The 57,671-nt window shown below is 38.2% G+C and carries 52 protein-coding genes (1 of these 52 running past the window's edge); 24 read left to right on the top strand and 28 right to left on the bottom strand.

All coding sequences use genetic code 11. The features are described 5' to 3' along the window. Positions 1 to 53: 53 nt before the first annotated feature. The 4 genes from LEP1GSC195_RS01355 to LEP1GSC195_RS01340 all read left to right on the top strand — a co-directional run bounded on the left by LEP1GSC195_RS01355 (position 54) and on the right by LEP1GSC195_RS01340 (position 3,050). On the top strand, positions 54 to 365 hold the full coding sequence (locus LEP1GSC195_RS01355) for a hypothetical protein (RefSeq protein ID WP_015679715.1): 312 nt from the start codon (positions 54 to 56) through the stop codon (positions 363 to 365). Positions 366 to 613: 248 nt separating this feature from the next. Then, complete coding sequence (locus LEP1GSC195_RS01350; protein WP_015679487.1) at positions 614 to 2,071, top strand: NAD(P)/FAD-dependent oxidoreductase; 1,458 nt, start codon at positions 614 to 616, stop codon at positions 2,069 to 2,071. Positions 2,072 to 2,083: 12 nt separating this feature from the next. Next, positions 2,084 to 2,278: a hypothetical protein gene (locus LEP1GSC195_RS01345; RefSeq protein ID WP_015679563.1), complete on the top strand. Its 195-nt coding sequence runs from the start codon at positions 2,084 to 2,086 to the stop codon at positions 2,276 to 2,278. Positions 2,279 to 2,420: 142 nt separating this feature from the next. Then, entirely contained in the window at positions 2,421 to 3,050 is a 630-nt protein-coding gene (locus tag LEP1GSC195_RS01340; RefSeq protein WP_015679621.1) for a DUF2306 domain-containing protein, read from the top strand. A gap of 9 nt (positions 3,051 to 3,059) precedes the next feature. Here the strand turns inward: LEP1GSC195_RS01340 and LEP1GSC195_RS19670 are convergent, their stop codons facing one another. Next, a complete protein-coding gene (locus tag LEP1GSC195_RS19670; protein ID WP_015679666.1) occupies positions 3,060 to 3,236 on the bottom strand; it encodes a hypothetical protein in 177 nt (58 codons plus the stop codon). A 462-nt stretch (positions 3,237 to 3,698) separates the two neighbouring features. Here LEP1GSC195_RS19670 and LEP1GSC195_RS01335 point away from each other — a divergent pair, with 462 nt between their 5' ends. From LEP1GSC195_RS01335 to LEP1GSC195_RS01315, 5 genes are all read left to right on the top strand, one after another. Beyond that, positions 3,699 to 6,290 (top strand): Ig-like domain-containing protein, encoded by a 2,592-nt coding sequence (locus LEP1GSC195_RS01335; RefSeq protein WP_015679719.1) that lies wholly within the window; start codon positions 3,699 to 3,701, stop codon positions 6,288 to 6,290. 5 nt (positions 6,291 to 6,295) lie between these two features. Further along, positions 6,296 to 7,498 (top strand): hypothetical protein, encoded by a 1,203-nt coding sequence (locus tag LEP1GSC195_RS01330; RefSeq protein ID WP_015679682.1) that lies wholly within the window; start codon positions 6,296 to 6,298, stop codon positions 7,496 to 7,498. A gap of 149 nt (positions 7,499 to 7,647) precedes the next feature. Further along, the gene (locus LEP1GSC195_RS01325; RefSeq protein ID WP_232227601.1) at positions 7,648 to 8,322 is read left to right on the top strand and encodes an OmpA family protein; all 675 of its coding nucleotides are present in this window, start codon (positions 7,648 to 7,650) and stop codon (positions 8,320 to 8,322) included. Positions 8,323 to 8,379: 57 nt separating this feature from the next. Then, positions 8,380 to 9,000 carry a glycosyltransferase family protein gene (locus tag LEP1GSC195_RS01320; protein ID WP_015679624.1) on the top strand — a complete coding sequence of 207 codons (621 nt, stop codon included), beginning with the start codon at positions 8,380 to 8,382 and terminating at the stop codon, positions 8,998 to 9,000. Positions 9,001 to 9,199: 199 nt separating this feature from the next. Continuing rightward, positions 9,200 to 9,559, top strand: coding sequence for a cysteine rich repeat-containing protein (locus LEP1GSC195_RS01315; RefSeq protein ID WP_015679613.1), 360 nt, complete (start codon positions 9,200 to 9,202; stop codon positions 9,557 to 9,559). A 150-nt stretch (positions 9,560 to 9,709) separates the two neighbouring features. Here LEP1GSC195_RS01315 and rnk read toward each other — a convergent pair whose 3' ends face one another. Further along, positions 9,710 to 10,126: a nucleoside diphosphate kinase regulator gene (rnk, locus tag LEP1GSC195_RS01310; protein ID WP_015679670.1), complete on the bottom strand. Its 417-nt coding sequence runs from the start codon at positions 10,124 to 10,126 to the stop codon at positions 9,710 to 9,712. A 146-nt stretch (positions 10,127 to 10,272) separates the two neighbouring features. Between rnk and LEP1GSC195_RS01305 the strand changes: the two genes are divergently transcribed. The 5 genes from LEP1GSC195_RS01305 to LEP1GSC195_RS01285 all read left to right on the top strand — a co-directional run bounded on the left by LEP1GSC195_RS01305 (position 10,273) and on the right by LEP1GSC195_RS01285 (position 16,642). Further along, positions 10,273 to 10,710 (top strand): MarR family winged helix-turn-helix transcriptional regulator, encoded by a 438-nt coding sequence (locus LEP1GSC195_RS01305; RefSeq protein ID WP_040506171.1) that lies wholly within the window; start codon positions 10,273 to 10,275, stop codon positions 10,708 to 10,710. A gap of 47 nt (positions 10,711 to 10,757) precedes the next feature. Continuing rightward, entirely contained in the window at positions 10,758 to 11,189 is a 432-nt protein-coding gene (locus LEP1GSC195_RS01300) for a nuclear transport factor 2 family protein (RefSeq protein WP_015679699.1), read from the top strand. A gap of 235 nt (positions 11,190 to 11,424) precedes the next feature. Continuing rightward, the gene (locus LEP1GSC195_RS01295) at positions 11,425 to 12,996 is read left to right on the top strand and encodes a TolC family protein (RefSeq protein WP_015679668.1); all 1,572 of its coding nucleotides are present in this window, start codon (positions 11,425 to 11,427) and stop codon (positions 12,994 to 12,996) included. Continuing rightward, positions 12,993 to 16,055 (top strand): efflux RND transporter permease subunit, encoded by a 3,063-nt coding sequence (locus LEP1GSC195_RS01290; protein ID WP_015679470.1) that lies wholly within the window; start codon positions 12,993 to 12,995, stop codon positions 16,053 to 16,055. The genes LEP1GSC195_RS01295 and LEP1GSC195_RS01290 overlap by 4 nt, the downstream gene beginning before the upstream one ends. Positions 16,056 to 16,060: 5 nt before the next feature. Beyond that, complete coding sequence (locus LEP1GSC195_RS01285; RefSeq protein ID WP_015679589.1) at positions 16,061 to 16,642, top strand: TetR/AcrR family transcriptional regulator; 582 nt, start codon at positions 16,061 to 16,063, stop codon at positions 16,640 to 16,642. On the opposite strand, the gene LEP1GSC195_RS01280 is transcribed toward LEP1GSC195_RS01285, so the two are convergent. Next, a complete protein-coding gene (locus LEP1GSC195_RS01280; RefSeq protein ID WP_015679671.1) occupies positions 16,632 to 17,219 on the bottom strand; it encodes a DNA-3-methyladenine glycosylase I in 588 nt (195 codons plus the stop codon). The genes LEP1GSC195_RS01285 and LEP1GSC195_RS01280 overlap by 11 nt on opposite strands. Before the next feature lie 232 nt (positions 17,220 to 17,451). On the opposite strand from LEP1GSC195_RS01280, the gene LEP1GSC195_RS01275 reads away from it, so the two are divergent. Continuing rightward, on the top strand, positions 17,452 to 17,730 hold the full coding sequence (locus tag LEP1GSC195_RS01275; RefSeq protein WP_015679695.1) for a hypothetical protein: 279 nt from the start codon (positions 17,452 to 17,454) through the stop codon (positions 17,728 to 17,730). 48 nt (positions 17,731 to 17,778) lie between these two features. Here the strand turns inward: LEP1GSC195_RS01275 and LEP1GSC195_RS01270 are convergent, their stop codons facing one another. Beyond that, positions 17,779 to 18,732, bottom strand: a complete 954-nt coding sequence (locus tag LEP1GSC195_RS01270) for an alpha/beta fold hydrolase (RefSeq protein WP_040506170.1) — start codon at positions 18,730 to 18,732, stop codon at positions 17,779 to 17,781. Positions 18,733 to 18,989: 257 nt separating this feature from the next. Here LEP1GSC195_RS01270 and LEP1GSC195_RS01265 point away from each other — a divergent pair, with 257 nt between their 5' ends. After that, on the top strand, positions 18,990 to 19,976 hold the full coding sequence (locus LEP1GSC195_RS01265; RefSeq protein WP_015679528.1) for a M14 family zinc carboxypeptidase: 987 nt from the start codon (positions 18,990 to 18,992) through the stop codon (positions 19,974 to 19,976). Between the two features lie 30 nt (positions 19,977 to 20,006). Here LEP1GSC195_RS01265 and LEP1GSC195_RS19915 read toward each other — a convergent pair whose 3' ends face one another. Further along, entirely contained in the window at positions 20,007 to 20,183 is a 177-nt protein-coding gene (locus LEP1GSC195_RS19915) for a YdeI/OmpD-associated family protein (RefSeq protein ID WP_015679556.1), read from the bottom strand. A gap of 555 nt (positions 20,184 to 20,738) precedes the next feature. Between LEP1GSC195_RS19915 and LEP1GSC195_RS01250 the strand changes: the two genes are divergently transcribed. After that, complete coding sequence (locus LEP1GSC195_RS01250) at positions 20,739 to 21,680, top strand: sensor histidine kinase (RefSeq protein WP_040506168.1); 942 nt, start codon at positions 20,739 to 20,741, stop codon at positions 21,678 to 21,680. Between the two features lie 32 nt (positions 21,681 to 21,712). Here LEP1GSC195_RS01250 and LEP1GSC195_RS01245 read toward each other — a convergent pair whose 3' ends face one another. The 6 genes from LEP1GSC195_RS01245 to LEP1GSC195_RS01220 form a co-directional block, all read right to left on the bottom strand. Continuing rightward, the gene (locus tag LEP1GSC195_RS01245; protein WP_015679751.1) at positions 21,713 to 22,840 is read right to left on the bottom strand and encodes a hypothetical protein; all 1,128 of its coding nucleotides are present in this window, start codon (positions 22,838 to 22,840) and stop codon (positions 21,713 to 21,715) included. A gap of 279 nt (positions 22,841 to 23,119) precedes the next feature. Further along, the gene (locus tag LEP1GSC195_RS01240) at positions 23,120 to 23,710 is read right to left on the bottom strand and encodes an HAD family hydrolase (RefSeq protein WP_015679614.1); all 591 of its coding nucleotides are present in this window, start codon (positions 23,708 to 23,710) and stop codon (positions 23,120 to 23,122) included. Positions 23,711 to 23,722: 12 nt separating this feature from the next. Continuing rightward, positions 23,723 to 24,382 carry a molybdenum cofactor guanylyltransferase gene (locus LEP1GSC195_RS01235; protein WP_232227599.1) on the bottom strand — a complete coding sequence of 220 codons (660 nt, stop codon included), beginning with the start codon at positions 24,380 to 24,382 and terminating at the stop codon, positions 23,723 to 23,725. Next, entirely contained in the window at positions 24,324 to 24,767 is a 444-nt protein-coding gene (locus LEP1GSC195_RS01230; protein ID WP_015679506.1) for a molybdenum cofactor biosynthesis protein MoaE, read from the bottom strand. Before LEP1GSC195_RS01230 ends, LEP1GSC195_RS01235 begins: the two co-directional genes overlap by 59 nt. Beyond that, complete coding sequence (locus tag LEP1GSC195_RS01225; protein ID WP_015679684.1) at positions 24,768 to 25,010, bottom strand: MoaD/ThiS family protein; 243 nt, start codon at positions 25,008 to 25,010, stop codon at positions 24,768 to 24,770. After that, positions 25,011 to 25,952, bottom strand: coding sequence for a GTP 3',8-cyclase MoaA (locus LEP1GSC195_RS01220; RefSeq protein ID WP_040506166.1), 942 nt, complete (start codon positions 25,950 to 25,952; stop codon positions 25,011 to 25,013). 132 nt (positions 25,953 to 26,084) lie between these two features. Here LEP1GSC195_RS01220 and LEP1GSC195_RS01215 point away from each other — a divergent pair, with 132 nt between their 5' ends. Beyond that, positions 26,085 to 27,161 carry a HesA/MoeB/ThiF family protein gene (locus tag LEP1GSC195_RS01215; protein WP_015679749.1) on the top strand — a complete coding sequence of 359 codons (1,077 nt, stop codon included), beginning with the start codon at positions 26,085 to 26,087 and terminating at the stop codon, positions 27,159 to 27,161. On the opposite strand, the gene LEP1GSC195_RS01210 is transcribed toward LEP1GSC195_RS01215, so the two are convergent. From LEP1GSC195_RS01210 to nirB, 7 genes are all read right to left on the bottom strand, one after another. Beyond that, entirely contained in the window at positions 27,158 to 29,314 is a 2,157-nt protein-coding gene (locus LEP1GSC195_RS01210; RefSeq protein ID WP_015679551.1) for a molybdopterin-dependent oxidoreductase, read from the bottom strand. The two genes, LEP1GSC195_RS01215 and LEP1GSC195_RS01210, sit on opposite strands and share 4 nt — an antisense overlap. A 94-nt stretch (positions 29,315 to 29,408) precedes the next feature. Further along, positions 29,409 to 30,764 (bottom strand): MFS transporter, encoded by a 1,356-nt coding sequence (locus tag LEP1GSC195_RS01205; RefSeq protein ID WP_015679606.1) that lies wholly within the window; start codon positions 30,762 to 30,764, stop codon positions 29,409 to 29,411. A 203-nt stretch (positions 30,765 to 30,967) separates the two neighbouring features. Then, entirely contained in the window at positions 30,968 to 32,158 is a 1,191-nt protein-coding gene (locus LEP1GSC195_RS01200; RefSeq protein WP_015679687.1) for a molybdopterin molybdotransferase MoeA, read from the bottom strand. Continuing rightward, positions 32,155 to 33,069, bottom strand: a complete 915-nt coding sequence (moaCB, locus tag LEP1GSC195_RS01195) for a bifunctional molybdenum cofactor biosynthesis protein MoaC/MoaB (protein WP_015679597.1) — start codon at positions 33,067 to 33,069, stop codon at positions 32,155 to 32,157. The genes LEP1GSC195_RS01200 and moaCB overlap by 4 nt, the downstream gene beginning before the upstream one ends. 9 nt (positions 33,070 to 33,078) lie before the next feature. After that, on the bottom strand, positions 33,079 to 33,870 hold the full coding sequence (gene cobA / locus LEP1GSC195_RS01190; protein WP_015679504.1) for a uroporphyrinogen-III C-methyltransferase: 792 nt from the start codon (positions 33,868 to 33,870) through the stop codon (positions 33,079 to 33,081). Positions 33,871 to 33,881: 11 nt separating this feature from the next. Further along, on the bottom strand, positions 33,882 to 34,253 hold the full coding sequence (gene nirD, locus LEP1GSC195_RS01185; RefSeq protein WP_015679633.1) for a nitrite reductase small subunit NirD: 372 nt from the start codon (positions 34,251 to 34,253) through the stop codon (positions 33,882 to 33,884). Positions 34,254 to 34,267: 14 nt separating this feature from the next. Continuing rightward, positions 34,268 to 36,787, bottom strand: coding sequence for a nitrite reductase large subunit NirB (nirB, locus tag LEP1GSC195_RS01180; RefSeq protein ID WP_040506165.1), 2,520 nt, complete (start codon positions 36,785 to 36,787; stop codon positions 34,268 to 34,270). Between the two features lie 427 nt (positions 36,788 to 37,214). Here nirB and LEP1GSC195_RS01175 point away from each other — a divergent pair, with 427 nt between their 5' ends. Beyond that, positions 37,215 to 40,727 carry a nitrate reductase gene (locus LEP1GSC195_RS01175; protein ID WP_015679737.1) on the top strand — a complete coding sequence of 1,171 codons (3,513 nt, stop codon included), beginning with the start codon at positions 37,215 to 37,217 and terminating at the stop codon, positions 40,725 to 40,727. 53 nt (positions 40,728 to 40,780) lie between these two features. Here LEP1GSC195_RS01175 and LEP1GSC195_RS01170 read toward each other — a convergent pair whose 3' ends face one another. After that, positions 40,781 to 41,968 (bottom strand): putative sulfate/molybdate transporter, encoded by a 1,188-nt coding sequence (locus tag LEP1GSC195_RS01170; protein WP_015679615.1) that lies wholly within the window; start codon positions 41,966 to 41,968, stop codon positions 40,781 to 40,783. Between the two features lie 176 nt (positions 41,969 to 42,144). Here LEP1GSC195_RS01170 and LEP1GSC195_RS01165 point away from each other — a divergent pair, with 176 nt between their 5' ends. Beyond that, positions 42,145 to 43,239: a PepSY-associated TM helix domain-containing protein gene (locus LEP1GSC195_RS01165; protein ID WP_015679543.1), complete on the top strand. Its 1,095-nt coding sequence runs from the start codon at positions 42,145 to 42,147 to the stop codon at positions 43,237 to 43,239. A gap of 8 nt (positions 43,240 to 43,247) precedes the next feature. Here LEP1GSC195_RS01165 and LEP1GSC195_RS01160 read toward each other — a convergent pair whose 3' ends face one another. After that, a complete protein-coding gene (locus LEP1GSC195_RS01160) occupies positions 43,248 to 43,811 on the bottom strand; it encodes an LIC_11695 family lipoprotein (RefSeq protein ID WP_015679478.1) in 564 nt (187 codons plus the stop codon). A gap of 15 nt (positions 43,812 to 43,826) precedes the next feature. Then, a complete protein-coding gene (locus tag LEP1GSC195_RS01155) occupies positions 43,827 to 46,208 on the bottom strand; it encodes a TonB-dependent receptor (protein ID WP_015679562.1) in 2,382 nt (793 codons plus the stop codon). 133 nt (positions 46,209 to 46,341) lie between these two features. On the opposite strand from LEP1GSC195_RS01155, the gene LEP1GSC195_RS01150 reads away from it, so the two are divergent. Continuing rightward, on the top strand, positions 46,342 to 46,773 hold the full coding sequence (locus LEP1GSC195_RS01150) for a DoxX family protein (RefSeq protein WP_015679632.1): 432 nt from the start codon (positions 46,342 to 46,344) through the stop codon (positions 46,771 to 46,773). Between the two features lie 65 nt (positions 46,774 to 46,838). Further along, positions 46,839 to 47,243, top strand: a complete 405-nt coding sequence (locus LEP1GSC195_RS01145; protein WP_040506164.1) for a hypothetical protein — start codon at positions 46,839 to 46,841, stop codon at positions 47,241 to 47,243. 4 nt (positions 47,244 to 47,247) lie between these two features. On the opposite strand, the gene LEP1GSC195_RS01140 is transcribed toward LEP1GSC195_RS01145, so the two are convergent. Continuing rightward, a complete protein-coding gene (locus LEP1GSC195_RS01140) occupies positions 47,248 to 47,658 on the bottom strand; it encodes a CoA-binding protein (RefSeq protein WP_040506163.1) in 411 nt (136 codons plus the stop codon). A gap of 100 nt (positions 47,659 to 47,758) precedes the next feature. On the opposite strand from LEP1GSC195_RS01140, the gene LEP1GSC195_RS01135 reads away from it, so the two are divergent. Further along, complete coding sequence (locus LEP1GSC195_RS01135; RefSeq protein WP_015679586.1) at positions 47,759 to 48,304, top strand: DUF4334 domain-containing protein; 546 nt, start codon at positions 47,759 to 47,761, stop codon at positions 48,302 to 48,304. A gap of 64 nt (positions 48,305 to 48,368) precedes the next feature. On the opposite strand, the gene LEP1GSC195_RS01130 is transcribed toward LEP1GSC195_RS01135, so the two are convergent. Together LEP1GSC195_RS01130 and LEP1GSC195_RS01125 are read right to left on the bottom strand one after the other, a co-directional pair. Beyond that, on the bottom strand, positions 48,369 to 50,060 hold the full coding sequence (locus tag LEP1GSC195_RS01130) for a methyl-accepting chemotaxis protein (protein WP_015679547.1): 1,692 nt from the start codon (positions 50,058 to 50,060) through the stop codon (positions 48,369 to 48,371). Positions 50,061 to 50,158: 98 nt separating this feature from the next. Continuing rightward, positions 50,159 to 51,310: a DJ-1/PfpI family protein gene (locus LEP1GSC195_RS01125; protein WP_015679673.1), complete on the bottom strand. Its 1,152-nt coding sequence runs from the start codon at positions 51,308 to 51,310 to the stop codon at positions 50,159 to 50,161. A gap of 120 nt (positions 51,311 to 51,430) precedes the next feature. Here LEP1GSC195_RS01125 and LEP1GSC195_RS01120 point away from each other — a divergent pair, with 120 nt between their 5' ends. Then, positions 51,431 to 52,570 (top strand): AraC family transcriptional regulator, encoded by a 1,140-nt coding sequence (locus tag LEP1GSC195_RS01120; RefSeq protein ID WP_040506162.1) that lies wholly within the window; start codon positions 51,431 to 51,433, stop codon positions 52,568 to 52,570. A gap of 2 nt (positions 52,571 to 52,572) precedes the next feature. On the opposite strand, the gene LEP1GSC195_RS01115 is transcribed toward LEP1GSC195_RS01120, so the two are convergent. From LEP1GSC195_RS01115 to LEP1GSC195_RS01100, 4 genes are all read right to left on the bottom strand, one after another. Continuing rightward, on the bottom strand, positions 52,573 to 53,748 hold the full coding sequence (locus LEP1GSC195_RS01115) for a YheT family hydrolase (RefSeq protein ID WP_015679714.1): 1,176 nt from the start codon (positions 53,746 to 53,748) through the stop codon (positions 52,573 to 52,575). A 12-nt stretch (positions 53,749 to 53,760) separates the two neighbouring features. Continuing rightward, positions 53,761 to 55,449: a glycoside hydrolase family 2 protein gene (locus LEP1GSC195_RS01110; protein ID WP_015679525.1), complete on the bottom strand. Its 1,689-nt coding sequence runs from the start codon at positions 55,447 to 55,449 to the stop codon at positions 53,761 to 53,763. Continuing rightward, the gene (locus LEP1GSC195_RS01105) at positions 55,449 to 56,777 is read right to left on the bottom strand and encodes an MFS transporter (protein WP_040506161.1); all 1,329 of its coding nucleotides are present in this window, start codon (positions 56,775 to 56,777) and stop codon (positions 55,449 to 55,451) included. Before LEP1GSC195_RS01105 ends, LEP1GSC195_RS01110 begins: the two co-directional genes overlap by 1 nt. 96 nt (positions 56,778 to 56,873) lie before the next feature. Continuing rightward, positions 56,874 to 57,671, bottom strand: the 3' portion of a protein-coding gene (locus LEP1GSC195_RS01100) for a lipid A deacylase LpxR family protein (protein ID WP_040506160.1). Its footprint extends 741 nt past the window's final position; only the last 798 of its 1,539 coding nucleotides appear in the window; the start codon falls outside the window, past its right edge — the gene reads right to left on this strand; the stop codon is at positions 56,874 to 56,876.

Here is a 57,671-nt window from a genome sequence, read left to right as displayed (position 1 = left end):
AACAATTCAAAGTATAAAGATTTTTATTTTTTTTGTTTTTGGAGGGAATCTATTTGCCAATAAAAAACTTTTGGATCCATTTAGGATTTTTTATCTGCTTCCTCATAGCCTTGTCATTTTCTATTCTATGGTATTTTTGTTGGCCTGAAGGAGAATCAAAAGATGAAGTAGGATTTATATATTTTCTCATTCGGTATGGACATTCTTTTGTTTGGATTTTGATTTCTGCTGCAAACGTTTTTATATGGATTCAGTTTGCGAAAACGGGAAGTCTGTCCATTCCCAAAACTGCTAGGTTGATTTATGAAATAGCCGGTTTTGCCTACTTAACATTTGTAATTATTTCGTTTCTTAGCAATCGTTAGTTTTCTCCCCAATACATCGAGCACTCCAATTGATAACAAGTTTCGCATTTTGATTGGTAACAATGGTTTGTTGGTTTATCATTAGAATGATTCTATTTTTAAATTACCGTTTTCGGTTTTGTGCTCAAATTTTTTCCCAATTTATCTAAACTACGTTCAGTAAAAAAATAAGAAGTTTATGAATCTAACAAAGTTTGAGTTGCTTTTTATTTTTATCAATATACATATAGGGGTATAGGTATAAAAGTATGAGAACAGTGATTTTGGGTGCGGGGATATCGGGACATACAGCGGCGACTTTACTAAAAAAATACTTGGGCAAAAAACATGAGGTGGTCGTCATTTCTCCGAATGCAAACTGGAATTGGATTCCATCGAATATTTGGGTAGGTGTTGGTGCGATGGTCCCAAAGGAAGTAACCTTTGGTTTAAAACCGATTTACGATAAAATGAGAATTCAATTCATCCAAGCCAAAGTTACTTCTTTATATCCAGAGGGGAAAGAGGGATCTAAAGATGCGTTTGTCGAATATGAATCTACGGCCCCAGAATCAAAAGGCAAAACGGGTCGCATCACTTATGACTATTGTATTAATGCCACGGGGCCTAAGCTTAATTTCTCTGCAACACCTGGCCTTGGTCCCGAGGAAGGAAATACCGTTTCTGTTTGTACCTATTTACACGCAGAAGAAGCAAATGAGAAATTACAGATTCTAATTCAAAGAATGAAAAGGGGAGAATCGTTCAAATTTGTATTTGGAACGGGACACGGAATGTGTACCTGTCAAGGTGCCGCCTTTGAATATCTTTTTAATGTGGATCACGAATTGAGAAAAGCAGGTGTAAGGGACCAGGCGAAAATTCTTTGGATTTCCAATGAATATGAGTTAGGTGACTTTGGGATGGGGGGAATGCATTTAGAACAAGGTGGTTACGTCACAAGTAGCAAAATATTCGCAGAATCCTTGTTCACCGAAAGAGGAATTCAATGGAAAACTCGGGCTCATATAACAAAAATTGAAAAAGATAAAATCCATTATACAACACTTGATGGTGAAAATGGGTTTGTAAGTTATGATTTTTCTATGTTAATCCCCCCTTTTAGTGGAGTGGGTTTAAAGGCCTATGCAAACAATGGGGAGGATATCACCTCAACATTGTTTGCTGCCAATGGAATGATGAAGGTTGACGCAAACTATGAAGCGAAAGTGTATGAAAAATGGGATGCAAAAGATTGGCCAAGTACTTACCAGTCACCATTTTATTCCAATCTCTTTGGAGTAGGAATTGCTTTTGCTCCCCCACATCCCATTTCTAAAGTGATGAAAAACAGTGAAGGAATCCAAATTTCTCCAACTCCGCCGAGAACAGGGATGCCTTCTGCCATCATGGGGAAAGTTGTGGCCCAAAATATTGCACACCAAATAAAAACAAAAACCAACGAACTAAAACATCGGGCTTCTATGGCGGAAATGGGCGCTGCTTGTATCGCTTCTGCGGGTAATGGTGTCTTTTCTGGAACTGCGGTCTCTATGACAGTCTATCCGATTGTCCCTGACTTCAAACAGTATCCGAAATGGGGAAGGTCTCTTACTTATACTACTGGCGAGATTGGACTTGCCGGCCATTGGATTAAGATGGTTTTGCACTATATGTTTATGTATAAAGCAAAATGTAAACTAGGTTGGTGGTTGATTCCAGAATGAAAGGAGTAATGTATGAACAGAAATGAATCAATAGAGTTAGTATTATTAGAAAAAGAAGAATTAAATTCTTCTTACCAACAAGGCGATTTTGTCGCAGTTCCTAATACAAAAACGAAATTTTTTCGTACTTTTTTACCTTGGCAATTAGTAAGATTTTTATGGATTAATATTCGAATGATGCTGATGATTCTTAAATCACATCGCTGATAGTATTGAAAAATGACATAAAAAAAGTTTCCATATATCACCTTATCGGTGCTAAACTGTAAAATTCAAGAAAAACTGTTTAGTAATATCCTTTTTTAATTGCCGAATCTTTATTTTTTTATGCAATGAGCTGTAGATTCCTATGGTAACAAATACAAAAAAAGATTTTTGGATTATCGGCTCTCTTCTTTTCTTAAGTTTGGTCCCAAGCATTGCCGGTGTCATTCGTTTCCTGCAAATAATGAAAGGTGATGTTTATACAGTGGAAAACCAACGATTTTTTAATGATCCAATTCCCGTAATCATCCATATCATTGCCGTTGTTTTCTTTAGTATTTTAGGCGCTTTTCAGTTTGCTCCGGGGTTTCGAAAGAAACACATAGTTTGGCATCGAATGTCGGGAAGGTTCCTTGTTTGTCTGGGACTTACCTCTGCACTTTCTGGTTTATGGCTCACTCTTGTATATCCCAGAGTTCCGACTGATGGGGATTGGTTATTTGGAATTCGTCTAGTGGTTGGGATCTGGATGACGTTATGTATAATTGCAGGTTTCTTTTTTGTTCTCAAAAAGAAAATCTCCCTACATAGCCATTGGATGATCCGTGGTTATGCGATTGGAATGGGTGCAGGAACACAAGTATTTACCCATTTGCCTTGGTTTATTTTGGTAGGAGGAGATCCTTCGGGAATTCCCAGAGATTTAATGATGGGTGCTGGTTGGTTCATCAATTTTCTATTTGCAGAATGGATCATTCGTAAAGATCGAAAGTAAACGATCGGACTAATAAAATCCTTTGACCCGAGTGGCAAAAAACTTATCGGCAGTAGACCTTGCCTGTGTGAAAACCCGAAGGAAGTTATTATTTTCTTTTGCCACATAACAAGCGATAAACGAAAAATCCGACAGACTCTTTTCCGATTTCCCTAAGATATCGATGAGTAGTAACTCATTGACCAATGTTCTTGTTTTCTTGTAACGTTGAAATTGTTTTTGAATCTAGTTCAAAACGTTTTGAACGGTATTTTATAAAAATTTAATTCTCTAAATCGTTTTCGCATTGCTTTTTATTTTCCACAAAACCACATTGCACCTGTTACAAAAATTATATGCTAAAACTTCGGAGTCGAAAATGGAACATTTCTTTAAGAGGGTATGCGTTAGCTTTACTCTAATCGCGACAACCATAGTATTTTCATCCTGCGCTGCGTTTATGGACGGAGATGGAAATTTCAGTCTTTTCCAGTCAAATAAAGCCCAAGATGCTTTGCAGTTGAGAAACCAATTCTTGATGGCCTCTGTTTTTTTTCAGGGAACGGATCTGTTTCGAAAACCATCGGTAAAAATGGTGGTACAATTGAGAACCAAGCTTTTTCGTTAAATATCCCTAAAGATGCTTTATCTCAAGACGTAGTCATTACTATGCGAGTAGAAGAGATGAAGGGAACAGATGTTCCTGGAATGACTCCCGTTGCTTCAAAACTTGTATTAGAACCAGAAGGCACTAGTTTTGCAAAACCAGTCACTCTGACAACTAAGTATGATCCAAAGTCCGTCCAGTCACAAATCCAAAACGAACTCACTCAAATTTATTATTTCAATCCAGCAAACAAAGAGTGGGAACAACAAAAAACGAGTGTTGATGCAATTGCAGGAAAACTCACCACCGAGTTGAATCATTTTTCTATTTACGCAGCCTTACATGTAAACATCGAAATGATTGTTGCAAGAATCATCACTGATTCGGCTTCCATTCGTATGGCGGCTGTTCAATTTCGTAATTATTTGGACGATATCAATCAACTCAGCAATCGAAATCGATTTTATTCCTTATTTTCAAGAACATTCCTTCCATTTTTAAATATTGTTAAAGCAGAATATGCTCCTGGAACGGATCCGCTTCGACTTTCTTTTCCTTTTGATGATTTTGATCAGGATGGAGCTGCCAATATTATTGATTCTTTTCCCTATGACCCTACAAATAACAATGATACGGTGGGGCCTCAGATAGTATCAGGAACTCCGAATACAAACCTCCTCCCTCTACAACCAGGTAATCTTTTTACAGTTACTTTCAATGAACCCGTAAACGAACTAACGGTCATTCATTCAGGATTTGTATCTAGAGATCAGAATCTTTATGCTCCTTTGAAATTTGTGTCAGTATCCTTGGATCGAAAGATTGTCACTTATAAAAACGAATTCACTCTCGACTCTGATGCCAACTATGCGTTGTACGTAAACGGTGTTACTGATGAAATTGGAAACTTAGAAAATGGATACCGATTGGTCACGTCATTCCATACAGTGGACACAATTTCACCTAGAGTCACTTCGATTGAACCAGAGGGACAGGATGTAAATCCAAACATCACAGAATTCAAAATTCATTTTAGTGAACCTATGGATCCAGCTACGATTAAAGGATTTGGCTTAGTTGGATTGGGCGATCCGGAAATTATCTTTTCTTCACTTAGTGCGGATCAAAAAACAGCAAATTTTTCTTTCAATCCATCAAAACCATTGCGAAGTGATGCCGCTTACCTTTTGGTTTCCTCTGCGGAAGCAAAAGATACATCAGGAAATTTTTTAGCTGTGTTATCAAAACAATACTTTCTGATCACACAAGACACGGAAGCACCTTTTGTTCGTTTGATCCTTCCTGAAGGCGAAAGAGTAGATCCTACAATCACCAGCTTTCGTGTAGACTTTAGCGAAGCTTTGAATGGATCCAGCACCCAAAACAAATTTGTTTTAAGAGCCAAACAATCGGGGACACTCGTTGCTATTAATTCGGTTGTTTACGATGATGCCAATCGTCGAGTAAACGTAAATATCCCTTCAAATTCACTCATTGAGAAAACAGAATACGAATTAGAGATTCTTCCGGGAATCCAAGATAGCTTCGGAAATGCTATGACCACCGGAAAAGTCCATCTATTTAGAACAACGGATGTAACTCCGCCACAAGTAACTTCTGTGTCTCCAGACCAAGAAAGAGATGTTTTTTACTTCAGTGGAATCAATATCAAAATTAAGTTTAATGATGTTATGGATCGGAACTCTCTCGAATTCAATCCACTTCGCTTGGAAAATCTTTCCGATGGAGGATTACAATACGTTATCTTAACTTCTTATGACCCAGTGATTGGTGAAGCAATTTACCATTTGAATCCGGATCAAGTATTGAGTGATAAAGAATACGAGTATACTGTGCCTTCTGGAATTCGCAACATTGATGGCATTGCATCGGTTTCTACTGCTGTTTCTCGTTTCTTTACTACCGCAGACAGGTTGACACCTTCTTTACCAAAAATCAATAACGTGAATCTTGTCAATTGTCCGAATAATGCAAAGTTGAATCTTAATTTTTCAAGATTGATGGACTTTGAGAATGTAAATTCCAATCCACCTGCTTATCTAAGACTCAATTTAAAAATTCCTGAACTTTTTAAGTATGACCGCCAAACTAACGCTATTTGTAGCTGGAGAACAGTGGAACGCAGAATTGAGAATCCTGATTTCCGAACTTGTCTGAATCTCTCGGCCGTCATTCCCTATGGATATTTATGTATATTAATTCCTGCTCAAATCTCTGTCTTTGACTCCGTTCCCGTGTATTGCACAGTTCCAGATGTTGCTATGACCTACACCAATAAAGACATTCGATTACAATTCGACAAAGGTTCATTAAACAGGAAGGCTGCTGTCTACAAATACAATGCCAATATTAAAAAAGGTGTATTTGACTCACAATGGTCGAATGCTCTTGTCCAAGATGGGAAAATTATGACCTCAACTAGTTATTACTGTCCAAATTACGGTGGGCCATTGAACATTACGCGCTGTGATTACTCTCCGAATGCAGTTTATCAGTTGGAGATTTCTGATCCTTGGTTTGTCAGAGGGAAATTCTTCGATGTTGATAACCAAGAGTTTCTTTTCTATGACAACTTGACGATTCGCACAAATCAAAAATTGTTGAATCCGATTTCTGATGAGTGTGTGGAGTAAAATTCATGCGAGTGAAAGCCACTTTACTAGTATCCTTACTTTCTTTTGTTGCGGCCTCTTGTGGCCAAACAAAAAAAAATGATCTCTCGGATGAATTGTTTTTTGGTTTGCTTCTACTCTCTCAGAAAAACATAGTCTTTCGGATTGTAGAGTCTACCAACTCGCAATCATCAGTAAAAAATATTCGGGCTGGCGGGAGTAATTCTCTGCCAGTTCGATTTCTCAATGATGGAAAATTGAATCATTCGGTGGGATGTAAAAAAGCCCGATTGAATATTTATTCTATTTTTGTCTGGGAAAAAGGAACTGTCACACCGGGTAAGGAACGAATTACCAATGCTTCCGCTGTTGTTTATGACGGAGAATGGATTGATAACCAAAACGGGGGACGTATGAAAGTGAGTTATCCCCTGGATTCTGGAAAGTCTTTTTACGGAATCAGCGGATCGGGTAACGTAAATCCTTTTGCCTGGAAAGACAAAAAGTATGATCGGATAGGACTCAAGATTGGCGCCATAAAATGTGAGTTAGATGAAGCCAAATTAGCAAATCTGCATAATAAATACATTTCTTATGCAATGTGGTATGAATCCGAAACCGGGAAGGCGGATTCGCAACACGGAAGGCGAAGTGTTTTGAATGCATATCCCTTTGATAATAGCATTGAAAAAGTGAATTCAATTAACTACTTTATTTCCGCTACGACTGGTTACTTAAGTTTAAAAGACAATGCTACCTATTTCCCTCGCATTCACAGAAATGCGGGAACAGAAGCGGCAGAACTAGCTGACCCTATAAATAATCCCTTTTGGGGTCTGTTAACTGCCCCTTTTACGGATCGTTTGGATTTTGAATACCTAGACGATGAATACACAATGGATCGATACAGTGAGGATGGACTTATTGTTTTAGATCTGCCTGATGGAAATCGAGAGACTCTGATATTAGATATGTATGCAACGAACAACTTTGTATACCAAACCGAACCTGGATTAACCTCTGCTAAGTTTTCTCCGATTGACTTCATCAAATTTGATCACAAAGAAAATGAGTTTCAAAATTACTATTTAAATGCCGATTTTATAACAACAAACGGAAAGTATTTGGACTCCTGGACACTCCCGACTCCTGGACCTAACCAGCCGAATCCGGCCGCTGGTAGGCATATCGGTTATTTTTTGCCAAAATTTGGAATTAGTAAAGAGTGAGGATTAGAAAACAGTTTCCTTATTGGAACCAAAATAATTATTAATACATAATCGTTATGGTCATTCAAAAAGAAAATTGTAAACAAGGTATCTTTCTATTCCTCCTTATGGGTTTCTTGGCGACATCTTGTTCGTCCCTCGGCATTCCTTTGGAAAAAAAACGTCATCTCCCCATCAATCCACCAAATGGTTGTGAGATGACTTCTGAAGAACGCACGTATCGCGTACTTTTTTTGTTACCCATTTATTCACATATTTTAGGTTCTAGTTCTACAACCAATCAAGCTGACTTATTTGTTTTAGAATCTAAATCCTATGCAAAACCATGGGATATAGTTGTGACAGCTTTGGGTTTTTTATTATCATTTAATTCTTCTACCGAAGTCAAAGTTTATTGTCCGAAATCGGTTGTTTTGGATTCCATAAAAAAAGAACCAAGCTCGGATACCTCTCCATTAAAGTTATCTTATTGGAGGCCGGAAGGTCAAACAACACCGATACAAATGGTAATGTTTGTTCCAGATGATTATAAAATTACAGATGACTCTAAGGCAAAACTCGTAGCTCTATCTCGGGATATTTTAAAGTCTGAGGAACCTTATAAAGTTGTATTAGTCGGAAAATCACAAACTACCGGCGATTTGGCTTATCAAGTTCGTCTTGTGAAACGTCGTTTTGATGAGATAAAACAGGTTTTAAGCAAAGAAGCAATCGATGAGAATCGGATTCGAACTTTTATTTCTGATCGGGAAGTCACTGGAAGTACAAAAGAAGTGGCCGGTGATTCACAATCGACGATTCATATCTATTTGATTAAAGAGTGATTTTTCGCTTTGCAGGTTTCTATTGATTGGATCATCATTGAATCAATAGAAACATAAATGTTGAGTATCGTTATACCTACAGACAATGGAGAGAACGCTTTATTTCAAAAATCCCTTCAGGGTTTTGAAAACCATCCAGAAGTCGAAATCCTTCCAATTAGTCTTTTAGAAGCCTCCTTGCGTGCAGAACGATTGAATATTGGATTTCACAAATCGAAGGGTGAAGTGGTTCTCTTTCATCATCCGAGAACCTATTTACCCCGTGAGGCGATAGACTACTTAATCGAATTGAGTTGTGGGAATGAGTTGAAAGTTAGCTGGGGAGGGTTTTTACATCAATTTGATAAAAAACATTTCCTCCTGAGATTTATATCCTGGTATTCCAATTTCATTCGTTTAAAGAGAGAGGGTATCGTCTATCTTGATCATTGTATTTTTTTTGATAGAAGACTTTGGCAATCGGATCTAAAACTGCAATATATTTTTGAAGATACAGAGCTCAGTCAAAAATTTCGCAGAATTACTTGGCCAGTCCTTTTACAGTATCCAGCCATTACCTCTGCCCATCGATTTGAAAAAAATGGAATCGTCAAACAGTCATTACTCAATCAAATATTGAAATTGGGATATTTCCTCCACTTGCCATCATCATTATTATTTTCTTTGTACCAAAGGTAAAAACCGCATTTGAACGTAAGGTTTTAATTTCTCTTTGAATACAAGCTGTTCGTGATTGTAAAAAATGGGAATTTTGTCTAATGAAGGTTCCAAATTTGCAATATAATGGACTTGTTTTCTTAATTTACCAATAGGAAAATTGATTCCGAAGTATGACTCTCAAACCATTGTATATTTAAAAATCAGGAATAAAATAAATATGAAACTATACACACTCATTCTCATTGTTTTTTTTCACCTACCTCTATTTGCAGAAACAAAAGCCATTTATGAAGTCTGCCAGAACGAGATAGCCACCTATTGTCAAGGGGTCAAACCTACGAAAGCAAGGATTTTACAATGTTTGAAAGAACGCGGTAAAAATCTTTCGGAAGCCTGTGAAGCTAGTCAAAGTGCACTTTCCGATACTATGAAAAGTAAGTCACAAGGTTTTTGTAAAGACGATGTGAGTGAATATTGTCGTTGGATCATTCCTGGCGGCGGACGTATCTTAAAATGTTTATTCGAAAATGAAACAAAAATATCTAATCAGTGTAAGGTTGTGTTGAACGAAACATGACAAGCGTTAGGGATCTGGAGGGCTTGGTCTGCCTACTGGCAGACGGGAGCGAACGCGGACCCCGAAGGAGCCCGGCCCTTATTTAAGGGATTACAATCAAACATTGGATTGGGAACGCTAAACAAAAAAACTTTCTGTAATCGATTCGGATTATAGATGGTAATCGCCGTTAGCTTCTGGTTGGTATTTGATACTCGTGATTTGGAATTGATTTTCTCCTCCAGGGAGTTTCCATTGGATCACGTCGCCAATTTTGTATCCTAGGATCGCAGTACCGATCGGTGCCAAAACAGAAATCTTATTTTGCTCCGTGTTGGCGTCCTCTGGAAAAACCAATCTGAATTCTTGAAACTCTAGTTCGTTTAAATTCTTTAGTTCAATCACAGAATTCATTGTAACAAAGTTTGGTGGAATTGAATGTGAATCCACTTTTTGGGCTCTTTCTATTTCACCGAGTAAGTCTTTTGTATTTGGGTCCATTTTATTTTTTTTCGTATAATCCGAAATCATTAGTTTTAATCGATTATAGTCAAAATGAGTGACACATATTTTGTTTTTCGTATTCATTTAATACTCCTTTAGATTTGTGCAAAACTTTAGACTATAAATAAGATTGCTATACTGTCAAGGTAGATTGTCTAATTTGAAGTTCGCAAATCTGGATTCTTAGTTGACAAAACCTGGGGATTGGATTATTGTTGCTATAGCAACACATGGCCGATTCATTTGATTTAGAGAATTCTTATGCTTATCTGATTTATAGGACGGTTAGAGCTTTGCGGCGCCAGTTCATGCGGTTGGCCTCGGCAAATGGATTGGAACTATTTCCGGAGCAATGGTTTGTTCTTGTTCGATTGATGAAACAACCTGGTTGTAGCCAATCGGATTTGGGAAGGGATTTTGATGATAGGCCGTCTATGGCAAGAGCACTCCGAAATATGGAAGAAAAGGGTTGGATCAAAATCCAATCAAATCCTGAAGACGGTAGGAAAAACCAAGTGTTTCCGACTAAAAAAGGCTCAGAAATTTATCAATTGATGGTCTCTGTTGTTACTGAAGAAAGGAAACGCATGTTTAAAAAACTATCGGCTCAAGACTTTAAGACATTTAAGAGGATTATTGATCAAATTTATGAGGAATCAATAATTTGATTTTTTTTATCAATAATGGTGCTATAGCAACTAAATAGGATTTTGAGATGTATAAAAAAGTTTTTGGATTTTTAGTGATTCTAGGAGGAATTATGATCACAAATCAAATCAGCGCAGAAAGGAATGAGGATTCGCTAAGGAAAGAATTTCTCTTTATTATGAAGAACATAGACGAGAGAAAAGTTTCAGAAATAGAATCGAAATTCCATTCTGATTATGCGGATAGTGTTTATATTAAAGGAAGTGGTTCAATATTTAGTTCCAATAAAACAAATTATATCCAATCACTAAAGGATGGAAAGATAGGAGGAGTGGAGAGAGATGTCCGCATTCATTCGATAGATTTTATTGATCAGTTTGGATTTGTAAAAGTCGATTTGGAAAGTAAGGTGATGAAGTTCCAGTCAATGTATACTTTTTATTTTGAAAATGGGGAATGGAAAATGATCAAAGCAGTGGTGGTTGCTGAGAAAAAGTAAAATAGAAATTAACCGTGTCCAGGAGGTTTCTTGGGTTAAGTGGATGGTGCTTGACTGAAAAACCTTTCTGGATTTTTGCCTCTTCCTCTCCGTTGTCGTAAATCTCCTTACACTCTCAGACTTTTCTTCGTACAATCACTGCCTAAATTATGATTTTCCTCCCTAGATGATTTTTCTCTTGCATGGAAACACAGGAAACTATAAATGTTTCCTAAAGAAACAAAGGATACAAAATATGTTTCCAAATAAAATGAGAGAAATCAAATCAAATTCGGCCGTCGTTGGTCTGTATGTCATTCTTTTCGCCTTATTGGGCTTTTGGGTCCCGCTCGCGGCGAAGGAACCAAACAAAGCCACTTCCTTACGGATGGATGACATACTTAGGATGGCCTGGGAGAACCAGGTCAGTCTGCAAACTCTAAAGTTGCAGTTGAAAACGACAAACTATGAATGGGAAAAAGTGAATGGTGCCTATGCATGGACAGCTGAAGCGAAAGGAACGGCAAAAAATACAAGTAACTTCAACCTTCCGCAATATGCCATTCAGGGAACGAAGATTACAGATAACAGCATTCAGGCGGGTATTAACAAAAAGTTTAGCACCGGAACAACGCTCGGAATTGCTGTCATTGACAATCGTTATGAAACAAATGCTGGTAAAACGCAAAGTTCCAGTGGGTTTTCAAGTTTTGCTCAACCTTCCTATCATTATGCCACGGTTGGTATCAATATCAGTCAGGATCTTTTAAAGAACTTTTTTGGATACCAAGATAGATTAAAATTAGCAACCGCTAGACGATCATCATCAATTCAAAGATTAAATACCTTAGATTCATTATCTAAAAGCTTAGTGAATTCGTTGATTGAGTTTTGGAATTTGAGTTTGTCTGAAGAAGTTCTTGAAACCAATTCCTCCCTACTTGGAAATGCAAAACTCATTCGAGATATTTATTCAAAAAAAGCAAACTTTGGATTTGATACTACGGGTGATATTCATCAATGGAATTCCATTGTTCTTTCTGCAACAAGTGCAGTTAAAAATTCCGAACTTGAAAGAAACAAAAACAGGCGAGACTTATTAGCTTCCTTAGGAAAAGAACCTGAAGAAAATTTTTCTTTTTTGCCTGTATTGATCGAAGAACAGATAGAGGTCACTTCGAATTATGAAGAGGAAGTTTTAATTGCATTCGAAAAAAGATATGATGTAAGGGCATCATTATTGCAATTGAAAAATTCCGAAGACAGTCTCAAATCAGCAGACAATGGTTTGCTTCCGAAGTTTTCTGTTGGTGGGACATACAATTTCAAAAATTATGACCAACAATTTCCGCAAGATTTTTACGGAATTCTGGGCGGAAGGTTCAACCAAAACACAGCTGAATTTAAACTGGAATATCCTTTAGGAAATGAAATTGCGGAAGCAGAATATACAAAAGCCGAATCCGAAAAAAGACAAGCTCAATTGGAGTGGGCAGAAACTCAAAATAAGGTAAGAGCCGACTTATTATCGAAACGAGAAAACATAACGGTTAGTTATGAACTCTTTTTAGAAGCAAAGAAAAACAAACAAGAAAGTAAACTTTTTTATGATAAGGCATTGTCTGCATTTAGAAATGGGCGTGGAACCTCTGTTGTGTTAAAGAATGCAATGGATGCCTATGTACGTTCTCAATCAAACCATTCACAATCTCTTATCACTTATAATATAGCAATCGTTCAGTATGAAATTTCCAAAGGAACATTTTTTGAAAAATATTCCTTGGATCCCGAACAATTATCTTTACTTAACACAGAGGAAAACCTATGAACTTAGCTAAACTATCCATTCAACGTCCTGTTTTTATCGCCTGTACTGTCATTCTGATCGTTGTTGTTGGAATTGTAAGTTTTGGCAAACTTGGGGTTGAGAACTTCCCTGATATGAGTATTCCCACCATATCGATCAACGTAACTTATCCTGGTGCGGCACCGAATGAAATTGAAACACTAGTCGCCAAACCAATTGAAGATGAACTCTCGACTATTTCTGGATTAAAAAAACTTAGATCCATTTGTAATGAGGGATCTGTTGTGATTGTAGCTGAGTTTTCTTCAGAAACCGTGATTAGTTATGCGGAACAACAAATTCGGGATAAAGTTGCCTTTGCCAAAAAAAAGTTACCGGCAGAGTTAGAGGAACCTGTAATCAAAAGATTGGATCCTGCAGACCAACCAATTTTAAGTATTTCACTCCAATCTAAATTGGGAGAAAATGAGTTTTATGATTTTGCTTCAGAGACAATCAAACAAAGGTTAATCTCTGTTTCGAATGTAGGTTCTGTGGACATTGTCGGAGGGCGCAAAAAAGAGATTTGGGTGGAGCTTGATCGAAACAAATTGAAATCTAGGAATTTATCGGCTACCCAAGTATCGCAAAGAATTGCTGCCGGTGGTGCCAATATTCCTGCGGGAAAGGTTCGGGGGGAAGATTCTGATTTATCCTTTCGAACTATCAATGAATACCGAAGTTTTGATGAAATTCGAAATGTTCCAATTAGTTTTTTAAATAACGAGATTCCTATTCAGTTATCGGATGTAGGTCGAGTTGTTGTTGGTTCGGAAGATGTCACTTCTCTTGCCTTTTGGAATGGGAAACCAGCCCTGTTTTTACTCGTTTACAAACAGTCAGGTGCTAACTCGGTGCAGGTGGCAGAAGCAGTAAAAAAGAAAATTATTGATCTTCAGAAAGAATTTCCGGAAGTCAAATTTGATTTTTATAATGATTCTTCTAAAGTAGTAAAAGACAATGTTTGGGACGTAGAAGAATCCATTTACATTGGAATTGCCCTGACAATTATCGTAGTTTTATTTTTCTTAGGTAGTGTTCGTTCCACTCTGATTACAGGACTTGCTTTGCCTACTTCGCTGCTTGGATCTTTTATCCTGATGAGTTTTGCTGGATTTACGATCAACCAAATGACTTTACTTGCACTTTCTCTTGCAGTGGGACTTCTCATTGATGATGCGATAGTCGTGAGGGAAAATATTCACAGACACAAAGAAATGGGTAAGGATAGTAAACAGGCCGCACTTGATGGAACGAAAGAAGTTACTCTTGCTGTACTTGCGACTACATTTGCGATTCTTGCTGTGTTTGGACCAATTGCTTTTATTGATGGAGTGATTGGGCAAATTTTGCGTCCCTTCGGCCTCACCGTATGTTTTGCGTTACTCATTTCTTTATATGATGCCTTAACTATTGCACCAATGATGTCAGCCTACTTTGGCGGGGAACATAACCCTAAGGAACCGGGTAAAATAGAAAGGTATTTGTCAATACCACTCCGTGCGTTTGATCGGTTCCAAGAAAAATTAACCAATGGTTATGTAAAAACTTTGGGAATATCAACCAAACATCCGTTATTTGTTTTGTCGATAGCTCTACTTATTTTTGTAAGCAGTATATTTTTATCCAAAACATTAAAGTCGGAGTTTATCCCAACGCAAGATTTAGGGCAATTTACGGTTACTTTTGAATTGCCACCTGGTTCTAGTGTAGAAGCTACAAAGGAATTAAATGAGGATGTGAATGCTCTTTTAAGATCCAAAAAGGAAGTCGGTTTGACTGCGGGGTATGTAAAACAAAATAAAATTGATATATACGTGGAATTGGTTTCTTCCAAAAAAAGGGAAATGAATACTCCGCAGTTTAAAGAATATATCAGAAAAGAATTATCCCCTTATGCTTATGCAAAACCGATAGTGAAGAACTACGATGCCATAGGCGGTGGTCAAAGGTCTTTTTCTTTCGTTATAACCGGAAATAATCCAGAGGAAATTGAATCGTATAGTAAACTTGTCTTTGAGAAAGTTAAAAAAATCCCTGATCTAACAGATCCAGACATTAGTCTTCGAGATGGAGCCCCTGAATTCAAAATTGTGCCTAAGGGAGAACAAATTGTGAAGATGGGTGTGAACCCTCAAGCTTTAGGAAAAGAACTTAGAACGATTGTTGAGGGTGATACATCTGCAGTGTTTAGAGAAAAAAACTTAGAGTATGACATTCGTGTTCGTATGTTAGAAGATCAAAGGAATATTGAAAAGAATTTTCGTCAGGTTTCTGTACCAAATATCAACGGTTATCTGGTTCCCCTTTCTTTTGTGAGCTCAGGTGTTTCCACAACTGGCCCTGCTACCATCCAAAGACAAAACAGAAGTCGTTCTGTTGAAATCTCAGCAGATACTAACCCCAATGGGCGCGGGTCCGGATACACAATGTCCGAGTTACAAAGGATATTGAAAGAGGATCTACCTCTTCCGGAAGGAATTAAGGTTTCGTATAGTGGGCAAACAGAAAATTTGGAATCCACAGGAAAGAACATGGCCATTGCGCTTGGTCTCGGAGTTGTGTTTATTTATCTGGTGCTTGCTTCTTTGTATGAGAGTTTTATCATTCCGATTTCTATTTTGGTGGTGATTCCTTTAGCAATGACAGGAGCATTTATTGGATTGTATGTGACTGGAAAATCAATGGATATATTTGCTAATATTGGAATGATTTTACTTTTTGGATTAGCTACGAAAAATTCGATTCTTCTCATTGATTTTGCCAAAGACTTACAAAATACTGGAGTGGATACTCGTACGGCGCTTATCGAAGCGGGTAGGGCGAGGTTACGACCGATCCTTATGACATCGATTGCACTCATTGCAGGTATGATGCCTGTGGCCGTTGGACTGAACGAAGCGTCCAAACAGAGAACCAGTATGGGAGTGACTGTAATTGGAGGTTTGATTTCTTCCACCATTCTTACTCTCTACGTGATCCCTGCGGTCTACCAGTATATAACAAAGTTGATTGATTCCATGAGTAAAAAGAAAAAGTGAGGGTTTTGAATTTGGATCCGGTGCAGATTAGAATATTAGAAAAAGCAGAAGAACTATTCTTGAAGTATGGATATTCCAAGACAAAAATGGAAGAGATTGCGAGTTCTCTGAAGATCAGTCGTAAAACTTTGTATAAATATTACTCCAATAAACAAGACCTTATGGAGTTTTATATGGATTATAAACAGAATGAGATCCAAAAGGTGATTCAGGAAATAGCAAATGATGAAACTCTAACGGCGGTGCAGAAATTTTCGAAAATGCATCGTTCTCTCGTGGAAGAATCGCCTTATGTGATGAACGATTTGTTTATTAGAGAAATTTCAGAAATGTTTCCGTTGCAAGTGGAGCGATTCAAAAAACGAAGGGAAAAAGAAATTCCTGAATCCATTGGAAAAATATTCAACATGGCAAAAATGAAAGGAGAACTTCGGGATGGATTTATGCCCGAAGTTGCCGTACATCTTTTTCTTGCTTCCATTGAAATGATTCTCAGTAACAAAAATTCGATCACAGTTCCATTGAATATCCATGAGTTTCAATTGGAAGTTGTGAATGTAATTTTTTATGGAGTGCTTAAGAGGTAAAACTTAACTCTTTGTAACGAAAACAACTTTCGACATGGTCATTGACAAGCCCACAGGCTTGCATGTGGGCATAGATAACCGTGCTTCCCACGAACTTAAAGCCTCGTTTGATTAAATCCTTACTGAGTGCATCGGATTCTTTTGTGGTTGCGGGAACATCCGATAAACTTTTTCGTTTGTTTTGGATGGGTTTGTGACCAACAAAACTCCAAATGTAAAAATCAAAAGATCCAAATTCTTTTTGAATTTCTAAAAAACGTTTTGCATTGTTGACTGCTGCAAATACCTTCAATCGATTTCTTACAATCGATGGGTCAAGAAGAATAGTTTCTAATTTTTTGTCGGTGAACTTTGCAACCTTGGTTGGTTCAAAGTCTGCAAATAGTTTTCTATAACCTTCCCGTTTCTTTAAGATAGTCGCCCAACTGAGTCCTGCTTGTGCACCTTCTAGGATCAAAAATTCAAAATGGGTTTTGTCATCGTGTACGGGAACACCCCATTCTTCATCGTGGTATTGGATGTATTGGTCAAATTTCAAACACCAGGAACACCGTTCCCATTCTGGGTGAGTTTTCATATCTTTGGAGTCCATTTGGTAAACAAGTTTTTAATTCAATTCCGTATCTAACCATAAGTTAGGAATTGTACGGAAGCAGTCAATGCAATTGCTTTGGCCAGTTTATCGGCGAAATCTAGTCGTTCTATGTTGTATGGGTTTTGGAAAATTAGTAAAAAAATTATTGCCTGTCGATTCTATCCTTTGTTATACTTGTGCTCTTTACGGAATTGACAAAGTTTGAGGAGCAGATATGAATCGATTTTTAATTTTAAAATTACTCGTGGTCTTTATGATTTCCGTTTCTCCGGTATTTGCGGAAGAATGTGAGGAAAATGATCTCTCCTGCCAAATGCAAGGCAAAGTAGAAAGTGCCGAAAATGAACCAGCGTTAAATCCTGATAAGGTGGAAGATAAAGTACATAAATTTTGTACCAAAAAACCAGACAGTAACAAGTGTTTGAAAAATCCTGATTGTTATTGGGATTCTACCGTAAAGGGTGGAAAGTGTAAGGGTAAAGGGCATCCATAGCCATTCACTAGGCAGGGAATTTTGTTTTAGAGATATTCCCTGTTTTATTTACAATCTGTGTAAAAAATTTTCGATAGCAGTGTCTCTTTCCTTTAGTTTGTCAAAAAGAATTCCGTAGTGGTTTGTTTTGATTTCCTTTCCGCTTGAGAATTGTATTTTTGCTAACATGGATTCAAACGATGGTTTAGGGAGTAAGTCATCATTAGGGAATAAATTCATTTCAGTGGCACGAAGTATGAGAGTCGGTGTTTGTATTTTTTCAAAGTCTAGATTTTTGTTTTCTTTAATCTTCGAAATCACTCTTTTGGGGTTCTCAATCAGGTATTTGAATACCATCAAAAGATTCATAGAACCTCCCATTTCTTTTAATTCCTCTTCCATAACGAACTTTGGCATATGGCAAATATATCCGTCCTTAGTTTTTTCTAGTTCGAGTCGGAAATAGTCTTCGATATCTTCTGTCCAATGAGGCACTAGGGGTGAGTTTTTTACTAGTTTCAAATAATCCGAAATCGTTGGATAGGTGACATCCAATCTCTCGAAGGATTGTTGGAGGACCTTTAGAATTTGAAGTCTTTTGGAAAGAGAAAGTAGACCTCCTCCATCCATAAGGATCATAGCCTTGACAACTTCAGGATAGGATATCGCATAACGAAGCGCAATCATACAACCGAAGGAATGTGCAAAAAAAATCGGATTTTTGATTTTGTAATGAGAAATGATACCTCTTAGATCCTTGATATGATTTTGGAATCCATAACCAGACTTTGGTTTGTCCGATTTACCTCGCCCACGTAAATCATACGACAAAACTCTATACCCTAAACGGTTCAATCGTACTGCTAAAGGTTTCATTGAGTATAAATTTCCTGACAATCCATGCAAGCAAACGATTGTTTGTTTATTTCCGGGCCATAGACCTACTCGGATATTAATGCCATTGGTTGTGATAGATTCTTCTTTGTAATTTTTTGATTTTTTTTTGGGTGCAGGTTGACTCATTGGGTAAACTTGAAAGTATTTCATTCCTTTCGTAAATAAAATTTGAATATATTTTCGATCTTTATCGAAACCTTCTGTATCCGTTTACTTTTGCTTTTTTATAATCCTATTTTTCGTAATCAAATTGTAATATAAATTTATTAAATATAATTTCTCTAAAAAGATTAAATTTGAGATCATGAGTTCTGTCGCTTCTTTACCATATTTGGTTCCGTGATTTTTTGATGATATAACGAGGGTTCTTAGGTTAACAATTGATGCTTAGAGGAATGAAACGTCTTAATCGATATGAAAACAGAATTTTAAAAATTGTTAAGTTAGGTGGTAAATTAGTTCGATTCAAACAATTTGGATTTTCCACAAAAACGGAAGAAGGATTTCGATTCCCTATTTATGTTTTAGAAATTGGAAAGGAGAAAGCAATTAAACGGAATGTCGCCGGTGTTGTTGCTGGTGTTCATGGCCTTGAAACCATTGGGATCCGAGTTCTATTGGATTTTTTAGATGATCTTTTTTCACGCAAAACATCCGAATTATATCGAGAAATTAAAGATGGGGAACTTGGAATTGTCTGTATTCCGATCTTAAATCCTGGTGGGGTAGCAATGAAACGTAGGTCGAATCCAGGCGGAGTCGACTTGATGAGAAACTCTGGAGTGGAAGCAGTGAAGGCCCCTTTCTTTTTCGGCGGACATAAGATTTCAAATGTATTTCCTTATTACAGAGGGAATGTTTTACAGGCAGAATCCAAAGTTTTGGATCGCTTTTACACCGAATATCTGTTACCTGCTGAAAACTTTATGATTCCGGTTATTGATGTTCATTCAGGTTTTGGTGCCGTAGACCATGTTTGGTGGCCTTATGCGGGTACTCATGAGCAGTGCGCAGATGAATCACTGTTTCAGAAAATAGCTAACCATCTAACAACAAAATTCAATCATATTCTTTATCGGTTCGGTCCACAAAGTGAAACATACACAACCCATGGTGATCTTTGGGACAGGTTGTATAATGAATACCAAAAAGCAAAGGCCCAATCGAATCCGAATGGTTCAAGATTTCTCCCGTTAACATTAGAAATTGGGACTTGGTCCGACATTCAATTGGATCCTTGGAAAGTATTTCGTAAACGTGGTATCTTTAATCCGGCTCGCGAATCGAAGCAAGAGTCGATCATTAGTCATAGAAAATTTTTAGCAGACGTTTTGCGACTGGCAAAAATGAAATCGAAAGATTTAGATTAAATGTAGTTTCGGAAGATTAAGATCAAAAATTTATACGATTTCTCTGCCGAGGAATTTTGATTTTCCTAATAAATATTGAATCACTCGAACCACGTTTTCTTTTTTACTTTCTTCCGATTTTAGTTGAACGATATATCTCATGATTTCATTTTGAAGAGAAGGACTTAAGGTTTCAAACTTAGCTTTTGCTTTTTTGTTTTTCTCCAATGCTGTCTTAAGTTCAAAGATATCAAAATATGTTTTGGTAAAAATACAAAAGGATTAATCCCTATGATCTCGATTTTGGCAGAAAATGTTAGGAAGGGAAAATTAGACATTCCATTTTTGTATGAAATTAGTTGGGGTCCTATCAATCAATTTTTTAGCGATAAATGATTTCTTTTTCATTTCGCGAATTTATGTATTTTTTTTCAAATTATCACTTTACCATAACCAAAATCCTGTTATAGTTTATCGTCTAGGTAAATCCAGGATGACTCTGGTTTTGGTAATATATGTATCAAATAAGTGAAGTACTAAATCTTATTTTTGATAGTGTAGGGCTATTGATAACTTTGCGGTTACTAAACTCGGGGTTAATTCCCAAATTTTACTTTTTGATTTTTGGTTTTTTATGCGTATGGCTGAGCAATGTTTTCACTGTTGTTGAGGGTTTCTTTTTTCATGATTTTTTTAATCTCCTCGAACATTCATTCTATTTTATCGCCTCACTTCTTTTTTTGGTGAGTTTAAAAAAAGAAATTCTGGTGTCAGATCGCTGATATGAATTTTGTAACATTATTAAATCTTTCCTCGTTATGCGTCTACTTGGTTGCGATTTTTATCATAATCAAAAATTTGATCCGTCGCCCTAGTTATCGTGGAGAAGGGACTTTTGTTTTAATTTTGGCAATTATTCCTTGTTATGTGAGTATTTCCAATGTATTTGAACATGGATATTCTATTGACTATTTCGATGATTACGAAGGCTTTTTTAAAGACCTTTATGCTATGTTTTTTCTTATCTATTTGTATGTTCATTCTGTAAAAAAGGAACAAAGTCAAAGAATCGAACATGAAAGGCAAATTAAGTCCGACTTAAAGTTGAAATCGAAGTTGCTCACAGAAATTCATCATAGGGTGAACAATAATTTGCAAATCATATCCGGTCTTTTGGCTATGCAGGTCGAATCGGAGAATGATCTTAAGTTAACTACTTCACTTGGTTTAATTCAAAATAGGATTATGGCCATTGCCTCGGTTCACAAAATTATTTACGGCTCCCCAAATTTATTGTATGTTGATTTAAATCTTATATTTAATTCTATATTAGGTAATTTGAAAGTAACCTATTTGAACGAAAAAAACAATATCGAATTACATGAGTTAATTGAAGAAGGTTTGGAAATGGATTTGGATCGGGCCATTCCTATGGGATTGATACTTAACGAACTAGTCTCCAATTCCTTCCGTCATGCTTTTTTGAATCGTGTGCAAGGGAAAATCGAAGTTAGCCTAGGCAGGCTAGAAAACCAATTTGTCCTTGTTGTGAAAGATAATGGATTAGGAATGGACGATGAAGTATTCGATGGAAAAGGGATTGGATTAACGCTTGTTAGAAATCTAGTGAAACAATTGCGGGGGACTATCGAAATTGTTAAAACTAACGGGACGAATTTTAATATCCGATTTCCCATTCTGAATGAAAATCCCATTCAAATTTAAGGAATTATTTTCTTTTAGAATCAATTCTCTGTTCAAGGGACTATTACTTTACTGGTTAAATAGGTATCTCTGAATCCTCCTGGTCCTTCCTGGACAAGATAGGATGACAAAACAACACACGCATTGTTATAAGTAGTTACATCAAATGATCTTGGATCGGTTTGGTAGGTACTCATACCAATGGGAGAAAAATGTTCGATGTAAGAGAAACCCGCAGGTCCAGTTGTGCCACCTACTGTGGAACTGGTGCTATCTAAATATAAATATTCTTCTGTATTAGTTCCTACCGATGTTTTTGCTATATATTCCATTTGATTGCCAACCAAATCGACAACCAAACAATGTGTTGCACAATTCCCAATGGTAGCAGGTGCAGTCACACTTCCAGCACAAGGCGATGCGGGCGGTGGTGGTGGAACCGTGTCTACACTTCGATTTCCTTTTGCATCGTCGGTCGAACCCACTACTATGATTTTATAGGAGGCGTTTACTTCAGGGGTGATAAATAAAAAATAGCCAGCATATTTATCATAAATACTAACTTTGATATAATTGAGGACATTATAATTATCAGCGGCCATGGTAATTATATTTGGTCTACCCATATAGGCATCTAACCTTTTAAAAGCGGATAGATCGGAACCGGCTTGGAATTTAACATAGATAAATTGGTATTCTGTGGGAATTCCACCACTATAAGAGACAGAACGTTTGGTTTCATAACTTATGGTTGGTAAAGTGATGGCATTTGGTGGGATGGCCGGAGCGTTTGGTGGCGTGGATGTGATTTCCCGAACGGATATAATTTTTCCATTCTTTTTAAAAGTTAGAATGAATTTGAATATTTTTGTGTAATCAGAATAAGAGAAAACAACGGAGTTGGTTTGGAATGTGTCCTCCATTTGTGTGATCTGGCCTGAAACTACGCCTGTTTTGGAATTGTATGAGATATCATTTGGGTTTCCCATGTATGCTTCGATCGTTTCAGAGTTTTCTTTCGAAGTTTTCAATTTATACTCAATCACAATGTCTTGGAATTGAAAGTTTCCATCTTTTCGGTAATATGTAGTTGAGTGAACCGATTGAAATTTATCTTCAAGAGTTGGGTCGGCCGGAGCTCCTGGACCTCCGAGGGAACCCAAAAGGGCAAGCGCAGACATGTCCTTTTTGGTAGACTGACCGTTACACGAGAGTAGAAAAAGTGAAAAAATAAAAAACGAAATAAAATTAGAAAAGCGCATCTAACCCAATTAACAATTGAAGGAAAAAAATTATTCACTTTTTTGTTTTATTTTAAAATTTCAGAATATTTCAACATTCACAACATTAGAATATATAAAAGTATCTAAATTGTCATGAAATTATGTTATCAAACTAATTCATTCATGGATAACGCTACTATTCTAATTCTACTAGAATAGGCTTTTGGTTTATTCGTTTTATAGGTTTAGGATTTCGCCTAAGTTTCTAATGCAGTGTGTTGCCGAATCTTTAAACGGAAATTTTCCTTCTGGGTCAAGATAGATGGTTTCTACACCGGCAGCAGTTCCCGCATCTAAATCAAAAACATAATCACCAATCATAACCGTATCGATTGGGTTTGCGTTCCAAAGATCCATCAATCGATAGATCCCTTCAGGATTTGGTTTGGGCAAGGCACGTTCCCGACAAAAAATAAAATCTGAATGAAAGTAATCAATTAAACCTGCTGCCTTTAAGGTTTCAATGGAATTAGGGAAACTATTCCTAGTTAGGATACCCAGATTGTATGTTTGTGTTTTGAGTTCCTTTAATAATTCAGAACTTCCTGGAGATGGGATAGACAACCTCGCAATTTCTAATTCAATTAAATCTAATTGGATATGTTTCTTTTTTGCTTCTTCTGTTGGAAGTTTGGATAGAGAAGTGAGTATGTCCGTATCCAAAGGAATGTCTAATTCTCGTTTTATGGCGTCAAAGTCATGTTTGGCGATGGTTAAGGTGCCATCCATATCGAAGATCCAGTTCTTTTTTCTTTTGAAAAAATTCATAGATTGATTCCTTTATAATTCATTTTTAGAGTTTATATTTCTAAAACTGAATTCTTCCTCAGAAGGAAGTTTTAGAAAAACAGGTTTTGGTTCTAGATTTTTAATTCGTTTCTGCAATGAAAATTCATGTTCGCCTGGAATGGATAAAGATTCTATCCACCGAGATAACGTCTTAGTTGTATAAATTCCACATAATGGTTCTAAACCTGATTTTGACTCATAATAGATTCCGGATACTGGTTCTCGTTGTTCTTGGAGTGTATCTAACAATCTTTTGATGGTTCTTTCTTCGATATAGGGAATATCGATCGGTAATACAAAGATAAAATCTTTCAACAGGTTGTTTTCTTTTAAATATAAATAGGCAGATAGAATTCCTTTTAGGGGTCCTTCTATGGGAATTTCCTGATCTAAAATAAGTGAGGTTTTTTGTACATACTTAGAATAAGAATCTACTTGATCGTTTCGAAGCGAAACATAGATGGAATTGCTCAAGCGGTTCAGTTTTTCTAAGATGTGACCAAGAAAATGCGAATTCGGAGTGATCGGTACAAATCCTTTGTCTTCTCCCATTCGTACACTTTGTCCACCGGCAAGAAGAACAAAAATTGGATCAGTGATTGTGGGTATCATCCACGCAGCCTTGTGACCATTCGGAACTTCCATCCACATAATATTCCTTTTTCCAAATAGGAACTTCGTGTTTGACTCGATCAATGATATACCGGTTTGCTTTGTATGCTTCGTCTCTATGGATGGCGCCAGTGTTAACAATCACCGCTACTTCACCTAACATGAGTTTTCCAAGTCTGTGGATACATTCGGCATATTGTAAGTCCCATTTTTTTAACGTATCACTGATTATGTCGGCGATCATTTGGTTTGCCATTTCAGAATAGGCTTCATACTCTAAATGGGTAACGGACCTTCCGTCATTAACGTCTCGTACGATCCCTGCAAAAAGAACGTATCCTCCCATACTGGGAAGTGGAGGGAATTCCGTGGGAAGTCCTAATTTGTTCTCGGTAATGTGTTTGAATTCTGTATTAGTTTCCATTTAACCACCGCTTGATGGAGGAAGGATTGCCACGACTGCACCATCGACAATAGAATCTGAATCTTTGGCAATGATTTGGTTGATGGAGATGCGGCTGATTTTGATTAAGTTCGTAGCATCTGGGTTTAAATTGCTAAGATAGGATTTTAATTCCGAAACTGATTTGGTTCCATCAAAACTGAGTTCTTGTTTGGATGGAAAATAATCTTTGAGGGCAGCAAACGATAACAACAGGATTTTCATTTATCCTCCAATAAATTTCATAGAAAGTTCAGAGCCAGTAAATTGCATTTTTTTTGTATCCATCGCCTGCTGCAAAACAAAAGGTACTGCAGAAGGATCCGAAGGAAGGTCAAAGGAGGTCTGGTCACTCAAACATCCATAAATCCTACCAAGAGAATCCATGCGTAATCGATTGCAACCTTCGCAAAATGGCTCGGTATGATTGGCAATAATTCCAAAAATAAAACCTTCGTCTGTTATATGATAGGTGGCAGTAGAGTCCGGCGCTGTAGGATAAGCTTGGAAATTGTATTTTTTTTGGATGGTGCTTCGAATTTCTTCTGCGGAATAAAAACAATCGGAATGTTCTTCTTGCAGGGGGCCCATTTTCATAAACTCTAAAAACCGAATGGGAATTCCATTTTCCCCCGACCATTGTAAGAGATCAAGAATTTCCAATTCATTATAACCTTTTAAAACTGTGCAATTGACTTTGACATCCAAGCCGAATGTTTTTGCTTCTAAAATTCGTTGTAACAACCGTTCAATGGGTAGTTTGCGGTCACTCAGTTTTTCAAAACCTCCTTGCGAAAAACTATCTAGAGAGAAGTTCATCCTTGTGAGTCCTGCCTGTTTCATTTTCTGGATGAGTCCATCCTCAAAAAATCCGTTAGAGGTTATGGCAATTTCATTGATTGCAATTTCTTTTAGTTTTTGAATTAATAAGACAAGGTCTTTATGAAGTGTCGGCTCTCCACCTGTTAGGTGGACTTCTTTGAGTTGGATATGAGATGTAAGAGTTTTGATTTTGGATTCTAATAGTTCAGGACTTAGGTAATGAATTTTTGGATAGAAGTTCGTAAGATCTGGTTTGTTTTTCGGTGCGCAATAAACACAGGCAAAACTGCAATGAGAGAGAATACTCACTCGAAGTACTTCAAATTTTCTAGTATTCGCTTTCACCTTAAGGTCGAGTTTAATCTAGTTTTCTTACTTGAAAACAAAAATAGGAAGATAAATTCGTTTATTAAACTATTTTACTTAAAAGTGTAATTTCTCCTTGATTGCCTTAAATCCTTAATTCTTCTCTAATTTATGGGTACAGAAGAGGAAGCATTCTTCCAACGCCAAGTCCAGGTTCCCGAAATTGGTCGTAGTGGCCAAAAAAAATGGCGAGAGTCATCTGTGCTGGTCATCGGACTTGGGGGACTAGGCTGTCCTGCTGTTTTGCAACTGGCCCTTGGTGGAATTGGTCGGATTGGCCTTGTTGATTTTGATATTGTGGAAGTTTCAAACCTTCATCGCCAAACATTGTTTACATTTAGAGACATTGGCCTACCCAAAACAGAAGTGGTCTCTAAAGTTTTGTTGGAACATTGTCCTTGGTTAGAGATCCAATGTTTTTCGGAACTGGTTTCGGAAAATACAAATCCGAATCTCCTCGATAGTTGGGACATCGTTTTAGATTGTACCGATACCATTTCTTCTAAGTATACAATCAATGATCTTTGCATTCAAAAATCAGTTCCTTTAGTCACTGCTTCCGTATTTCGCACGAGCGCTCAGTTCGCGATTTTCTCTGAAAAAGGAAAACCGTGTTACCGTTGTTTGTTTCCTAGTTTAAAAGAAGGGGATACCTTGAATTGTAGTTTGGGTGGTGTGCTCGGTGTACAAACTGCACTGGCAGGAACCTACCAAGCCTCCTTGGCTCTGCAGTATCTTTTGGATCCAAACTCGACAGACTTATCTTCTGTATACTTTATGGAATGGAATCCTCCCACATTATACCAATCTAAGATAGAGGCAAATGTCGATTGTCCTGTTTGCGGAAAGGGAACCAAAGAAACAAATGCGATTTTTGAAGATAGAGGAATACATCCAAGCGAATTCATAACTTATAAAAACCAAGGAAATACTCTGCTTGTGGATGTCCGAGAAAAAGAAGAAACGGACTCACTCCCCGTTCCCGATGCTTTTTTATTGCCTCTATCCGAATTGGAAAAAGGGTATCTTCCCAAGTTTTCAAAAGACCTAATTCTTGTTTGTATTTGCGAAACAGGAGTTCGCTCTAAAAAAGCACTCTCTTATTTACAAACTGCAAATGACGTTTATTCGCTCATCGGGGGACGGCGATCCTATTCCCAGTATTTAAATAACCAACCTTTCCTTTAGGCTGGTTGTTTTCTAATCGATACTTTGATTCCGCTAAAGGCTGCGTTCCCCGAAAACTCATCAATCGCCTGATCATCGGTAAGATCGTTGATACTCACTCCTGAAAATTCAGTAGCCACTTTTTGGTTGGTTCCTCCGCGATTGTGTCCAAAACCATGAGGAATGCTCACAACACCTTGCATCAGTTCTTCGGTGATTTCTACGGGGATTTGAATTTTACCAACAGAAGATTCGACAATCACTTCTTCCTCATTGATAATTCCCAAATGGTTGGCATCACTAGGATGGATCATCACAGTACAGCGCGCTTTACCTGTCATGAGTTTTGGTAGATTGTGCATCCAAGAATTATTACTTCGCAAATGCCTTCTGCCTATCAGTAGAAAATGAGATTTGTCAGAGCTAAACTTTTCCCATTCAGAAAACTTGCCATTCAGCCTTGGCAGGTCTTCTTTTAAAATTTCTGGGAAGAGATGGATCCTTTTGTCTTCGGTATACAAACGCTCTGGAAAGCTAGTTGTAAGTGGTCCTAAGTCCACACCATGAGGACTGTTTTTTAATAGCTCCAAACTCATTTCTTTGTTATGAGGTCCTTTGTTTCCATAAGGTCCTGATTTGAGTGCGTGGTCAATGATACTAGCGGGTGTTAGTTTTGTTTTGATGATGTCTTTGGGGAGTTCTTTACCGGCACGGGTTAGTTCCAAACGTTTGGTTAAATCAGAAAAAATCTCCCAATCATGTAACATTCCGGGTTCTGGTGTAAATAATGGTTGGTTGTATCTTGCTGTATTCCGAACCGCAAATACATTAAAAATCAAATCATAATGGTCATGTTCTAAAGCGGAAGTGGGAGGTAAGATGTAGTGTGCATGTTTTGTGGTTTCATTCAAATAAAAGTCTACACTCACCATAAAATCCAAACTAGATAGGGCTTTATCCAGCTTTGTTCCGTTAGGTGTAGATAATACTGGGTTCCCTGCCGAAGTGAATAGGGCACGAATTTTTCCTTCCCCTTCTGTGAGTATTTCTTCGGCGAGTGCTGCCACAGGAAGTTCGTCACTGAATTCAGGAAGTTTGCGAACTCGCGATTGATAGGTATTAAAACTTCCTGGAGAAGAACGCATCACAGATCCTTCTCCCACTAAGTCGACAGCGGGGAGTGTGAACATAGCACCGCCCTTTTTGTCTAAATTGCCTGTGACAATATTGATCACGTTGATGAGCCACTGGCACACAGCTCCGAACTCTTGAGTGGACACACCGACTCTCCCGTAACAAACCGCGGAAGGTGCATTCGCAAATTCAAATGCAATTCTTTCTATGGTTTCTTTGGGAACTCCTGTGATTTTGGATACTCTTACGGGACTGTAATCTTTTGTGACTGTTTGAATGGTTTGTAAGTCTTCTTTACGGACTAGGTCATTTGGTTTTGTCAGTTGTTTTTCAAAAAGGACATGGAGGATGGCAAGTAGGAAGTAGGCATCGGTTCCTGGTTTGATAAACAAATGTTCATCTGCATGAGTAGCTGTTTCCGATTTACGAGGGTCGACCACCACATACTTTCCCCCTCGGTCTTGGATGGCTTTTAATCTTTTTTTGACATCAGGGACACTCATTAAACTTCCGTTAGATGCAAATGGATTCCCACCTAAAATGAGAAAAAAATCGGTATGGTCAATGTCTGGGATGGGGACTAGGAGTTGGTGGCCAAACATCAAATAAGAAAGTAATTGGTGGGGTAACTGGTCTACTGAGGTGGCGGAAAAATTATTTTTTGTTTTGAGTCTACTGGCAAACCTTTGTCCGAGTAACATAGAGCCGTAGTTGTGAACGGTGGGATTTCCATTATAGATGGCAACGGAATCATTTCCATAAGTGGTTTGAATTTTAACAAGTTGAGTTGCGATGTCGGAGAGGGCATCCACCCAAGAAACAGTTTCCCATCCCGTTTTTGTTCTTTTCTGAGGGAATTTGATCCGATCGGGGTCTTGGTAGAGGCTTTTTAGTTCGGGACCTTTGGGACAAATATGGCCACGGCTAAACTGATCTTCCGGATCTCCTTTAAATCCTTGGATGGAGCCATCTTTCAGTTCGATTTGTAGTCCACACATTGCCTCGCATAAACTGCAAGACCGATAATGAATTTGATCCATAACTCTCTCCTAAGACAGAAATCCTAAGAGAAAGTTTTTCTTTAGACAAGTTTAAAATGAATCGATTTTTTGCAAAATCGACTCTTTCGACGTTCTATGTTGCAGAAACCAAATTGGATTTCTTCTCGCCAGTTGGTAGAATTTGACTCATTTCATCACCTACTTCCTTTTCTTCTTCCGTTGAAAATTTTACGAGTAAAGTAAAGAAGGACGCAATGGTCACTGTAATTCCGATGATTAGGAGTGCGTTTTGGTAGGTTAGGTCCCCTCGGAATAAAAATCCCGCAGACACTGCTCCCGCATTTCCACCAGCACCCACAATTCCAGACACTGCTCCAATTGCTTTTTTGTTAATGAAAGGAACAACGGAGAATGTAGCTCCTTCGGACATTTGCACAAACAAACTAAAAACAATCATGGACGAGATGGCAAGGATCAGTGAACTCATTTGTGAAAACAAAATCAAACATAGTCCTTCCCCAGCAAGCACGGCGCTCAACCAAACAACTCTTCCGCGAAGTCCCCATTTGATTCCGAACTTATCGCCAAAGGCGCCACCGAGGGTTCTTGCAAACAAGTTCATGAGTCCAAAAAGTCCAGCGATGAGGCCCGCAGTGGCAGGAGACAATTGGAACTGGTCTACATAATACAAGGCAGCAATGTTATTGATCGTAAGTTCGATTCCGAAACATGCACCGTAAGCAAGGAAGAGTAACCATACTCTAGGGTCTTTGATCACGAGTAAAAAGTTACTCAGTGAATTTTTCTTTCCCCCTTGGAAAGTTGGATAAGTTTCTTTGATGTCTTTAAAGTTTCCACCGGGAGTGTCTTGTGTTCCGAAGTAATAGATGATTCCCATAAAAAACAAGGCAGCACCCGGAACCACCATAGCAAGTCTCCAGGAAACTCCCGTTGTAAATCCGAAGGCAACAAAAAATCCAAATAGAATGGGCATGACCATTTGAGTCACACCACCACCTAAGTTACCCCATCCTGCCGTGGTTGCATTGGCTGTACCAATGATGTTTGGAGCAAACATAACAGAAGTATGATACTGAGTGATCACAAAAGAAGCACCAATAGCTCCAATAGCCAATCGTAATAATAAGAATGATAGATAACTATCAGCAAGACCAATACACATAACAGGGATTGATCCTAAAGTCAAAAGAAATGTATAAGCAATCCGTGGTCCAATTTTGTCACACAACCAACCGATAAAGAGTCGCATAAAGATGGTTATGGCTACCGAGGCAATGATGATGTTTCCTATTTGAGCTTTTGTTAAAGAAAGTTCCTCTCTAACATAAACCATAAGGGGAGCGATGCCAAACCATCCAAAAAAACATAGAAAAAATGCAATCCATGTTAGGTGGAAGGTGCGCATCTGGGGTGTCGCCAGGCTGAATAATTCGATTTTAGTTGCTTTCGCATGAGGTGTAATGGTCACGGTGCGTGTACTCCTTATGCTGATAAACAGTGCAAAAAGCGTACCAGAGCACGAAATGACCTAAAATGGGTTAAAACGCCCTAAAACTGAACTTTACGCTTATGGTTTTCCCTGATGTAGAATATGTACTACAATCGGGCAATTTTTTGACCAAAAACCGCATGAACTGCGTACCAATTGTACAAGTATTGCGCATACTTGTTTCACCAAGGCAAAAATTCGATCATATCCCCTGGTTGGATTTGTGAGAGTTCGCTTGGAAAGACTGCAAGTCCATCGGAGAAAATGCCGGCTCTTACATCACCACTTCCATTAAAAGCAGTTGGTGAGAGATAAGTTTTGTCCGTTGTTTCAAATCTTACAGGGAAAAATTCAGTAAGACCACCTTTTCTTTGTTTTGTGGAAGAAAAGGGGAGTTTATAAGAAGGAAGTTGGTTTTGTCCATAGGACTTTCTCAAAAAAGGTTCGAGAAAAATTCGAGAACAGGTTTGGACACTGAATGGATTTCCTGGCATTCCAAAGACTACAGTGTTTTTTCTTTTTCCAAACCAAATGGGTTTTCCTGGTTTGATTGCTGTTTTATGGAAAATAAGTTCAACACCTAATTTTTGTAATATGGATGGTACAAGGTCCATACTGCCCATAGAAACTCCTCCCGATAAAATTAAAATATCCGCATCTAACCCTTTTTGAATTTGTTCGGTGAGTTCTGATTCTAAATCAGGAACATGGGTAACGGACTCTGGTTGGATTTTGTATTTGGAAAGAATGGAGGAGATTGTATAAGAATTGGAGTCTCTAATTTGATAGGTGAGGGGGGATTGGTGTATAGGAACTACTTCATTTCCTGTGGAGATGATATGAACTTCGGGTGCTTTGACAACTGGAACTTTATCTTTGCCGAGACTTGCTAGGAGAGAGAATTCAGAGGTACCAATTTGGATTCCTTTTGGCAAAACCAATTGGTTTTTTCTTACATCTTCTCCTTGTTTTGCGATATTTTGCCAAGGTTTCACCTCTTTTAAGGAAAACGAAACTTGTTTTTCTCCATTCGATCCACTGAGAGTCGCATCTTCGATTTTGATCACAACATCCAAACCATCGGGAACAGGGGCACCGGTCATAATCCGAATGGCCAATTCATTTGGCTCTAAATCCATACTCATTCCCGCAGGAAGTTCTCTGTGGTAAGGATAGATTTGGTTTTGTGCATAACCATGGGAATGGATCGCAAATCCATCCATCGCCGAACGATGAAAAGGTGGGTAATCCCGATCGGCAGTGACATCTGCACTAAGCACTCGCCCTAGACTTTGATTTAAAGATACCAGTTCAATCGGATAAATTCGAACTTCCGATAGAATTTTATCGAGGGCCTCTGCGTAGGAAATCAATGTCCCTCTCCTCGCATCATTTTTTTGGCATGAAAGATCGCAGGTAGAATGGCAGTCATACTTTCTCTTGCTCCATTGCTACTTCCAGGAACAGAAACAACGAGAGATTTTCCAATTCTACCAGCAATAGAACGTGACAACATCGCAAAAGGAGTCCTGTCTTGTCCGAAGGAACGCATCACCTCCGCAACACCAGGTAACTCTTGTTCTAAGATTACTTTTATCGAATCGGTTGTATTGTCCCTAGGTCCAAGGCCCGTGCCACCGGTAGTCACAATCAGATCAATTTTTTCTTTGGCCCAATTGGTGATGGTTTCTTGGATTTCTTTTGGTTCATCGGGGACAATTTTAATTTCTAAAACATCCACCCCTTCTTGGATGAGAAGTTCGGAGATAACCTTTCCCGATCCATCTTCTTTTTTACCAGCAAAACAAGAATCGGAACAAACTAGAATTTTTGCATTGGAACCGGCGGCAAATTTGGAAATTTGTGCATCTGTTTTTCCTCCCTTCTTTTCTAGGAGTTTGACAGAAGAGATTTCTATTTCTTTATCAATGGGTTTTAAGAGGTCATAAATCACAAGAGCGGCAACTGTAACGCCAGTTAGGGCTTCCATTTCGATTCCTGTTTTGCCTATGGACTTGGCTTTCGTTTGGATGCGGATGGCATTTTTTTCTTCTATGATTTCAAATTGAACCGAAAAGGAATCGATGGGAACGGGATGGCAATGGGGGATGAGTTCTGAAGTTTTTTTGGATCCGAGTAAGGCTGCAGCCTTAGCTACACCAAAGAGATCCCCTTTGGGTAATGTGTTGGCTTTAACTCTTTCAATTGTCTCCGCTTTACAATACACATACCCTTCTGCTTCTGCATACCGAAGGGTGGTTCTTTTGCCTGTAATATCATTCATTCCTATCCCTTATAAGGGCGTGAGAATGGAAGAATAGTCATTTTTCAAATTTTCCATCTCACGATAGAAACGAACAATCTCTCCGATCACAAGAATGGCAGGAGATTTGACCTCGTTTTCTTCAATGATGGATTGGATCGAATTTAAATTTCCAGTAAAGACTCGTTCTGTATCGAGAGTTGCGTTTTGAATGACTGCGATGGGAGTATCTTTTGCATTGCCCGCATCTAGGAGTTCAGAGACAATGAGACCAATCGAATTTAAGCCCATATAAACCACTATGGTTTTCCCAACACAGTTGAGATTTTTAAAACCTTCGGAATTGGCTCCATCCTTCTTGTGTCCCGATAGGAAAAGGATCTCTCTGGCATAGTCTCTATGGGTTAATGGAAATCCTAAGGAAGAGGCTACTCCCGAAGCCGTAGTGATCCCCGCAACAATCTCACATTGGATTCCTTCCGATAAGAGGGCCGCAAACTCTTCCCCCACACGTCCGAAAATAGAGGGATCTCCTCCTTTTAACCTAACAACGGTTTTGAATTCGTTTGCAGCTTGGATGAGTTTAGAATTGATTTCGTCTTGCAAACAACTATGGATTCCCAGTCTTTTCCCAACATAAACCAATTGGATTTTTTTTCGACAAACTCCAAGAATCCGAGGGGAAACCAAATCATCATAGAAAACAACATCTGCTTTCCGTAGTGTTTTGAGTGCTTTGACAGTGAGTAGTTCCGGATCTCCCGGGCCTGCACCGACCAAATACACTTTACCTTTGTTTGTCTGGTGGCTTCGCGCATCCATAGACTTAACGATTAACCTTTGTTACCTGTAATCGAAGGATCTACTTCCAAATAGACAGATCCATTTTCCACAATGACTGGATATAAGTTGACTTTGTAATTTTCTCCACTAAGACATTCACCACTGGTGAGTGAATAATTTCTTTTATGAAGAGGGCATACTACTTTTGGATCGCCATTGGTATCTCCGAGATATCCTCTAGATAAAACCATATCTCCAGTGTGGGGGCAGGCATTGTCGCAAGCATACCATTCGTTTCTTGATTCAAAGTAGAAGATCGCAATTTGTTTTTCGCCCACTTTTGCCGAGACTCCGCCTTCTTTTTCAAATTCAGAAACTGGACCTATGAATACTCGTTCTTTGTTTTTTGTATCTACTGACATTTTCTTTCTCCTGTTTATGAATTGACTAAATCTTTTTCTACCCAATCCACTGGGCGGATCTGGCCACGTTCTTCGATGAATTTGATATTAGGATCTGTTTCGTTACTGTTCACAAAATGTCTAAACTTCTTTTGTTTTTCAGTATCTTCTACAACATCTTTCCACTCACAGAGATATGTGTTTACAAGAGCATTCATCTCTTCATCTAGTTGTGAGTTGATTCCCAAACGGTCATTGATCACTACATCTTTTAAGTAATCAATTCCCCCTTCTAGTTGTTCTAACCAAGTAGAGGTTCTCATGAGTTTGTCTGCCGTTCTGATGTAAAACATCATATAACGGTCGATATACTTGATGCATGTGTCTTCATCTAAGTCTTCTGCAAAAAGAATCGCATGTTTCGGATTCACTCCTCCGTTTCCACCGATATAAAGGTTCCAACCTCTTTCTGTGGCAATGATTCCAAAATCTTTTCCACGGGCTTCTGCACATTCACGAATACAACCGGACACTCCGCACTTTAATTTATGTGGGGCACGAATTCCTTTGTATCGTTCTTCTAATTTGATCGCAAAAGATGTACTGTCTTGCACTCCAAACCGGCACCAAGTAGAACCCACACAACTTTTGACAGTTCGCATGGACTTTCCATAGGCATGCCCACTTTCAAATCCAAACTCGATCAAATCCTTCCAGATCGCAGGGAGTTGGTCAATACGTGCACCTAACAAGTCGATGCGTTGTCCACCAGTGATTTTACAATAGAGATTGTATTTTTTGGCAACATCTCCAATCGCAATGAGTTTCTCAGGAGTGATTTCCCCTCCAGGGATTCTCGGAACGACAGAGTAGGTTCCTCCTCTTTGGATATTGGCGAGATACTTATCATTGGTATCTTGGATTTCTCTATGTTTGAGAATGGGTTCGTTCCATACGCTGGCAAGGATGGATGCAACGGCTGGTTTACAAACTTCGCATCCGTTTCCGCGACCGACTTCTTTGATCACATCGGGAAAACTTTTTAATGATTTTACTTTAATGACTTGGAAAAGTTCTTTTCTAGAAAATTTGAAATGTTCACAGAGATGTTCTGTGACTACCTTTCCTTGGACTTTTAATTCTGCTTTGAGAATAGAGTTGACTTGTGGCAAACATCCACCACAACCACTACCCGCCTTGGAACAATTCTTTAAGCTAGTAATGTCGTAACATTCTTTTTCACGAATGGCAGCGAGGATATTTCCTTTGGAAACATTATTACAAGAACAGATTTTTGCTTCATCTGGCAAAGCATCGGCCCCAAAAAGATTTTCTGCGGAAACAGAACCAACAATCAAGGTTTCCGGCTCTTCTGGAAGTTCCATTTTGTTTAAATAAAAGGAAAGTAGATTTCCATAAGCTTTTGCATCTCCCACAAGGATTCCACCGAGTAGGTATTTACCGTCAGGAGAGATGACTAATTTTTTATAAACACCACTTCTTGGATTTTTAAAAACAATGGGAATGTGTTCTGATTGACCAAGGGCATCTCCAAAAGAAGCCACCTCCACTCCAATTAACTTCAGTTTTGTGGATAAATCTGAGCCAATATACACCTTTGGTTTGCTGCCAGGGCTACATAAATTGAAGGCAAGAGTTTCTGCCATCTCATAACCTGGCGCCACTAGCCCATAAATAAAATTTCTATGTAATGCTACTTCGCCAATGGCATAAATTCCATACACATTGGTTCCCATTCCATCATCGACGATGATACCACCGCGTTCCCCCACAGCAATGCCCGCTTCTTTGGCGAGTTCATCTCGTGGACGAATCCCTGCAGAGACAATGAGCATATCGAACTGAAGGCTACCGCCATCTTTGAATTCGAATCCTTCGATTTTTTCATTGCCAAGGACTTTTTCCGTTTGTTTGTTTAGATGGATTTCAACGCCAATCTCTTCGATTTTGGATTTTAAAATGGCAGCACCACCATCATCCAATTGCCTTGGCATAAGCCTTGGAGCAAACTCCACAACATGCGTTTCTTTTCCTAAATCAACAAGAGCTTTGGCAGCTTCGAGTCCGAGAAGTCCCCCACCAAGCACAGCAGCCTTCTTTACTTTTTTGCTGTATTCCATTGTTTGTTCTAGGTCTTCAATGGTTCTATAAACAAAAACTCCTTCTTTATCTAAACCTTCCAGTGGAGGTACAAAAGGAGAGGATCCAGTAGCAAAAATGAGTTCATCAAATTCGAGTTCAGTTCCTAAATTGGTAACTAACTTTCGTTTGATGGTGTCTATGGAGATGGCAGGTTCAGATAATAATAATTTAATTCCATTCGATCTGTACCAATCGGGAGGACAAAGGTATAAACCATCCGCAGATTTGTCGGCGAAGTATTCAGAAAGATGGACACGGTCGTAGGCTCGTCTTGGTTCTTCCCCAAGCACTGTGATCTCAAATTTGTCTGTGCCACCAAACTCCACTAATTTTTCGCAGAATCTATGACCCACCATCCCGTTTCCAATAACGATTAACTTTCGCTTGATCATTTTTTTACCCTACCTGGACCCAAAAGTTTTCTGAAAGGAACTGCTAGAATGGTTCCAATCTTCCTACAATATGCACGAAGTGTACCTAACGGATGCAGTTAGATTAAAAATACTACTGATTTTGGGTTGTACTTAGGGAATAGGGAGAGTCTTAGGCGAAAAAAAATAAAATTTACTACAAAAAAAGAAAAACGTCTCTCGCTCTAGTATAAGTTTTCCGAATCCGGGCCGTCCTTACTGGTTCTATTTTGCTCCTTTCTATTAGAATTTAAGAAAAATGTTCGTTTATCGTACAGTTTACAATCTCAGGTTTTCAGAAATTTGTAGTTGGGTTTTTCAAAATGGGAGGATTTGATTCAAATCCCTATGCTAATAAGCATTTTTGTGAATATTTCAGCAATTGGCATAGTTATTGCTGATAATCAGTGTGCAGATCCAAGAAACCTATGCATCGACTTGTTCCTATTGTGGGGTTGGTTGTGGAGTTACCGTTCACAAAACTGGCTCTACAGAGATTTCTATTGAAGGGGACAAAGACCATCCAGCGAACAAGGGACTTTTGTGTTCGAAAGGGATGAATTTGCACTATACGGTGATGGATAGAAGTGATCGTATCCTCTATCCTTCTTATCGAAAAGATAAAAATCTTCCACTATCGAAAGTTAGTTGGGATAATGCATTATCTGGAATCGCCGATAAATTCAAAAAATTGATTCAAACTTATGGGCCGGACTCTGTTGGGTTCTATGTTTCTGGCCAACTCCTCACTGAAGAATACTATATTATTAATAAACTCATCAAAGGATATATTGGTAGCAATAATATTGATACCAACTCAAGGCTCTGTATGAGTTCGGCTGTTGTGGGATACAAAATGGCTTTGGGTGAAGACAGTGTGCCGATTGCTTACGAAGACATTGAACTTGCGGATTGTTTCCTGATTGCCGGTGCTAATCCCGCTTGGTGTCATCCCATTTTGTTTCGTAGGATTGAAGCTCATAAAAAAAACAATCCCGATGTAAAGATCATTGTTGTGGATCCACGAAGGACGGACACTTGTGAGGAAGCAGATCTACATTTACAAATCCATCCAGGAACCGATATTTATCTTTTCCATGCAATCGCCAAGGTTCTAATCCAAAACAATTGGATCGATTCTGAATTCATCCAATCCCATACAGAAGGTATTGAAGAATTAAAAGTACTTTTATCAAACTTCGATGTAGAATCTGCTGCAATCACTTGTGGAATTCCTGTAAGCGACATTCATTTGGCGGCCTCATACATTGGTCATGCGAAAGGTTTTTTATCTTTATGGGCGATGGGACTCAACCAAAGTGTGGTGGGTGTCAACAAAAACCTGGCTCTTCTCAACTTATCTTTGTTAACTGGAAAAATTGGAAAACCAGGAAGTGGTCCTTTTTCGCTTACCGGACAACCCAATGCCATGGGCGGAAGGGAAGTCGGTGGACTATCAAATTTGTTACCAGCACACCGTGATTTAAGTAATGCAAATCATAGAGAGGAAGTGGCGAAGTTTTGGGGAGTCGAAACCGAAGTCATCCAAAGTAAACCTGGTTTTACTGCAGTAGAGATGTTTGAAAACCTTCGCACTGGAAAGATGAAGGCCGTGTGGATTATTTGTACAAATCCAACGACAAGTTTACCCGATGCTCGCATGGTAGAACAAGGGTTACGTGCCGCAGAACTTGTGGTAGTGCAGGATATATCGATGAATTCCGCTGCCATTCCTTATGCGGATTATGTTCTTCCTGCAGCTGGGTGGGCAGAAAAACAAGGAACCATGACCAATTCCGACCGTCGTGTCACTTATCTATCTAAAATCATTGATCCACCGGGTGAGGCACTCGCTGATACTCTTATCATTCAAAAATTTGCCGAGAAGATGGGTTTTGGTTCTTCCTTTGATTATCAGTCGGAAGAAGATGTTTTCTTAGAACATTGTGCACTAACAAAAAATACTAAAATTGATATCAGTGGACTTGATTATTCCATTCTAAAGGAAAAACGTTCTGTGCAGTGGCCTTATCCTCATAAGGATCACGGAGGAACACCTCGTTTATTTTCGGATCATATCTTTTATCGTGCCAATGGAAGAGCAAAGATCTTTGATGTGTCTCCCGAAGACACTTCAGAAAAAACATCAGATGAGTATCCCTTTATTTTAACCACAGGTCGTATCCGCGACCAGTGGCATACCATGACCCGAACGGGCAAAGTGCAAAAACTCATGGAACACAAATCGGAACCATATTTGGAAATCCATCCAGACGATGCAAAACGAATGGACCTTATGGATGGTGCTATTGCTGAAGTTTCGAATGAAAGAGGTGTGGCACGTGTGCGCACTAAAATCACGGATTCAATCAAACAAGGGACAGTTTTTTTACCCATGCATTGGGGGAAAAAAAATAAAAACGATGAGTCGCGAGCAAACAACCTAACAAGTAAAAGTTATGATCCTTTTTCCAAACAACCAGGTTTTAAAATCTCGGCAGTGCAAGTAAAACCATATACCAAAGAAAAAGAAAAGATTCTAATCATTGGTGGAGGGAATAGTACACATGCATTTATAAAAAATTATAAAGACTTAGCTCCCGATGATGAAATCACAGTGATTTGTAAGGAAGAGAATCCTTTATACAACCGTATCCTGCTACCTGATTTTATTAGTGGTGAAAAAGAATTTCATGAACTCTCGAGTGCGGATTCAGAAGAAGTAGTCTCGTGGAATATCAATCTTCATACTTCTACCTCGGTTACTGAAATTTTACCAGAAGCAAAGATTGTCAAAGATTCCTTTGGTAATTCGCACTCGTATAACAAACTAATCCTTGCTACAGGAAGTTCTCCGCAAATCCCTAAATCCATAACACCCGATATGGTGGGAGTTTTTAGTTTGCGTGCGAAAACCGATGCGGACAGAATCAAAGGTTTTTTTGTTCCAGATTCCCATGCCCTGATTGTAGGTGGTGGCCTTCTTGGTTTGGAACTAGCCGCAGCCCTAAAGTCTTTAAATGTCAAAGTCACCGTCCTTGTAAGGACGGATCGTTTGATGTCCAAACAATTGGATGTGGTGGCTTGTGATATCTTAAAAGAAGAGATTTTAAATAGAGGAATCGAAATACTTTTTAATTCAGAAATTGCAAAAGTCAATGGATACGGCCGCATCACCAATGTAGAGTTAAAAGATGGGCGTAAACTTCATCCAGATGGAATTGTTTATGCCATGGGAACAAGCCCCAATTTGCATTTGGCAAAGGGACTCGGGTTTGAATTAGGTGAGGGAATTAAGGTAAATGAATTTTTACAAACGAGTGATCCAGATATTTACGCCATTGGAGAGGTTGCAGAACATGTTAGTGGCGTATATGGAACGGTTCTCGCGGCAGAGGAACAAGCGAAAGTCGCCGCCTCACATATATTTGGTTATAAATACAAAACATACTCCGGATCTTTACATTCCAATCTTTTGAAAATACCTGGGCTTGAGTTGGTATCACTCCGGCTTCCGGGTGTTTCTTTTGAAAATTTATCTGATGAATACGAAGAGATTGTTTTTTTAGATCGGAAGAGAAGACGTTATAAAAAATGTATTGTGAAGGGTGATAAGCTCGTCGGCGCCATTCTTATCGGAGACAAAACAGAATTTGTCGAATATAAGAACTTAATTGCAAGTGGAGTAGAACTTGGTGATAAAAGAGGAAAGTTACTCTCCGGCGGAACAACCGCCAAACCACCAAAAGGTGCTCTTGTCTGTTCCTGTAATAGTGTGGGCCGGGGAAATATCGAAGAAGAATTTAAAAAAGGCTCTTGCAATTTAGAATCCATTATGACATCAACCGGTGCTGGCACTGGATGTGGAAGTTGTCGTCTTGAAGTGAATAAAATCATTCGAGAAATGGTGAGTCTTACATAAGAATTTACTTAGTCGAAAAACTAAATAAGTTCTTATGTTTAGGAGTGAGGCTTTTATTTATTTACGGTTTCGCTTGTCTTTTTTTGTAAATCGCCTAATGTAGATAATGTTGCGAGTGCAATTGGTGAATAATAGATACTCGTCCCCACTACCATCGCAATCAAAAATCCATAAGGAAGTCCAAAAGCGATCATGCCTGTGAGGATTGCGATAATAAACTCTCTTTTGTTTTGGATTGTATCTTTCATTAAGGTAATAAGGGAGAGGGCCTCAAAAAAAAGAATCACACCAAGCATCGGTAGCGGAAATGTTTTGATTATGTTTTGGATCCCATTCCCAAAAAAAAGCCCAAGAATAATGTATAGGGAACCATAAATCACCACAGAACCTCCTGTCCTTCCGCCAAAAGTATAATGGCCTACCATCCCACCAGCTCCATGACAACATGGAATTCCGCTAAAGAGAGGAGAGATCAAATTCATCAGCGAATAAGTGAATCCAATTTTTTTGACGCTGATAGGTTTTCTATCTGGAAATAAGTCATCAGATACTTGTTTGGTGGCAAGGATGGAATTTCCCAAAGACAGCGGGATTTGGGGAATTGCCAATAACACAAAACCTTTCAGGATCATATCTGCATCTGGTAAAAATAATTTTGGAATATGAACTTCTACGTTACTTTGTATGATCGTAAGATTAAAATGGAAGGTCACCGAATAGATAATACCGAGTAAAATGACAAAAAGTGAAGCGGGGTATTTTTTGTGATCCAGTAACAACACTATGATGATAAAAGAGATAGCTGCGAGAATGTATCCTCTCGTTTGTTCGGCCGGGATATATTCCTTACAAGCTAGTAGGCACAAACTAACACCTAATCCAAACTGTAACCCTCGAACCACCGCTTTGGGAATTAATTTTGTTAGGCGATCAAGAAACCCAAATAAGGAAAGAAAAAACATGATAGTTCCGATGGCAATCCCTGCACCTAATACAATGGGCCCTGCAATTTTTCCGGTAATGACTAGAGTTGCCATGGCTTTCAGTGGTTGGACAGGCATAGGCATTTTATAAACCAGCCCCGTTAATATCTGCATCGATCCGAACACAATGAACACACTTGGTGTGTCGAGTCCAGCGGCAAGAATCATCGCAACAAGGAGGGGGAAGTCCGTTCCAATATCCCCAAAGGCACCGGCAAATTCCCGGCGGTTGAAACGTAAGGTTGAAAGCTGTAACATAGTTTAACATTAAAGTGGAACAGTCATTTCTGATTGGGAACTCGGATTTTTTAGGCAATTGGAGATTTTGGTGATGAATCCCTTTTCAGGCGGGACTCCGCTGAGAGAAGATTTAGTTGAAAATGAGACGCGTTCTCATTAATATGGATCTATTCTTCTTTAGGAGCTTATCGTTTGTGAAGGCAAAAACTTGGTATAAACTGCATCTGGCACTCGGGATCTTTGGTGCGAGTTTCCTTTTGGTTTTGGGTGTGACCGGATCTCTTTTGGTCTATGGGAAGGAAATTCAATCCCTTACAGGCTCACATTCCCTAGTAGTGGAAGAACGTCGGTTGTCCTTGGATACACTATACAAACAATTGTTAACTCAAGTTCCTGAAGGAAGTGTCGCGGGTTGGTTGGTTTCTGACTTAAATGGCCAAGCTGATCAAGTTTGGTTTCATAATTTAGAAATTCCTAGCCGCGAATCTGTCTACTTGATCAATCCATACAATGGTAAAGTCATTGGGAAACTGAAAGAGGATCGCAGTGATAGCCTCTATGGATTTTTATTAGTTTTACATTATAGTCTTTTTCTCGGTGGGGTGGGTTACTTTCTTACAGGATGTATTGCCTTAATCTATTTGTTTTTGGTGATTAGTGGGATCAAACTTTACAAACGATTTTGGATAAGTTTGTTTCGTCTGCGCTGGAAAGACAGTATACAAATTCTATTTTCCGACTTGCACAAGTTTGTTGGTATTAACGCAGTCTGGTTTCATTTGATTCTGGCAATCACTGGCGGATGGTGGAGTTTACGAGATACAGTGATACTTCGATATCCAGAAGAAAAAGTAGTTCACCATTTGTGGAAAGCAGAGGATTCGATCAATCAATTGCTAGAACAAACAAAAATGGAAATTCCTGGATTCCGATTGGGATACGTTTCTTTTCCACACCACTCTAAAGGTGAACCGATTGGAATTTATGGGAATCGTTTTGATTCTTCTGGATTTGAAAGCCGGTACGGTTCCTATGTTCGCTATGATGTGAAATCTAAAAATATATTTGATAAGGTTGATATGTCAAAAGAAAGATTCTGGAATCAAATATTAGATTCATTCCGGCCCCTTCATTTTGGAACCTTTGCCAATCATTTGAGTAAGGTAGTCTGGGTGATCGGGGGTCTTACTCCAGCGATTCTTGCTATTAGTGGAATTAGTATATTTTATATTAAGAGAAAGAATAAAAGAAGAAGAACCCAAAAAATTCCTTTGAGTTCTTCTGTGTAATCGTTAGTTTATTGCCAACATTTACTTGGATCGTAACAAACGTAAGTTCCTTTGAATCTTTCACAAGCTTCTTTAGCATTCTTTAAATCCGTTACTCCATAATAAATGTTCGCAGGAATTAGATACTTGTGTTCTCCTTCTGTAGTGTATGCGTAAGGGATTAGGTCATTGATTCCGTCAACACCGTCATAATGGCAGGCACTAATTTTGTCGCTGATGGAACATGGGCCATTAAACTTTTCCACAACAATCTGAATTCCAATTGCGTTTCCAATAGTTGTATATGTTTGTTCCATGTTTTTTTCCCATTCAGCTTGTTTTTCTAGATAAGCTGTTGAGTATTCCCTACAAAAAAGATGCGGACCGTTTTTTATGCTAAAACGATGGCTATACGCAATGTTAAGACCAAGTTTTTGACCCTCGCTCAAACTATTTGCGTAAATCTGTTGTAAGCCCAACATTGCTACCAAATCATCGTTTGATACCTTGGATTTGGGATCAAAAAGATCACATTGGAATACGGTGAAACCAATGGTTATTAGGGTGAGAAGGGTTTTTAGTTTTGTTTTCATAATTGTCTCCAGAGTTTAAATTTTATAAGTCAACATAAATCCGTATGTCTTGGGAGCACCAGGTACTGCTTGGAATGTCCCATCGATGTAAGAAGTGAAGTAATACCGATCGTTGATATTATTCATATACAAGTAAGCGGAGAGAGTATCTGTTTCGTATCCAATCCTAGAGTTGATTACATAATATGGATCACTAGATACCGTGTTATCTGCTGCAAAATACATTTGACCAACGGCCTGGAATTCAGATCGAAAAAACATTCCATATTCGTTTCTGTATTGAAGGTAACTTACGATATCGTATTTAGGAATGAAATGAACCCACTTCCCATTAAAATCTCGATTGAGAACAGAATCATGAAACTTGTTGAAAATTCCTTCGGTATAACCAGCCGAGAGACCTAGTTTCACATCCTTGTGTGGTTTTAGAAATGTTTCGAGTTCATATCCTCTGATGGTAACAAGTTCTGCATTGAGGTTTACATATTGGGAAAGGTTGATTGCTCGGACCACATGGAAGTCTTGCGTTTCTGTATAGAACTGGGTGTATTTTAATCCAAATTTTCCTTTAAAAAATTCTGATTTGATTCCAGCTTCGATGGTATCATTGATTTCAGGTTTGAATGTGGCTCTGTTTGGAATATTGACGACTGTACTGTAACCTGCATTTTTATAACCACGACTAAAACCAATAAAAAACATTAGATTCTCGATTGGTTTGTAATCAAAAATAAAACGAGAAACATTGTAGTTGTAACTATTGTTAATTGAGTAAGGTTCAGACATTACAAAAGTTTCTCCGAGTGGATTACCTGCCCGTGAAATGCCCTCTGCTTGTTCTGTATGTGATAGACGGCTTTCTTGTCGTTCTAACCTTGCACCGATTGTAAACGTAAATTTCTCGGCAAATGTATAACTGTTATGAGTATAAAAACTAATATTACGGTCTTGTAGTCTTGATAAATTTTTCTCTCTTGTCGGTGCAGTTAGACCTGGAAAATCATTTATGACGTAAACTGGGGATCTATGTTCCCTTGCTTGATCTATATTAGTTATTTTGTTCGATGAATAAATACCCGCTTTAAACTGGAAGGGGTCATTTTTGTCTTTCGATTCGACAAATATATCGTTTAGGAATGTTGTTGCCTTTTCTACATAGATGGATCTGTTCTGATCTATTGTTGTAAAATCTGAATCGGCGGTGATCGGGTCAATGTCCATCTTACGAACGGCAGATGCTGTTTTGAGATTTGCATGAGGCAATTTTGTAGTCGTTGCGAGAGAGTACGTATTCCCTGTAACATTACTTTTCCCTTCATAATCCCAGTAGACTTTTCTATCTCCGTTGACTCTGTTTGTATATGTTCCATATAACTTGGAACAGTTGGAAGGCATGGCAACACAGCCTTGTAATAAGGCTTTTTCTCTTTCCGATTTGGCACCTAAATAATTGACTAAGTTGAGAGAACCATCATCGAAACTTTCGGCACTGACTTGTAAGTCAGCCTCAAAGATATCGTTCGGAGTGAAGAACAAACGGAAGCGCCCCGCTTTTCCCTTCCTACCATCGGGATGGGTTTTATAAATTTCTACAGGAGCTTCATAAGGTCGATTGGTTGGATAATAAAATCCTGTTACGTTTGATAGGTATCCTTCTCGTTCCGTAGTTTTACCTGCGATTCCAAAAAATAATTTATCTTTGATGATGGGTGCATTGTAATAAACAGATGTTTCTTGTTTTTTATAATTTCCGGCATCGAAAGTAATTTTCCCTTCAGCAACATTAGTTGGTTTTTTAGTGCGGATTTCAACGACACCTCCTTGAAAGTTTTTTCCAAACAAGGTTGCTTGACTTCCACGATACACTTCGATATTCTCAATACCATATAACTCAGTGTTAAGCGCTACATTGTCGTTCAGAGGAATCCCATCTAAAATTAAACCCACAGCCGGTTCACTGAAGGCAATACTTCGCATCCCTCGTATGTTAAAATATGTAAAGTTACGTGATCCCGAATCGATGATGGAAAAATTCGGGACCTGTTTATCGATATCGTTGGTTCGATTGATACCAGCGTCTTGGATGTCTTGTTCGTTCAAACGGCTGATACTATTTGGAGTCCGAAGGATCTCCCGATCTCTCGGGTCTTTTTTGCCAGTAACACGGATCCCTTGTTCAGTAGGTTTGGACCCTACACTCGGGCTCGTTTCCAGTCCTTCTTTTACGGGGTCTGGTTTTTTCTCTGTGTTTTGAGCGAGAAGGGGGGCGGAAAAGAGACAGAGAATAAAAATAAAAAACAAACTGCTGTTTTTAGTGAAGGAGGGCTGGAATGAGGAGAAAATCGGGAGGGCGGGTGGCAACTCTATGTGAGAACGATTCTCAAAATGGGAACTCATACGGCCATTCCTTCGCCTTACTCCTTCGCTGTCTATAAAATAGTGAGAATAGGACTCAATATCAAAATTAGGGATTTTCCTCGAGAGTCAGGCTTGGTCTGGCGATCTCCGCATTTTTTTAGTCTAAAGCTTCATGAATCAAACGAACACAACGGATAGAAATGTCTTTCAAACCACGCTACGGATCCTGCTCGGAGCTTTTTTGGTTTTCGCTGGAACCGGCCACCTAACATGGCATAGGACAGAGTTTTTGGCCCAGGTGCCAACTTGGTTGCCAATTGATGCTGATTTAGTTGTGTTATTGTCGGGGGTGGTGGAAATCAGCTTGGGTTTATCTTTGATTTTTCTTCGCAGCAAACAAGTGCAAGTTGGTTGGATAGTCGCTTTGTTTTTTGTGATGATTTTCCCCGGAAACATATCTCAATATGTGAATGGGATCAGCGCTTTTGGTTTGGATACTGATAGAGCTCGTTTGATACGTTTGTTCTTTCAACCGGTGCTTATACTTTGGGCCATTTGGAGTTGTGGGTCTTGGCAAGACTTTCGTGCGAAGAGTAAAAACTAAATTACAATTTTCAGATTGCTTTTCGGCATAGATGATACTTCCTGATTGTATCTGTAGGTGGTGTTGTGGTTAAAAATAGTATTTCTATACTTGTTGGATTGGTTTCGGCAATGGCCATCATGATGACCTTCGAGTTTCTAAATTCTTTTTACGTGAAACCACCAAGTGATGAGATCCTGGCCAATCCAGAATTACTAAAAACTTTTATGACAAACCTACCTACATCCGCATACATACCAGTATACTTGGGATATATATTTGGTTCCTTGGTTAGTGGTATTGTAACGACAAAACTAAGTAAAAACCATGATTCCTTGATGGTAATTTTAGTTGGTAGCCTTCTTACTCTTGCGAGTGTTTTTAATTTTTTTATCTTTCTTCCTGGTCAACCTTTGTGGTTTGTTTCCATTAGTTTGTTATCCTTTCTTCCATTTACTTGGCTCGGAAAAAAATTAGTTTCAAAACATTAATCCATCAAAAATAATTTCTATGTTCTATGATGAGGCAACGATTAGAAACAACACGGATTCCTGCCTCCTCCGCTTTTTTTTCAGCTTCTGGATGAGATATCCCCAATTGGAGCCATATCACTTCAGTCCCTCCCAAACTTAAAATTTCGTCTATGACTTCGGGGATTTTGTCAGAACTTCGAAAGACATCGATAAATTTCCGGTCTTCCTTGGGAACCTCTTTTAAAGTTTTATAAATATTGAATCCACCGACACTGTGTTCTTTGGGGTAAGTTCCAACGACATCCCATCCTTTATCACGAATGTAAACAGGAACATAATGACTTGGTTTGGAAGGATCATTACTCAGTCCGTATACAGTTATCTTTTTATAGGATTCAAGAAGGGATTTGATTTCGGAATCTGCTACATTCATATAGGTAGTATAAGCGATGGATTGGAAATTGCAAGTGTAGAAATTATATATTTCCTGGAAGTAGGATGGAGAAAAGATTGGTTTAGGTAACAATTTAATTATGAATACTCTTGAAAAAAAATTCTACGAAATGCGCAGTAAAAAGAACAATTCGACGATTGATTCGTTCGCACTCTTTGACGCATTAGAAACTGTTTCCATTGAAGATACAATCGGCCAATGGCATGGATCAGGATTTCACACTTCACATACAATGGACGGTGCTTTAGAAACGTTCAATTGGTATGGAAAGGAATTTGTGGATGCTGATAATGTACATCCGTTGGTGTTTAAATCTTTTGGGAAATCTTTATTTAAAGTAAATCCCTCCCTAATGCCTGTTCGGTTAGCGACATTGATCCCATCGACAAACTTATGGCCCTTACGTTATGTATTTTTATTAGTTCGCTTTTTATTCCAGACTTCGAAATCAAAAGCTCGTGTCCGACGTATCGAGTTTCGTGGGCAACTTACTGCTGCAATGATTTATGATAATCTTCCCATCCATGACGTATTTAAAAAGGTAAATAAAGACACACTGTTTGGATGTATGGATTATAAGGGAATGAAACAACCTTTCTTTTTTGTTTTGGAAAGGGACAAATAAAAAAATAACAGATCATTGTGTCTCAATATATAACAATGATCTGTAGATTTTGTCTGTTACGAGTTTAGTCGTTTAGCCAAGCAATTCCTGACTCTAAACTAGGAACCGACTTTAGTTCTACATTCCCGGTCTTAAGTGTTTGGTCATCTATCGAGATGGCCGCCAATGCTGAATTCGGGACTACCACTGCCATTTTTCTTAAGCTGGAATTACTTGCCTTAGGAAACCAATTGACGTTCACCCATTCCTGTGCAGATCTTGTGACTAGCCCCATCCTTCTCGTATCAGCTAGCCACTTACGGATGTTATTCTTGTTTATAATGTTTAGGGCTTCTGTTAATATTTCTGTATATTTATCTTCACTGAAATTGGGTGTCCACACGACTTCGAGTAAATCTTTTTCTTTAATATAATAGATGCTCCCAATTTCCGATCGAAATTGGAGTTTATGAGTGGTTTCGTCCCGATCCGAAATAGAAGACTCATCTGATACAATATTAGTTTTAAAAAGATCAACCATAGAAATGAGTTTGTCTGCAGTACTTGCGATTGCGGTGATTTTTTCTGCGAATAAATCGCTACTTTCTGAATCACTGAAGGAAGATTGGCTGATGGATGAAACTGACGCCATTACTTCGTTCGTTGCAGTTTTATGTTCTGTTACTGCATCTTTGATTTCTTCGGATCTTTCTTTTACAAAAATTGCTTCTTTTAAAAGTTTTGTTTTTAATTCTTTTTGCGTATTTACAGCAGAGTGAACTTCAGAAATTTTCCCCGAAATGGAATCGATGTTTCCTATGATTTCTTGGATCTCCATTGTTGTTTTTTCGATACGTTTCCTTCCTAAAGAAACATCGTTTTGATTTTTCTTCATTAAAGAATCTATTCCTTTGACCGCACCCGCAGTTCTTTCTGCAAGTTTAGAAACTTCTTCGGCAACGACAGCAAATCCTCTTCCTGCGTCTCCAGCTCTTGCTGCTTCAATGGATGCATTGAGAGCAAGCATGTTGACTTGTTCGCTGATTTTGGAAATGACATCTACAGTTTTAGAAATCTCAAGGGAACTGTGCGAAAGATTATCCATAGCTTCGTTCATTGTACGCAGTGTATTTTTTCCAGCTTCTGCTCGATCAATGATATTTTTTATGGAGTCTAGAGTTCCTTCTACATACTCACTAGTTCTATCGATAGCCATCGAAAGGTTGTCCACCTCAGAAGTTAAGTTATTCATACTTTGAGAATTGTTTTCTGCAATATTAGAGATAGATACGGCTACACCAGATATTTCTTCTATGGAAGCTGAAACTTCTTCGGTTGCTGCAGATTGTGACTGGAGATTACTTGAGAAGTCAAGAGTCACTAGTTTCATTTTTTGTGAATCGGAGGAAAGGGTATCAGCAGAGGTTTTGATATGTTGAATAAGTTCCCCTTGAGCTTGTAACATTCTATGAAAGCTCAAATAGAATTCGGATAATAAATCATTTTTCTTGTAAGGAAGTCGAACTTGCAAATTCCCGAGGCCTACTTCTTTAAAAGCAACTTCCAATTTTCCGAATATTTTGCTGAACCAATTGCTCAAAACCAATCCAAAAAGAAAAACTAAAGCAACAAGAATGGTAATTTCAAAACCGATTGTCATTGTTAGGTTTTCTGGTAATGCATTTTGTATTTTTAATACTATGGCCATGCTGATTAACAACAAAGTACCAAATGTCAAAAAGGAAAGGAGGAAATACAATTTAAGTTTTGAATGCATAAGCTTTCTCATTCCAGTTTTCACAATAACAAACGGGATGCTAGCCTAAAAACGGAGAAGGCGGAAATTTGATTTTTGTACGTGACATAATGGCAAATTTACTCGATTGCGAATTCTAATTGTGTTGCTACAAATCGTTTGGTGGATTTCCCAAATTTTTTTTCGATATCTATCAGCGTATGTACTAATTGATCGAAAGCTTTGCTTTCTTTTGGAACGTCTACCAACGAATGAATTTGGTTTTTCTCACCGACACTTCTTTCAGAAACGAACTTGATTCCGGATTTTGTGAGTACTGCTTGGTTCCCATTTGTGATGGCTACGGTTTTTGATTTGTATGTACGAGAATAGGCATCGGCTACTAAGGCCAAAGAAATTTCATCCATTCCTTCATACATAGTAATCCCAATCGTTTCATGGTTCCAAAAGAAAATTAGATTCCTTGCTGCCGTTACATACTGTTGCCAATCCAAATGAAATTTTTCACTATTGTGTTTCTCATCCCAATGAGGAACTCCGAGTTCCTTTGCCATTTCTTTTGCTTTTTTTGTTCCCGCTATGGATTCAACTAAAGCCAATGAGACTGGAATGGAAGCAGTAACCCCTGTGGTTGTTATGATATTTTTATCTTGAACGTATCTTTTGTTTTTAATCCAAACTGTATCTGAAAATGTTTTAGATAGTTTTTCTTTTGAATACCAATGACCGGTAGCATGTTTATTCTTTAATAACCCTGCATAACCCAATGTCCAAACTCCATCGCAAATTCCAACAATGGTTGCACCACGATCGAATTGATTTTGAATCCAACGGATGATCGTTTTGTTTTCTGCATTGTGTATGGCGGGAACGATCACAAGATCAGATCCCTCTGGGTGAAGGTTATCAAAGTCATCAAGGGACATATTGATTTCTATGGAGAGAGCTGGAAACATATCTAATTTACCTTTGTTTTCAGCTATTGCGTACATTTCAGCAATATCCGAACGTTTTAAAATCCCATAGGGGACAATGAAGTCCGTAAGTTCCGTATATTGGTTTTCTCCGATAACAACGATTACTGGTTTTTTGTGACTGGATTTAATTGAAAGGGGTTCTAAATGGTCATTTATTCGATCGTATGATTGACCAAACAGATTTAAGGAACTAAAACCAAAGATAAAAATCATTACGAACGTAAAAGTTTGCAACAAAAACATATTGGGAATGAAAAGTTTTTTTTGGGGAATGTATTGATTGTAAGGTTTCATACGCTGAGTATCACCGATTTTTTTGAATCCGTCGTCCGTTCGGATACGGACGGAATAGAAAGATACAAATTTTTGATTTAAAAAAATAGACAGCGGGCTTTTTACTTTCTTAATTGTTTTATGAATTTGATTCCGTTTACGGGAGGAGTGGTTGCTTTGCTTTTGGCTATTTCCCATTGGATAGAAACGGTGGAAAAAAGCAGTAAGAGAGAACAAACGTCTTCTCCTCTAACTCTGGTTTCCCTTAAACAAATTCAATTAGGAACAGGTTATATTTATCGGTATGCATCTGCATTTTTGTTCCTATCTCTTGCAAGCCTACAATTTCATATTTATGGTGAATTGACAGAGGAAATAAATTTTTATCCCTACCTATATGGAATCCATATTCCTTGTCTTTTTTTAATTGGTCCTTTTAGTTATATTTACTTTGAAGAAATGAGTGGAGGAGGATTTTATAAAATCCGAATTCTTCATTTTTTACCAAGTGTTCTAAGTTTGCTTTATATTTATCTTATACGGCCAGCGGATTATCGGTTGCCTCCTATGGGTTTGCACACTTTAGGCCACAACTCTGAGTTTGAATATTCCATTCAATTATTGCTTAGCTTTGGAGTTATATCGATATTTACTTATACGATTTCAATTTTCTTTCGAGTGTGGCAGTGGAAGTATGGTTCGAAGGACAAACTTGAATTTTCCTTTTGGCCCTTTTTATGGCTGTTAGTTTATTCTTTATCGGTTGTTACTTTGTTTGTTCTTTCTCAGCTATTTTTTATGCAAATGTTTATTTTGGCCTGCCTTGGCTTAACTTCTCTATTGAGTTTTATTCTGTTGTTTAAAATGAATCACAGAGAACTCATCCCCAATTTTAAAACAGAAACTCGTTTGGCGCGATACAGAGAAAGTAGAATCAAGGGAGTTAATGTACCTCAGATTTTACAAAGACTAGATGACTTAATGAATTTGGAACAATTGTATTTGAATGAGGACCTTAGTTTACCGATTCTTTCGAAGCGATTGGATTTACATACACACCAACTTTCTGAAATATTAAACTTCCATTTGAGATGTACGTTTCGTAACTATGTCAATCAGTTTCGTTTGCAGGAGGCAGCGAGGCTTCTTTTGGAAAGACCTGATATGACCATATTAAGTATTATTTATGCATCTGGATTTAATTCTAAATCTTCATTTCATAAACTCTTCCAAGATCGCTTTGGACTTTCACCACAAAACTATCGATTGCAATCCAAATAAAATTATTTCCTTTTGGGTTTCTTTTTGGCCTTTGGTGCGAGTTTTTGTTTAGGCAACTTTTCACCTAAGACAGCAGAAAAGTATTCCCCTATAATTTTGTCAGACCATGAAGTGGCTTTCCATCCTTGAAAGTATGCAATATGGCTTCCTCGTTTGGTGTGAACATGGATTGTGTTAGGAAGGGTTTCTAACCAATGGAGATTTTCTAATACGTTTTGGTTTACACAGATTGGGTCGTCCGCCGAATTCAAAACAAGGAGTGGGGTTTTGATGTTATTGGCAACGAGAACTGGATTGGAATGGTAATAATAGTTTTCCTTATCTTTGAATCCAGAAATGGCATGGAGTTTATCTTGAAATTCACCGATAGTTTTAATTTTTAATAATTCATCTACACCTTTTAGTTTGGATAAACTTTCGTAATGATTTTTTAAGAAGTAATTAATCAATCTTTGTCCCATGATCTTGCTATATACAGGGTGAACTCGATGAAAGGCTTTTTCGATATCATACGCCGGCGAAACCGCAACCGCTGCAGTAAATTTACTTTGAACTCCTGATTCTCCCAAGTACCGAGCAAGTAATCCTGATCCCGCTGAAATTCCGACACCAAACATTTGTTTTTTGGGATATTTTTTTTGAATATAAGATAATTGTTCTTTGAGATCGGAAGTTGAACCCATTGTGTTAATTTTAGGTTTGGTGAGAGGAAGGTTCCCGTGTCCTCTCCGAATGCATACAACAACAATCCAACCATATCGTTCTCTTAAGTATTTTACGGTAGTTTTGACATCTTGTTCGTCTCCGCTAATTGTGTGAAATACAACAACAATCGGATTATTTTCGTTAGCTGTCGCTGTATTGATTCCAGACCAAGCAAGTCCAGTGATTCCACCGTCTTTCATTGTTAACTGTTCCAACTTGTCATACTGATAAGGTTTTGTCCGATACTCGCGTAACATAAGGAAAAACAACATTAGATGTTGGTTAAAACACCAAAAAGTTGGATAATATTTCGTTGTAAGGTCTGGAGATTTTTCGATTACTCGTAATAAAAAATCGGATTCGCTAAACCTAAGAACCGGAGTTTCTACCACTTGAATAAAATAGTAAAATAGAAAAACTAAGGTTACAACAAAAGAGAAAGTCAACAATGGATGGTTGGCAATGGATTCCATTCAATTTTCCTATTAATACACCAATTTAGAATTTAGTTCCCGCATAAACTCTATATCAAACTTAATGACTTTTCTATCATAAGTGACAAGTCCATTGATTTCCTCTTCTACGTCGCTGACTTGCGTATAGATAGAGGCACTTAGACCCTTTTCGATCAGCGGTAACAGTTCGTTTTCAATCAACTTCCTATATTCTTTTTCTAGGCTTTGTTTGTCGGGAAGAATTTTATAACCAAAGAGTTTATTCTCATCAAAAACATGTCCCTCTGTTTTTAAAGAGTAACCACCAAATTCAGATAATACGATGACTCTAGTCTCATTTTTCGGTACTTTTAGTTTTTGATAGTAGAGATGTAGACTTTTGAGATCGCTACTATTTTGTCCTTGGTCATACCATCCGCTGACACTATCAATGGTTCTTGTATCATCTAGTTTTCTCAACTTTTCTGTAAGTTTGATGCTATCAAATTGTCCCCATCCTTCGTTAAAAAGTACCCAAACGGATAGACTGACAGTGTTTTTTAGTAGATCAACAGTCCTATCCATTTCGGAGATAAATTCTCTTCGGCCAACTTCATCGGTTCTGTTTAAGAATTTATACTTTGTATCTTTTGTGTTCCAACCAATAAAAGGTAAATAGGCAACCTTCCAGGTTTCGTAAGCACCGCCGCCACAAACAAAATCTTGCCATACGAGAATTCCCAGTCTATCACAATGGTAATACCAGCGTAAGGGTTCAATTTTAATATGTTTGCGTAACATATTAAAACCCATGTCTTTCATCAGTTTGATTTCTTTTTCCATCTCCTTGTCGTTTGGTGGAGTGAGAAGCCCTTCTGACCAGTATCCTTGGTCCAAAAGTCCGTTATGAAAATACGGTTTGTTGTTTAAGAATAACCTTTTGAATTTCCCATCGAAACCTATGGAAAACTTTCGCATTCCAAAATAAGATTTTACTTTGTCTCCAGATGTTTGAATCAAAATGCCATAGAGCTTTGGGTTTTCTGGTGACCAAAGTTCCATGTTGGGTATATTTATATTTGCTTTTGAATCGGTGGACTCGGCAATTACTTCGTCTCCATCTAATACCTGTATAATGATATTGGAACTTTCTGTAGTAACAAGAATTTCCACAGACTTTGTGTCTATATTTGGAGTAATTTTGATGTCTTTAATATAATCTTTGGTTACACTTTCTAACCAAACAGTTTGCCAGATTCCGGATTGAGGTGTGTACCAAATCCCACCTCGTTTTAGTTTTTGTTTTCCTCTCGACTGTGTTCCTGTGTCAGTGGGATCTGTGACTGTTAGTTGGATTTCATTTTTGCCAATTTTTATATGCTGAGAGATATCGAAATAAAAAGGTAAAAAACCTCCCTTATGGGCGCCAACTTCTTTACCGTTGATATAACAAATGCAGGAATAATCAACAGCACCAAAGTGAAGTAAGGTGATATCTTTTAGAAATTCAGAAGAAAGATCAAATTCTCGTTTATAAAACAATTCTTCGTTCGGTTGGAGTATAAAATTTCCGAGCCCACTAGCCTTTGTTTCTGGGGAGAAAGGGACATTGATTTTATAATGCGCCTTTGGTCCATTACCTAATTTGGAATGGGTTAATTCCCATTCACCGTTTAAGTTGATATAACTCTCTCGTTCTAGTTGGGGACGTGGATATTCTGTATGTGAAATAGTTCTCATTAGGATTGTTTACCTCGGAATAGGAGGGAAAGAGGAAAAAATATAAGTAAACAAAAGATGGCACCAGCTAAAAAGATTTCAGGTGAAGGGACATGTGCAGTTGCTCCATTGACTGGATCAATATATGTAAGGTTTGTTCTTTCATTGATAGTTTCTCCTATCATGGGTCCAATGTACATTGGAATGAGAACAAAAAAGATCATTCGTATTCCTTGTAGTTTACCTGTATTTTCAGTGGGGGTATTGTCTCGAATTTGTGCACCTAGTAGAGCTAAAACTTGTACAAACCCAGTGATTAAAACCAAACTCGTGATTCCAGTAAACCACATAACTTGTGTCTTTAAACTTAAATCGATTGTTTTAGACATTGTGTATAAAGATAACATTCCGAGTATATATAGAATAGAGAAATAAATTAGTAATTTGTCTTTGTTTTTCCCATCAAATTGTTTCCCCAGAAAAACAGTGATGATACTTGCTCCAAGAATGACACCTGCAAGTACAATCGAATATTGAACGGCATCGAATTTTAAATATTCTTGCATGTAAATAATTAGGTATGGCATATACACTTGACTTGCAATTCCGTAAATCCCCATAGCAACAAAATACAAATACAACTTCTTGTTTTTTTCCATAACACTGATTTTGAATCCGTAACTTATATCGGAGATAAAATTAGTATTTTGCTTTCTGAGGTTAGGATTGTCTTTGATGAGCCAAATTCCTATAACCCCAGATACTGACATCATGGTTCCTACGGCAACAAATAGTCCAGGGTATCCAAGTGCATTCACTATTATTCCAAATCCGCCTGCGACAATCAACATCGCAATTAGAGGCATAGCTGATAACACTCCTTCCGCTAGACTTCTCGCATTTTCAGTGTTATCTGTTACGTAAGCATTAAAAGCAGCATCATTGGCTGTTGATCCGAATGCAGTCATAATACAATCAAGAGTTATCACTATTGTGATCGTAAGGCTTATGATTTGATTGGTATCAGATAATTGAAACCATTCGGCCGTATTTTCTTTGGAAATGAATGCGAAAGACAAAGTCAGTAGACCCCAGAGAAGGTACCCGATAGAAATGAAATACTTTCTATTTCCTGCTTTGTCAGTTAAGATGCCGGCAATGAGGGTGGTGAAGGTGGCGACAATTCCACTCAATTGGACCATCAATGTGACCGAAGATGTATTCTTTGCGATGGTATTGTAAATGAATAGGTTAAAATACATATTCTCTACCGACCATGCAATCTGTCCGACTAAACCAAAGAGAATTAATACAGACCAAAGACGTCCGCTTAAATTATGAGTGTTCATGATCGCATAGTGTCAGAGATAGATAGTATAGTTGGCGACTAAAATTTTGACACTGGTTCAATTTTCTTTAATAGCGATTCTAATTACAAATATTCACTAAAAGACTTTTCCTAACTGAAATCCTAACCATTGGTGTTGTTGTGGTAATCCCTTACCAGATTGAAAGTCGATAGTTTGAAAGTTATAATGAACACCAAATAAAAAACCAGCATTTGAGACGGAAACGAATCCCGCTTTGATAAAACCGACAGCCCTTTTTAAGTCGGCCACGTATGTTTTTTCGTCCCTATATTCGATTTCTTCGCGCAATAGTTGTAACAATACTTCTCTTTGTTTTGGATCTAATATAAATTGCGATAACACTTCATACGAATAGAGGCGTATTTGCGGTGGTAATTTTCCACCTTCTGGTCGAAAGATGGAATAAATTGCCAACGCACGAGCGTTATCTGGTATCTGGTCCCATTGTTCGGATAAGTTATTTAGAAGAAACAAACGTGTTGATTTTTCTATGTCCTCTGCACCGTTAAAAATATTATTAAAAATTAAATAATTGAGTCCAATGTTATAAGGATTGTTTGTTCCTTTTACTAAAAATTCGTTAAACAAAATATACCTTTGCAGTGAGTTTTTTCCGTTGTCTTCTGCAAGAGCTCTGTATTGAATTTCTCTTTCACCCGCTTCTGGAGTTGGGTTATTCAAAAAATTGTCCCAATTGCTAAAGGCAGTATTTCTATTTTGAGTTTTATATGCTTTATCCGATCCTATTTGGCCTTGGATGGTTGCATTATAAAATTGTAAAGTAGCACCTGGATTTACATAGAAATACCAATATCCTTTTCCATCTTCATGAAGGATGGGGGGACCTGGTTGTAATGCTGAACTACCTGGACC

Source organism: Leptospira wolbachii serovar Codice str. CDC (assembly GCF_000332515.2).
Classification (GTDB): Bacteria; Spirochaetota; Leptospiria; order Leptospirales; family Leptospiraceae; genus Leptospira_A; species Leptospira_A wolbachii.
The sequence above is the reverse complement of the archived record's forward strand: the minus strand, read 5'-3'. Positions and strand labels throughout refer to the sequence as shown.

Excerpts from the sequence above, each read along its gene's own strand:
- LEP1GSC195_RS01350 (WP_015679487.1), top strand. The coding sequence starts at position 614 with ATGAGAACAGTGATTTTGGGTGCGGGGATATCGGGACATACAGCGGCG.
- LEP1GSC195_RS01345 (WP_015679563.1), top strand. The coding sequence starts at position 2,084 with ATGAACAGAAATGAATCAATAGAGTTAGTATTATTAGAAAAAGAAGAA.
- LEP1GSC195_RS01340 (WP_015679621.1), top strand. The coding sequence starts at position 2,421 with ATGGTAACAAATACAAAAAAAGATTTTTGGATTATCGGCTCTCTTCTT.
- LEP1GSC195_RS01335 (WP_015679719.1), top strand. The coding sequence starts at position 3,699 with ATGCGAGTAGAAGAGATGAAGGGAACAGATGTTCCTGGAATGACTCCC.
- LEP1GSC195_RS01330 (WP_015679682.1), top strand. The coding sequence starts at position 6,296 with ATGCGAGTGAAAGCCACTTTACTAGTATCCTTACTTTCTTTTGTTGCG.
- LEP1GSC195_RS01320 (WP_015679624.1), top strand. The coding sequence starts at position 8,380 with ATGTTGAGTATCGTTATACCTACAGACAATGGAGAGAACGCTTTATTT.
- LEP1GSC195_RS01315 (WP_015679613.1), top strand. The coding sequence starts at position 9,200 with ATGAAACTATACACACTCATTCTCATTGTTTTTTTTCACCTACCTCTA.
- rnk (WP_015679670.1), bottom strand. The coding sequence starts at position 10,126 with ATGAATACGAAAAACAAAATATGTGTCACTCATTTTGACTATAATCGA.
- LEP1GSC195_RS01305 (WP_040506171.1), top strand. The coding sequence starts at position 10,273 with ATGGCCGATTCATTTGATTTAGAGAATTCTTATGCTTATCTGATTTAT.
- LEP1GSC195_RS01300 (WP_015679699.1), top strand. The coding sequence starts at position 10,758 with ATGTATAAAAAAGTTTTTGGATTTTTAGTGATTCTAGGAGGAATTATG.
- LEP1GSC195_RS01295 (WP_015679668.1), top strand. The coding sequence starts at position 11,425 with ATGTTTCCAAATAAAATGAGAGAAATCAAATCAAATTCGGCCGTCGTT.
- LEP1GSC195_RS01290 (WP_015679470.1), top strand. The coding sequence starts at position 12,993 with ATGAACTTAGCTAAACTATCCATTCAACGTCCTGTTTTTATCGCCTGT.
- LEP1GSC195_RS01280 (WP_015679671.1), bottom strand. The coding sequence starts at position 17,219 with ATGAAAACTCACCCAGAATGGGAACGGTGTTCCTGGTGTTTGAAATTT.
- LEP1GSC195_RS01275 (WP_015679695.1), top strand. The coding sequence starts at position 17,452 with ATGAATCGATTTTTAATTTTAAAATTACTCGTGGTCTTTATGATTTCC.
- LEP1GSC195_RS01270 (WP_040506170.1), bottom strand. The coding sequence starts at position 18,732 with ATGAGTCAACCTGCACCCAAAAAAAAATCAAAAAATTACAAAGAAGAA.
- LEP1GSC195_RS01265 (WP_015679528.1), top strand. The coding sequence starts at position 18,990 with ATGCTTAGAGGAATGAAACGTCTTAATCGATATGAAAACAGAATTTTA.
- LEP1GSC195_RS01250 (WP_040506168.1), top strand. The coding sequence starts at position 20,739 with ATGAATTTTGTAACATTATTAAATCTTTCCTCGTTATGCGTCTACTTG.
- LEP1GSC195_RS01245 (WP_015679751.1), bottom strand. The coding sequence starts at position 22,840 with ATGTCTGCGCTTGCCCTTTTGGGTTCCCTCGGAGGTCCAGGAGCTCCG.
- LEP1GSC195_RS01240 (WP_015679614.1), bottom strand. The coding sequence starts at position 23,710 with ATGAATTTTTTCAAAAGAAAAAAGAACTGGATCTTCGATATGGATGGC.
- LEP1GSC195_RS01235 (WP_232227599.1), bottom strand. The coding sequence starts at position 24,382 with ATGTGGATGGAAGTTCCGAATGGTCACAAGGCTGCGTGGATGATACCC.
- LEP1GSC195_RS01230 (WP_015679506.1), bottom strand. The coding sequence starts at position 24,767 with ATGGAAACTAATACAGAATTCAAACACATTACCGAGAACAAATTAGGA.
- LEP1GSC195_RS01225 (WP_015679684.1), bottom strand. The coding sequence starts at position 25,010 with ATGAAAATCCTGTTGTTATCGTTTGCTGCCCTCAAAGATTATTTTCCA.
- LEP1GSC195_RS01215 (WP_015679749.1), top strand. The coding sequence starts at position 26,085 with ATGGGTACAGAAGAGGAAGCATTCTTCCAACGCCAAGTCCAGGTTCCC.
- LEP1GSC195_RS01210 (WP_015679551.1), bottom strand. The coding sequence starts at position 29,314 with ATGGATCAAATTCATTATCGGTCTTGCAGTTTATGCGAGGCAATGTGT.
- moaCB (WP_015679597.1), bottom strand. The coding sequence starts at position 33,069 with ATGAATGATATTACAGGCAAAAGAACCACCCTTCGGTATGCAGAAGCA.
- cobA (WP_015679504.1), bottom strand. The coding sequence starts at position 33,870 with ATGGATGCGCGAAGCCACCAGACAAACAAAGGTAAAGTGTATTTGGTC.
- nirD (WP_015679633.1), bottom strand. The coding sequence starts at position 34,253 with ATGTCAGTAGATACAAAAAACAAAGAACGAGTATTCATAGGTCCAGTT.
- nirB (WP_040506165.1), bottom strand. The coding sequence starts at position 36,787 with ATGATCAAGCGAAAGTTAATCGTTATTGGAAACGGGATGGTGGGTCAT.
- LEP1GSC195_RS01170 (WP_015679615.1), bottom strand. The coding sequence starts at position 41,968 with ATGTTACAGCTTTCAACCTTACGTTTCAACCGCCGGGAATTTGCCGGT.
- LEP1GSC195_RS01160 (WP_015679478.1), bottom strand. The coding sequence starts at position 43,811 with ATGAAAACAAAACTAAAAACCCTTCTCACCCTAATAACCATTGGTTTC.
- LEP1GSC195_RS01155 (WP_015679562.1), bottom strand. The coding sequence starts at position 46,208 with ATGAGTTCCCATTTTGAGAATCGTTCTCACATAGAGTTGCCACCCGCC.
- LEP1GSC195_RS01150 (WP_015679632.1), top strand. The coding sequence starts at position 46,342 with ATGAATCAAACGAACACAACGGATAGAAATGTCTTTCAAACCACGCTA.
- LEP1GSC195_RS01140 (WP_040506163.1), bottom strand. The coding sequence starts at position 47,658 with ATGAATGTAGCAGATTCCGAAATCAAATCCCTTCTTGAATCCTATAAA.
- LEP1GSC195_RS01135 (WP_015679586.1), top strand. The coding sequence starts at position 47,759 with ATGAATACTCTTGAAAAAAAATTCTACGAAATGCGCAGTAAAAAGAAC.
- LEP1GSC195_RS01130 (WP_015679547.1), bottom strand. The coding sequence starts at position 50,060 with ATGCATTCAAAACTTAAATTGTATTTCCTCCTTTCCTTTTTGACATTT.
- LEP1GSC195_RS01125 (WP_015679673.1), bottom strand. The coding sequence starts at position 51,310 with ATGAAACCTTACAATCAATACATTCCCCAAAAAAAACTTTTCATTCCC.
- LEP1GSC195_RS01120 (WP_040506162.1), top strand. The coding sequence starts at position 51,431 with ATGAATTTGATTCCGTTTACGGGAGGAGTGGTTGCTTTGCTTTTGGCT.
- LEP1GSC195_RS01115 (WP_015679714.1), bottom strand. The coding sequence starts at position 53,748 with ATGGAATCCATTGCCAACCATCCATTGTTGACTTTCTCTTTTGTTGTA.
- LEP1GSC195_RS01110 (WP_015679525.1), bottom strand. The coding sequence starts at position 55,449 with ATGAGAACTATTTCACATACAGAATATCCACGTCCCCAACTAGAACGA.
- LEP1GSC195_RS01105 (WP_040506161.1), bottom strand. The coding sequence starts at position 56,777 with ATGAACACTCATAATTTAAGCGGACGTCTTTGGTCTGTATTAATTCTC.